This is a genomic window from Sphingobium sp. MP9-4, assembly GCF_005281675.1.
In the GTDB taxonomy this organism is placed as follows: domain Bacteria; phylum Pseudomonadota; class Alphaproteobacteria; order Sphingomonadales; family Sphingomonadaceae; genus Sphingobium; species Sphingobium yanoikuyae.
The window spans coordinates 111,550-168,464 of sequence record NZ_LUFI01000071.1 but is presented as its reverse complement, the minus strand read 5'-3'; the positions used below and the strand labels follow the sequence as shown (position 1 = coordinate 168,464).

The 56,915-nt window shown below is 65.7% G+C and carries 52 protein-coding genes and 1 tRNA gene (2 of these 53 only partly in view); 17 read left to right on the top strand and 36 right to left on the bottom strand.

The genetic code is table 11. The annotated features are described in order from the left end of the window. The 3 genes from A0U87_RS21755 to A0U87_RS21745 all read right to left on the bottom strand — a co-directional run. A protein-coding gene (locus A0U87_RS21755; protein WP_159078613.1) for a hypothetical protein crosses the window boundary here: on the bottom strand, window positions 1-1,835 show its 5' portion. 28 nt of this gene lie to the left of the window's left edge; only the first 1,835 of its 1,863 coding nucleotides appear in the window; it begins with the start codon at window positions 1,833-1,835; its stop codon lies beyond the left edge, outside the window. 13 nt (window positions 1,836-1,848) lie between these two features. After that, window positions 1,849-3,195, bottom strand: coding sequence for a surface lipoprotein assembly modifier (locus tag A0U87_RS21750; RefSeq protein ID WP_137405987.1), 1,347 nt, complete (start codon window positions 3,193-3,195; stop codon window positions 1,849-1,851). A gap of 106 nt (window positions 3,196-3,301) precedes the next feature. Beyond that, complete coding sequence (locus A0U87_RS21745; RefSeq protein ID WP_010339971.1) at window positions 3,302-3,508, bottom strand: hypothetical protein; 207 nt, start codon at window positions 3,506-3,508, stop codon at window positions 3,302-3,304. Between the two features lie 150 nt (window positions 3,509-3,658). Between A0U87_RS21745 and A0U87_RS21740 the strand changes: the two genes are divergently transcribed. The 3 genes from A0U87_RS21740 to A0U87_RS21730 all read left to right on the top strand — a co-directional run bounded on the left by A0U87_RS21740 (window position 3,659) and on the right by A0U87_RS21730 (window position 5,618). After that, the gene (locus A0U87_RS21740; protein WP_048936947.1) at window positions 3,659-4,114 is read left to right on the top strand and encodes a carboxymuconolactone decarboxylase family protein; all 456 of its coding nucleotides are present in this window, start codon (window positions 3,659-3,661) and stop codon (window positions 4,112-4,114) included. Further along, window positions 4,114-4,974 (top strand): sigma-70 family RNA polymerase sigma factor, encoded by an 861-nt coding sequence (locus A0U87_RS21735; protein ID WP_048936948.1) that lies wholly within the window; start codon window positions 4,114-4,116, stop codon window positions 4,972-4,974. The genes A0U87_RS21740 and A0U87_RS21735 overlap by 1 nt, the downstream gene beginning before the upstream one ends. Window positions 4,975-5,063: 89 nt before the next feature. Beyond that, on the top strand, window positions 5,064-5,618 hold the full coding sequence (locus A0U87_RS21730; protein WP_137405986.1) for a hypothetical protein: 555 nt from the start codon (window positions 5,064-5,066) through the stop codon (window positions 5,616-5,618). 12 nt (window positions 5,619-5,630) lie between these two features. On the opposite strand, the gene A0U87_RS21725 is transcribed toward A0U87_RS21730, so the two are convergent. Beyond that, window positions 5,631-6,377 (bottom strand): SDR family NAD(P)-dependent oxidoreductase, encoded by a 747-nt coding sequence (locus tag A0U87_RS21725; protein ID WP_048936950.1) that lies wholly within the window; start codon window positions 6,375-6,377, stop codon window positions 5,631-5,633. Between the two features lie 119 nt (window positions 6,378-6,496). Between A0U87_RS21725 and A0U87_RS21720 the strand changes: the two genes are divergently transcribed. Continuing rightward, window positions 6,497-7,183 carry a TetR/AcrR family transcriptional regulator gene (locus A0U87_RS21720; protein ID WP_122928098.1) on the top strand — a complete coding sequence of 229 codons (687 nt, stop codon included), beginning with the start codon at window positions 6,497-6,499 and terminating at the stop codon, window positions 7,181-7,183. Here the strand turns inward: A0U87_RS21720 and A0U87_RS21715 are convergent. Next, entirely contained in the window at window positions 7,180-8,139 is a 960-nt protein-coding gene (locus A0U87_RS21715; RefSeq protein ID WP_048936952.1) for an acyltransferase family protein, read from the bottom strand. The genes A0U87_RS21720 and A0U87_RS21715 overlap by 4 nt on opposite strands. 86 nt (window positions 8,140-8,225) lie before the next feature. Between A0U87_RS21715 and A0U87_RS21710 the strand changes: the two genes are divergently transcribed. The 6 genes from A0U87_RS21710 to A0U87_RS21685 all read left to right on the top strand — a co-directional run bounded on the left by A0U87_RS21710 (window position 8,226) and on the right by A0U87_RS21685 (window position 12,626). After that, window positions 8,226-8,906 carry an RNA pseudouridine synthase gene (locus A0U87_RS21710; protein WP_048936953.1) on the top strand — a complete coding sequence of 227 codons (681 nt, stop codon included), beginning with the start codon at window positions 8,226-8,228 and terminating at the stop codon, window positions 8,904-8,906. 16 nt (window positions 8,907-8,922) lie between these two features. Next, entirely contained in the window at window positions 8,923-9,348 is a 426-nt protein-coding gene (arfB, locus tag A0U87_RS21705; RefSeq protein WP_048936954.1) for an alternative ribosome rescue aminoacyl-tRNA hydrolase ArfB, read from the top strand. Between the two features lie 87 nt (window positions 9,349-9,435). Beyond that, entirely contained in the window at window positions 9,436-10,653 is a 1,218-nt protein-coding gene (locus A0U87_RS21700) for a glycosyltransferase family 87 protein (protein ID WP_048936955.1), read from the top strand. Between the two features lie 40 nt (window positions 10,654-10,693). Beyond that, complete coding sequence (locus A0U87_RS21695; protein WP_048936956.1) at window positions 10,694-11,179, top strand: GAF domain-containing protein; 486 nt, start codon at window positions 10,694-10,696, stop codon at window positions 11,177-11,179. A gap of 130 nt (window positions 11,180-11,309) precedes the next feature. Further along, entirely contained in the window at window positions 11,310-12,182 is an 873-nt protein-coding gene (locus tag A0U87_RS21690) for an RcnB family protein (RefSeq protein WP_048936957.1), read from the top strand. 66 nt (window positions 12,183-12,248) lie between these two features. Then, entirely contained in the window at window positions 12,249-12,626 is a 378-nt protein-coding gene (locus tag A0U87_RS21685) for a VOC family protein (RefSeq protein WP_004212180.1), read from the top strand. On the opposite strand, the gene A0U87_RS21680 is transcribed toward A0U87_RS21685, so the two are convergent. The 3 genes from A0U87_RS21680 to A0U87_RS21670 form a co-directional block, all read right to left on the bottom strand. Beyond that, window positions 12,607-15,153 carry a GGDEF domain-containing phosphodiesterase gene (locus A0U87_RS21680; protein WP_137405985.1) on the bottom strand — a complete coding sequence of 849 codons (2,547 nt, stop codon included), beginning with the start codon at window positions 15,151-15,153 and terminating at the stop codon, window positions 12,607-12,609. The genes A0U87_RS21685 and A0U87_RS21680 overlap by 20 nt on opposite strands. A gap of 121 nt (window positions 15,154-15,274) precedes the next feature. Then, a complete protein-coding gene (locus tag A0U87_RS21675; RefSeq protein ID WP_048936959.1) occupies window positions 15,275-16,093 on the bottom strand; it encodes an arginyltransferase in 819 nt (272 codons plus the stop codon). Between the two features lie 123 nt (window positions 16,094-16,216). Then, window positions 16,217-17,464, bottom strand: coding sequence for a threonine ammonia-lyase (locus tag A0U87_RS21670; RefSeq protein ID WP_048936960.1), 1,248 nt, complete (start codon window positions 17,462-17,464; stop codon window positions 16,217-16,219). 97 nt (window positions 17,465-17,561) lie between these two features. On the opposite strand from A0U87_RS21670, the gene A0U87_RS21665 reads away from it, so the two are divergent. Next, window positions 17,562-18,431, top strand: a complete 870-nt coding sequence (locus tag A0U87_RS21665) for an NAD(P)-dependent oxidoreductase (RefSeq protein ID WP_010339958.1) — start codon at window positions 17,562-17,564, stop codon at window positions 18,429-18,431. Between the two features lie 8 nt (window positions 18,432-18,439). Next, a complete protein-coding gene (locus A0U87_RS21660) occupies window positions 18,440-20,128 on the top strand; it encodes an amidohydrolase (protein ID WP_048936961.1) in 1,689 nt (562 codons plus the stop codon). A gap of 101 nt (window positions 20,129-20,229) precedes the next feature. On the opposite strand, the gene A0U87_RS21655 is transcribed toward A0U87_RS21660, so the two are convergent. The 20 genes from A0U87_RS21655 to A0U87_RS21560 all read right to left on the bottom strand — a co-directional run bounded on the left by A0U87_RS21655 (window position 20,230) and on the right by A0U87_RS21560 (window position 45,187). Continuing rightward, window positions 20,230-21,972, bottom strand: coding sequence for a hypothetical protein (locus tag A0U87_RS21655; RefSeq protein ID WP_048936962.1), 1,743 nt, complete (start codon window positions 21,970-21,972; stop codon window positions 20,230-20,232). Beyond that, window positions 21,972-22,718, bottom strand: a complete 747-nt coding sequence (locus A0U87_RS21650) for an FkbM family methyltransferase (RefSeq protein WP_048936963.1) — start codon at window positions 22,716-22,718, stop codon at window positions 21,972-21,974. Before A0U87_RS21650 ends, A0U87_RS21655 begins: the two co-directional genes overlap by 1 nt. Beyond that, a complete protein-coding gene (locus tag A0U87_RS21645) occupies window positions 22,715-23,854 on the bottom strand; it encodes a glycosyltransferase family 4 protein (protein WP_048936964.1) in 1,140 nt (379 codons plus the stop codon). The genes A0U87_RS21650 and A0U87_RS21645 overlap by 4 nt, the downstream gene beginning before the upstream one ends. Further along, window positions 23,851-25,134, bottom strand: coding sequence for a hypothetical protein (locus A0U87_RS21640; RefSeq protein ID WP_048937050.1), 1,284 nt, complete (start codon window positions 25,132-25,134; stop codon window positions 23,851-23,853). The genes A0U87_RS21645 and A0U87_RS21640 overlap by 4 nt, the downstream gene beginning before the upstream one ends. 14 nt (window positions 25,135-25,148) lie before the next feature. Next, complete coding sequence (locus A0U87_RS21635; protein WP_048936965.1) at window positions 25,149-25,901, bottom strand: methyltransferase domain-containing protein; 753 nt, start codon at window positions 25,899-25,901, stop codon at window positions 25,149-25,151. 76 nt (window positions 25,902-25,977) lie between these two features. Then, complete coding sequence (locus A0U87_RS21630) at window positions 25,978-27,111, bottom strand: glycosyltransferase family 2 protein (RefSeq protein ID WP_048936966.1); 1,134 nt, start codon at window positions 27,109-27,111, stop codon at window positions 25,978-25,980. Between the two features lie 2 nt (window positions 27,112-27,113). Then, window positions 27,114-28,484: a sugar transferase gene (locus A0U87_RS21625; protein WP_122928101.1), complete on the bottom strand. Its 1,371-nt coding sequence runs from the start codon at window positions 28,482-28,484 to the stop codon at window positions 27,114-27,116. 43 nt (window positions 28,485-28,527) lie between these two features. Beyond that, complete coding sequence (locus tag A0U87_RS21620) at window positions 28,528-30,423, bottom strand: XrtA/PEP-CTERM system amidotransferase (protein WP_137405984.1); 1,896 nt, start codon at window positions 30,421-30,423, stop codon at window positions 28,528-28,530. Between the two features lie 10 nt (window positions 30,424-30,433). Next, window positions 30,434-31,969: an exosortase A gene (xrtA, locus tag A0U87_RS21615; RefSeq protein ID WP_048936969.1), complete on the bottom strand. Its 1,536-nt coding sequence runs from the start codon at window positions 31,967-31,969 to the stop codon at window positions 30,434-30,436. Beyond that, window positions 31,966-33,195 (bottom strand): TIGR03087 family PEP-CTERM/XrtA system glycosyltransferase, encoded by a 1,230-nt coding sequence (locus A0U87_RS21610; protein WP_048936970.1) that lies wholly within the window; start codon window positions 33,193-33,195, stop codon window positions 31,966-31,968. Before A0U87_RS21610 ends, xrtA begins: the two co-directional genes overlap by 4 nt. Then, entirely contained in the window at window positions 33,192-34,265 is a 1,074-nt protein-coding gene (locus A0U87_RS21605) for a FemAB family XrtA/PEP-CTERM system-associated protein (protein WP_137405983.1), read from the bottom strand. Before A0U87_RS21605 ends, A0U87_RS21610 begins: the two co-directional genes overlap by 4 nt. Before the next feature lie 60 nt (window positions 34,266-34,325). Continuing rightward, entirely contained in the window at window positions 34,326-35,402 is a 1,077-nt protein-coding gene (locus A0U87_RS21600; RefSeq protein ID WP_048936972.1) for a FemAB family XrtA/PEP-CTERM system-associated protein, read from the bottom strand. Continuing rightward, window positions 35,399-36,247 (bottom strand): XrtA system polysaccharide deacetylase, encoded by an 849-nt coding sequence (locus A0U87_RS21595; RefSeq protein ID WP_080993530.1) that lies wholly within the window; start codon window positions 36,245-36,247, stop codon window positions 35,399-35,401. The genes A0U87_RS21600 and A0U87_RS21595 overlap by 4 nt, the downstream gene beginning before the upstream one ends. 32 nt (window positions 36,248-36,279) lie before the next feature. Continuing rightward, entirely contained in the window at window positions 36,280-37,500 is a 1,221-nt protein-coding gene (locus A0U87_RS21590) for an XrtA/PEP-CTERM system-associated ATPase (RefSeq protein WP_137405982.1), read from the bottom strand. A gap of 58 nt (window positions 37,501-37,558) precedes the next feature. Beyond that, on the bottom strand, window positions 37,559-39,163 hold the full coding sequence (locus A0U87_RS21585) for a hypothetical protein (RefSeq protein WP_048936973.1): 1,605 nt from the start codon (window positions 39,161-39,163) through the stop codon (window positions 37,559-37,561). After that, window positions 39,160-40,098, bottom strand: coding sequence for an AAA family ATPase (locus tag A0U87_RS21580; protein WP_048936974.1), 939 nt, complete (start codon window positions 40,096-40,098; stop codon window positions 39,160-39,162). Before A0U87_RS21580 ends, A0U87_RS21585 begins: the two co-directional genes overlap by 4 nt. Window positions 40,099-40,112: 14 nt before the next feature. Then, window positions 40,113-41,633, bottom strand: coding sequence for an XrtA system polysaccharide chain length determinant (locus A0U87_RS21575; RefSeq protein ID WP_048936975.1), 1,521 nt, complete (start codon window positions 41,631-41,633; stop codon window positions 40,113-40,115). A 2-nt stretch (window positions 41,634-41,635) separates the two neighbouring features. After that, on the bottom strand, window positions 41,636-42,280 hold the full coding sequence (locus A0U87_RS21570; RefSeq protein ID WP_048936976.1) for an XrtA/PEP-CTERM system exopolysaccharide export protein: 645 nt from the start codon (window positions 42,278-42,280) through the stop codon (window positions 41,636-41,638). Between the two features lie 130 nt (window positions 42,281-42,410). Next, window positions 42,411-43,643, bottom strand: coding sequence for a pyridoxal-dependent decarboxylase, exosortase A system-associated (locus tag A0U87_RS21565; RefSeq protein WP_048936977.1), 1,233 nt, complete (start codon window positions 43,641-43,643; stop codon window positions 42,411-42,413). Continuing rightward, complete coding sequence (locus A0U87_RS21560; RefSeq protein WP_048936978.1) at window positions 43,640-45,187, bottom strand: acyl-CoA ligase (AMP-forming), exosortase A system-associated; 1,548 nt, start codon at window positions 45,185-45,187, stop codon at window positions 43,640-43,642. The genes A0U87_RS21565 and A0U87_RS21560 overlap by 4 nt, the downstream gene beginning before the upstream one ends. Window positions 45,188-45,235: 48 nt before the next feature. Between A0U87_RS21560 and A0U87_RS21555 the strand changes: the two genes are divergently transcribed. Continuing rightward, window positions 45,236-46,240, top strand: a complete 1,005-nt coding sequence (locus A0U87_RS21555) for a GNAT family N-acetyltransferase (RefSeq protein WP_122928102.1) — start codon at window positions 45,236-45,238, stop codon at window positions 46,238-46,240. A 27-nt stretch (window positions 46,241-46,267) separates the two neighbouring features. Then, a complete protein-coding gene (locus tag A0U87_RS21550; protein WP_037516813.1) occupies window positions 46,268-46,555 on the top strand; it encodes an acyl carrier protein in 288 nt (95 codons plus the stop codon). A 193-nt stretch (window positions 46,556-46,748) separates the two neighbouring features. Here A0U87_RS21550 and trxB read toward each other — a convergent pair whose 3' ends face one another. Then, a complete protein-coding gene (gene trxB, locus A0U87_RS21545) occupies window positions 46,749-47,711 on the bottom strand; it encodes a thioredoxin-disulfide reductase (protein ID WP_048936980.1) in 963 nt (320 codons plus the stop codon). Between the two features lie 201 nt (window positions 47,712-47,912). Between trxB and A0U87_RS21540 the strand changes: the two genes are divergently transcribed. After that, window positions 47,913-48,629 carry an alpha/beta hydrolase gene (locus A0U87_RS21540; RefSeq protein WP_048936981.1) on the top strand — a complete coding sequence of 239 codons (717 nt, stop codon included), beginning with the start codon at window positions 47,913-47,915 and terminating at the stop codon, window positions 48,627-48,629. A 10-nt stretch (window positions 48,630-48,639) separates the two neighbouring features. Here the strand turns inward: A0U87_RS21540 and A0U87_RS21535 are convergent, their stop codons facing one another. From A0U87_RS21535 to A0U87_RS21520, 4 genes are all read right to left on the bottom strand, one after another. Then, window positions 48,640-49,377, bottom strand: coding sequence for a peptidase (locus A0U87_RS21535; RefSeq protein WP_048936982.1), 738 nt, complete (start codon window positions 49,375-49,377; stop codon window positions 48,640-48,642). A gap of 27 nt (window positions 49,378-49,404) precedes the next feature. Beyond that, the gene (locus A0U87_RS21530; RefSeq protein WP_048936983.1) at window positions 49,405-50,271 is read right to left on the bottom strand and encodes a transglutaminase family protein; all 867 of its coding nucleotides are present in this window, start codon (window positions 50,269-50,271) and stop codon (window positions 49,405-49,407) included. 20 nt (window positions 50,272-50,291) lie between these two features. Next, window positions 50,292-51,224, bottom strand: coding sequence for an alpha-E domain-containing protein (locus A0U87_RS21525; RefSeq protein WP_004212140.1), 933 nt, complete (start codon window positions 51,222-51,224; stop codon window positions 50,292-50,294). A gap of 91 nt (window positions 51,225-51,315) precedes the next feature. Next, complete coding sequence (locus tag A0U87_RS21520) at window positions 51,316-52,725, bottom strand: circularly permuted type 2 ATP-grasp protein (protein WP_004212139.1); 1,410 nt, start codon at window positions 52,723-52,725, stop codon at window positions 51,316-51,318. Window positions 52,726-53,021: 296 nt separating this feature from the next. Here A0U87_RS21520 and A0U87_RS21515 point away from each other — a divergent pair. Beyond that, a tRNA-Met gene (locus tag A0U87_RS21515) sits at window positions 53,022-53,098 on the top strand. Between the two features lie 137 nt (window positions 53,099-53,235). Here the strand turns inward: A0U87_RS21515 and A0U87_RS21510 are convergent. Next, the gene (locus A0U87_RS21510; RefSeq protein ID WP_122928103.1) at window positions 53,236-54,561 is read right to left on the bottom strand and encodes an NAD(P)/FAD-dependent oxidoreductase; all 1,326 of its coding nucleotides are present in this window, start codon (window positions 54,559-54,561) and stop codon (window positions 53,236-53,238) included. Window positions 54,562-54,647: 86 nt separating this feature from the next. Here A0U87_RS21510 and A0U87_RS21505 point away from each other — a divergent pair, with 86 nt between their 5' ends. After that, complete coding sequence (locus A0U87_RS21505) at window positions 54,648-55,268, top strand: TetR/AcrR family transcriptional regulator (protein WP_048936985.1); 621 nt, start codon at window positions 54,648-54,650, stop codon at window positions 55,266-55,268. A gap of 26 nt (window positions 55,269-55,294) precedes the next feature. Here A0U87_RS21505 and A0U87_RS21500 read toward each other — a convergent pair whose 3' ends face one another. Beyond that, window positions 55,295-56,593, bottom strand: a complete 1,299-nt coding sequence (locus A0U87_RS21500) for a carbohydrate porin (RefSeq protein ID WP_137405981.1) — start codon at window positions 56,591-56,593, stop codon at window positions 55,295-55,297. 92 nt (window positions 56,594-56,685) lie between these two features. Continuing rightward, a protein-coding gene (locus A0U87_RS21495) for a membrane-bound PQQ-dependent dehydrogenase, glucose/quinate/shikimate family (RefSeq protein ID WP_048936987.1) crosses the window boundary here: on the bottom strand, window positions 56,686-56,915 show its end. Its footprint extends 2,185 nt past the window's final position; only the last 230 of its 2,415 coding nucleotides appear in the window; the start codon falls outside the window, past its right edge; its stop codon occupies window positions 56,686-56,688.

Here is a 56,915-nt window from a genome sequence, read left to right as displayed (position 1 = left end):
CCGCCCATGTTGAGCGTGCCGCCATTGACCGGATCGATCATCCCATAATTCCAGAGCGCAAAGAATTCCTGCGCCTGCGGGCCGGTAAACTGGCCGTTGATGCTGCCATTAGTGGTGCCAATGCCACGAATGGTCATTTCCTTTTCGAACTGTCCCGAAAAGCTGGATGAGCCGACAATGGAACTTCCGGCAAAATTCTGCGCCCCCAGTTCGTAGCGCTGCCCGCTATCGCGATCGGTTGCCACGGGGCGCATCACGCCCGACATTCGGGCCGCGGCGAAATCATAGGAGAGGCTTGCATCGCCCGTGATGACATAGGGCCGCTGCGTTGCACTGGCACTTACGGGCACAGTCGTGATCCCCTGGATGATCGCCGCATAGCTGGCCGAACCAGACCGCGGCATCGCGCCATCCGGCGTCTTGCGGCCATAGGCCAGCACAGTTTCGTTGACGTCGGACTGATACAGACTGGGAACGGGACCAACCGACCAGGTTGCAAAGCTGGTATAGGTCAGCGCAATCGTCGGGTTTCCGGCGCCCGGTTTCAGGACACGGATCTCGATCGGATGTTCGCTGGCGACCCCACCAAATGTTTCCGTCTTCGTGGTCCGATAGACGTCGAAGGACGCATTGCTGGCCGCAGCATCCCTGATCGCGTCGGTCAAGGCGACATCGCTGACCACCGCAAACTGATTGACCACCAGACTGTCGCTATCTTCCGAATAGCGCATGGTGACGGGCGGTGTCGTCAGGCTGGTGATGCGCTGCATATAGCTGTTGGTGGGCGAGGTCAGGATATATTGCGCCTGCATGCCCGTGGTTTCGAACGCCTCATTGACGCGCAGCGCATCCAGCCCGCCATTGGCCGGCAATGTTGCCAGGTCGCGCCCCAGCAGCGTGCCCAAATAGGCGCGCCCTCCTGTCGGCGTGTTCCAGCTCCAGGCCGCGCCAAGTTCCTCATGGTTGGGGCCATAAAAGCGTCCATCGAACGACCCGGCCGGGTTGCTGGGCGCACCGATCGTGAAACTGCCGCTGAAGGCATTGGATCCGGACGCGATCCTGGCGCTGGCATACCAGTTGCTGGTGTCCACCTTTCCGCCATCCGTTCCATAGGTGGAAAAATCACCATTGCCGGTCAGGCCGCCAGAGGCGAAATCAATGTTCAGCGTGCCCGCACCCTTGAGGCCCAGCGCCGTGTCGGCATAGGTGGCAATGCCGTTCAGCGATGCCACAAAAGTTGCGGTGCCGCCGAGCGGCATGGCCGAAGCCTTTGTTTCCACGCCATAGGTAAAGGCATCCGCAGTGGCGCTCACTGCGCTGTTATTTGCTGTGGTGCGTTGCCACACGGCAGCGCCGGCATATTGGAATTGCGGGCTGTCAGGCGTCCCCTTCTCGGCTGCGTTCTTACGAACGGCCAACGTGTCGGTGCGGTTACCCGATTTGTCGACATAAACGTCGAGGTCCGCATTGCTGAGCGCAGCATCCCTGCTCGATACAGCAAAATTCTGCGAACGGTCGGCGGCCGACACCGAATAGCGATTGCTCGACGCATCATAACGGAACGTCAGTGCAGATTTGGCGGCAGTCGCCGTACCTGCTCCATTTGCCGGGAAGCTGGCTGTACCAGCCACCGCATTATTGACGAAAGTTTCCGAAACAAGCGGTGCGACCAGATCCGCATTGGCGCTCGGTGTGGGTGTGGGTGTGGGCGTCGGAGTCGGAGTAGGTGCTGGCGTGGGAGTGGGCGTACTGTTCACGCCACCACCCCCGCCACATGCAGAAAGCGCCAGCATGAAGGCGATCGCGCTCGCGCCGCGAAGAGCCTGTTTCGTCATCTTCATTCCCCCGTCAGAAAACCGAACCGATGCCGAACTCGGCAGAAATTCGGCGATATTGATAGATTTCGATGGTCGAGCGATTGCGTTCCCATTTGAGCCGCGCCAGTGGCGCGAACGGACCGACCTGCAAGGCGCGTAACGTCGCCCCGATGCTCGCGCTCAGTCGATTTTCGATGCGCCGGCGTGGATAAAGAAGCAGCCGGGCATCAGCCTCCAAATGGCTGTATCCCATTGTCGCGACGAAGGTCGTGCGCCCCATTTCGCGGAAGCCATAGACGCTGCCCCCACCACTGACGAAGCTATAACCGCGATCGCGCGCTGCTTCGCGCAGGGCAAACATCTGAACGCCGCCGCCGCCCCGCGCGCTGAAGGCATGATCAAATGCCCCGGCCAGGGTGAAATCATCCGCTGTCTGCAAGGCGTTGCGCTGGTTGCGGACATGGGTAACGCCACCTTCAAGCTGAAGTTGGCTACGTTTTCCCACCGGGTGCAGCAGATTCGCGCTGCCACCATAGCCGGTCGAATAGAGACGGTCGCCATACCAGCGCCAGCTTGGCCCGGCCGCCACGGTAATACGATCCGACCCCGACAGATATTGGGGGCCGACCTGCAACGCCGCACTGATGTCGTTGAAAGAGGCATCGCGATAGAGCGAGGCGCCGACCGACGCGCGCACCAGCAGATCCGCGCCCGGTTCGGTGCCGTGGCGCCAATAGCCCTGGCCGCGCAGACTGAGCCCGACACCCGATTTTTCCTGGGCATCCTTGTCGAGCAGGAAATCGCCGATCACCGTTCCAAGCCGATCGGAACGGGTCGCGCGATTGACATTGCTGTCGGGCGCAAGGGCGAGTTCGATCGAACCGCCGAGCGTCTTCCGTGCGCTCAAGGCATTGGCATAGAAGCGCACCATCTGCTCGACCTGTGGCGGCAAGCCGGCAGCCTGTGCCGCGCGCATTTCGCGGCCGGCAGCCCGCACGTCACCGCTGGCAGCCAGCACCCTGGCCAGTTCCAAGCGCACGCGGGCGGCATGGGGTTTTACATCAAGGATATGCCGGAACTCGACCGCCGCATCGCTGTAGCGTTGCAGGTCGTCGGCCAGCATCAGCCCCAGCCGGAAGCGCGCTTCGATCCGCAACTCGGGATCGGCATCGGCGAACAGGGCGCGATAGGCCGCCTGGGCGGTTTCGAAATCGCGTGCCTGTCGCGCGGATTCGGCAACGTCGAAAATCTGTCCGGCCGACAGGATGGCAGGTGTCGATGCGCGTTCCGCATCGACATGCTGCGCACTGGCAACCGACGTCGGCACGCACAGCACCGACGCGACAAGACGCGCCGCGAATCTGATAAAATCCCCCAAGCCCCCTGAGTCCCCACTCAGCAAACCGCCGATATAAGGGCCTTTTTTAGGAGCTCAATGGAATTTTACGATCCGGCAATGTTGGCGTGACCGAACCTTGTGGATGTCATCCCAGCGTCTTGGGCGTGACCCAGACTTCGACCGGGGTGATGAACTTGCCCGGTGCGGGCTTGCCGACGACGACGCGGTCGGCGGTGACCAGTTCGCCATTTTCAAGGTTCAGCGAGACCCAGGGCTTGGGCATGCGCTCGAACTTCATCTTCTGGATGGGCTGGCCGGTGGCCGTGTTCATGATGGTGGCAATGATAGACATAGGGCGCGGCCGCTAGCGCCTGCCCCCGCCCCCTGTCCAGAGCCGGAATCGGCAAAATATTTTCAAGCCCGACGAAAAAAGTTGCTGCCCATGTCACATCGGGCGCGGCCGTCTCGTCATGTCAGCAATAGCAAGCAAAGGAGCTGTATCATGACCGACAAGATCAATCCCTATGCCGCCGCGCCGCAGCTGATGAAGAGCTGGACCGCGCTGTCCACCGCTGTCGCCGACAGCCTGGAGCCGAGCCTGATCGAACTGGTGAAGATCCGTTCGTCGCAGATCAACGGCTGCGCGAACTGCATCAACATGCACACCTATGAAGCGCGCGAGAAGGGCGAGATCGAGCAGCGCATCTACCTGCTGACCGCCTGGCGCGAGGCGCCCTGCTATACCGACCGCGAGCGCGCTGCGCTGGGCTGGACCGAGGCGCTGACCGAAATCGCCAAGGGCCACACCCATGAAGCGGCCAAGGAAGCGCTGAACTGGGAGTTCACCGAGGAGGAACAGGTGAAGCTGACCCTGATGATCAACATCATCAATGGCTGGAACCGCATCGCCGTCGGCTTCAACCTCTGGTACGACATGCCGATGAAGGCAGCAGCCTGATGGCGCGGGGGACGCAGATGGACGCGGCAGCGCGCTTCGACCCGCTGCGTCCCCGCCTGATCCGGGTCGCCTATCGCATGCTGGGATCGGTCGCCGATGCCGAGGATGTGGTGCAGGATGCCTTCATTCGCTGGATGGGCACCGACCATGGCGCGGTGCGCGAGCCCGAAGCCTTTCTCCGCCGCATCGTCACCCGGCTCTGCCTCGACCAGATGAAGTCGGCGCGGGCGCAGCGCGAAACCTATGTCGGCCCCTGGCTGCCCGAGCCGGTTGTCGAGGAAGCGGACGAGGAAGAGGATGTCACCCTACCGCTGATGCTGGCATTGGAGCGGCTGTCGCCGCTGGAGCGGGCAGCCTTCCTGTTGCATGATGTGTTCGGCCTCGCCTTTGACGAGGTGGCGAGGACCATCCGGCGCGATGCTGCCGCCTGTCGTCAGCTCGCCGCCCGCGCGCGCGATCATGTCCGCGACGCCCGCCCCCGTTTCCAGATCGAGAAACAGCGCGGGCTGGAGATTGCCGGCGCCTTCTTCGCCGCGTCGCGCAGCGGCGACATGAGCACATTGGGTGCACTGCTGGCGCAGGATGTCAGCTTCCACAGCGATGGCGGCGGCAAGCGCCCGGCCGCGATCCGCCCGGCGATCGGCCATGGCCAGGTGATGCAGGTCCACAAGGCGCTGGCAGTGCTGTTCGGCAAATATGGATCGACCCTGCTGCGCACCTGCATGGTCAACGGCCTGCCCGGCTTCGTCACGCGCGAGGCCGATGGCGAGTTGCAGACCACCGCACTGGACATAGAGGATGGCCAGGTGACCGCCATCTACATCATGCGCAACCCGGACAAGCTGCGCCATCTGCACTGAATGCTTAATCGCCGGATAAGCCCGTTCCTTGTCAAATTCGCAGCCCCCGCCGCGCCATGGCAGGATCGGGGACCGGGAGCGAAACAGAGATGGTTGGTGCGATCGGCGGCTCGAGCAATGGCTGGGGCCAGTTCAAGAAGGCGATGGAAGAATTTGCCGAAAAGGTTCGGCAGGCGAACCAGAATAGCGGCAGCACGACAGCGAAAGTGACAGAGGCGAGCACACCGGCGGCCACCACGCCGGTTGCGGCCAGCGAGCCGGTCGCCAGCGTCCAGCCGGCGGTCGAAACGACACCAACTGCCGCAGCGACCGCGCCGGCGCCGGCGATCGCAAGCGAATCCGCCGCCGTCGTCAGCGATAGCGTTGCCCTGTCAGCTTCGCTGTCACCCCTGACCTATAGCGCGCCCACGCCAGCGCCGCGATCGCAGGCCGTCGCGGCACCGGAAACCACGCTGGACACGCAATTGTCCGACGCGGGCTATTATGCGTCGCCAGCGGCATCGGCCGTCGCCGACCCGGTCGCTCCCGCCCAGCAGGAGGATGCCGCCGCGCTGAGCCAGGCGCAGATGATCGCCCAGGCCGCCTACGCCCTGGTCGCCCGCGCCGGCGAGGATCATCGGCTGTCGCTGATCCAGCAGGGCTGACGCCCCGCGCCGTCAGCGCGCCAGATAGCCGCCATCGACCGGATAATAGGTTCCGGTCATGAAGGAAGCGCGATCGGACAGGAGGAAGCTGGTCATGGCAGCGATCTCCTCCGGGCGCGCCAGCCTGTCGAACGCATGCAGGCCGGCGAGGACCGCCCGTTCCGCATCGGTCATGGTCTTGCCGAGTGCCGGGGTTTCGACAAAGCCCGGCCCGACCGCATTCACCCTGATACCCTGGGCGGCATAGTCGAGCGCGGCGGTCTTGGTCATGCCGACGACCGCATGCTTGGACGTCACATAGGCGGCGGAACCGGCCCAGCCGACCGCGCCCAGGATCGAGGCCATGTTGACGATCGCGCCGCCACCGGATTTCAGCATCGCCGGGATCTGATATTTCATGCCGTAGAAGACGCTGTGCAGATCGACGCCGACAACCCGGTGCCAGTCATCGATGGCGATGTCGGCCAGCGGCGTGGACGGCGCGCCGATCCCGGCATTGTTGACCGCCAGATGCAGTCCGCCGAAGGTTTCGACGGCGAAGTCGACACTGGCGCTGACCGCCTGTGCATCGCTGACATCGACCTTGAAGGCGCGCGCCCGATCCTCGCCACAGGATTGCGCGAGACGCTGCGCCCCCGCTTCGTCGAAATCGGCGATGACGACCTTCGCGCCTTCCGCCAGCAAATCCTTCACCACCGCTTCGCCGATGCCCGATGCACCGCCGGTGACGATCGCGACCCGATCCTGAAACAACGCCATTCCAACTGCTCCTTGATTATCGCCGCCGGGCGACGGCATGACCGATGGGAAATAAACTCGACTCAAAGTATCCGGTTCCGTATCCTTTTATGCCGGAGCCGAATGGAAGGAAAGCAGGGATGGCCGCCGACACCAGCCAGCGGGCTGACGGATCAGGGAGCGACGGATCGGCGCGGCCGACCGGCCGGCCATCGCGCGAGGCGGCCGAACAGATTGAAGCGACGATGCTGGATGCGGCATTGGCGACCTTCATCGAGGCCGGTTTCCAGGGGGCCAGCATGGAAGCCATCGCCCGCCGCGCCGGCGTGACCAAGCGCACCCTCTATCGCCGCGCGCGGACCAAGTCGGACCTGTTCGTCGAGGTGGTCGAGCGCCTAGCCCGCCAGTCGGGCATGCCCAATCTGGCGCGGGTCGAGGCCGGCCCGCTGGAACAGCGTTTACAGGCGGCGGGCGAGATTTTGCTCGGCTGGCTGCTCAATCCCCATGCGATCGCGCTGTATCGCATGATCGTGGCCGAGGCTGCGCGTCAGCCGGGGCTGGCGCTCAGCGTCGATGGCCCGTTCCAGCGCGCCAGCACGGCGATCGCGGCCATCCTGGCCGAGGATGGCGCCCGGCCGGCAGAGACGGTCAGGATGGGCGCGGACATGTTCGTGCGGCTGGTCGCCGGCGAAGCGCTGGACCGGGCGGCGCAAGGGATCGAGCCGGCTGGCGTTTCAGACCGAACGCATGCGCGCGCCATGGCGGCCATCGCCTTCTTCCTGGCGGGCTGGCGATCCTGGCCAGCGTCGGCGCCGTCCTTGCCCTAGAGCATCCAGCGGCTGAGGCGCGGGAACAGGCGGATGAAGTGCCACAGGGCAAGGGGCGCCAGCAGCGCGAGCGCGAGCAGCCAGGGCCTGGCCAGATAGGGCGTGCCATAATGGATGATCGCGACGTGCAGATACATGATGACCAGTGACGCCCGGCCAAGCGCGGCGAGCGGGGCGGAGACTGGCGCGAGCCGCGCCGAGAGGCGGAAGAGCAGCAGCGACGTCGCGATGCCGGACGCGATCGAGAGCAGCGGCCAGCCATAGTCGGCCGCCTTCATGTTGAGGGTCGGCAGCCAGCCGGCCAGCCCTGCCAGCGCGAGCAGGCCGAGCGGCGCGATCCAGAGATTGCGCCAGTGCAATCGGGGCCAGAGCGCGCCGACCCAGAGCAGGATCATCGCCATCGGCACGCTCAGCAGGCCGAGCGGCGAGGCCGGCGTCATCCAGCCCAGCCCCTCCGCCAGCACCAGCAGTCCCGGCATCAGGATCAGCCAGCGCCGGTCGCGCGGATCGGGCCAGCGGTTGAGCGCGAGGTTGAACAGGATGCGCGCCAGCATCAGGCAGGGCACGAACCAGAAGATGGTATAGGGGCCGCGCAGCCAATAGCCGCCGAGCAGGATCGGCAGCAGATCGCGCGGCCATTGGTGGAAGATCGGCAGATTGCCCTTGGCCGGTTCGATGATATGATCCGCCAGGATCAGCAGCGCGAGGAAGATGGCATAGGGGCGCATCTGGCCGAGCAACTGGCGCCGGGTGAAGGCGCCGACCGGATGCGGGCGCGAGAGCATCCCCGACAGCAGGAAGAAGAGCGGCATGTGGAAGCTGTACATGGCGTCGCGCAAGGGCCCACGCGTCCAGACATGGCCGAACACCACGGCGATGATGCCGATGCCGCGCGCGACATCGACCCAGTCGAGCCGCTGCGGCGCATGTTGATAGGCAAGGCCCCTATTCTCCATCGGTTCCACGCCCTATAGGATGCGGCGTGGGCGTCAATCGCCCAGCCAGATTACCCGGACGCCAGATTTCCCGATCGGATTGATATTTGACCCTGCTTAGCGACAAAGTGCTGTTCATCGATGGCGAGGCCATCATCCTCGACAAGCCCGCCGGCCTGCCGGTCGACGCGCCGCGCGACGGATCGATCAGCCTTGAAAACCACCTCGCCTCGCTGACCTTCGGCTTTCAGCGCTGGCCGCTGGCGGTCCACCGGCTGGACCGCGACACCAGCGGCTGCCTGCTGCTCGCGCGCAACCCCAAGGCGCACAAGCGCTTTGCCGCCGCGTTCGAGGCCGGCACGGTCGAGAAGCGCTATGTCGCGGTGCTGGAGGGCGTGCCCGAGGCGGACGAAGGCACGATCGCCCTGTCGCTCAAGAAGGTGAGCACGCCGAGCCAGGGCTGGCGCATGATCGCGGCGAAGGCGGGCAAGCCCGCCGTCACCCATTGGCGCAAGCTGGCGGTGAAGGACGGCCGCGCGCTGATCGCCTTCACGCCCGAGACCGGCCGCACCCACCAGATCCGCGTCCATGCCCAGCATGGGCTGGGCTTCGGCATCGTCGGCGACCCGGTCTATGGCGACGGAAAGGGCGCGATGCTGCTGCACAGCCGCTTCCTGAGCGTGCCGCGCGGCGACAACAAGCCGCCGGCGCAGGCGACCGCGCCGCTGCCGCAGAGCTTCGTCGATGCAGGTTTCGGCCCCGAGATATTGGAGGAGGCCGGGCTGTAAGCCCCGGCCCTGCGCCATGGTCGCCATCCCGGTCACCCGCTCCATCGCGATCGACAGCGACGAGATTGTCGAGAGCTTCGCGCGCGCGTCGGGGCCGGGCGGCCAGCATGTGAACACCACCGACAGCGCGGTGATGCTGCGCTTCGACGTCGCCGCCTCGCCAGGGCTGCCCGATGTAGTGAAGCAGCGGCTGGCGGACCTGGCCGGATCGCGCATGACCCGCGAGGGCGTGCTGATCCTGCGCAGCGAGGGCGCGCGATCGCAGCTGCTCAACCGGCAGGAGGTGCGCGAGCGGCTGTTCGCGCTGATCCGCGAGGCGACGATCGTGCCCAAGAAGCGGCGCCCGACCAAGCCGACCAAGGCATCGCAGAAGCGCCGCGTCGACGGCAAGGTCAAGCGCGCCGCCGTGAAACAGGGACGCGGCCGGGTCAGGATGGACTGAATCTAGCGGCCATTTACGAATTAACCATCATTGCCTTGCTAGGAAGGGCTGAGCGCAGGACTGCGTTCCCAGCTTCCCGAGGATGCCATGCCGGCCGAACGCCCTATTCTTCTGCCACCGCGCCCCTGGAACTGGTTCATGTGGGTTGCCGCCACCTTCTTGGGCGCCTTCCTGATCCTCTCGGATTTGCGCCAACTTGACGGCCTGCACCTGCCCGAAGCCCGACTTCTGATCGGCCGCGATTTCCTCAATGTCTGGTCCGGCGGAACGCTCGCACTGACCGACCAGCTTGAGCGTCTCTATGATTTTCAGTCCTATATGGACTGGCAGGCCGGGCTTTTCGGCCCGCTGGAGATGCTGAACTACTCCTATCCTCCGCATAGCCTGTTCCTGGCGATACCCTTTGCGCTGTTTCCCTATCCGGTTGCGCTCGCCCTGTGGACGGGCCTTGGCGCCATCTTCTTTGCCTGGGCGGCCCGTCCCTACATACCGGCCGGCCTGTCCTCCTGGCTTGCGCTGCTGACGCCGGCGGCGATCGTCAATATCTGGGTCGGCCATTATGGGTTCGTCATTGGCGGCCTGTGGCTGCTGTTCTTCGCCCAGTTGCGCCATGCGCCGGTCCGCGCCGGCCTTGTCGCCGGGCTGCTGACGCTCAAGCCCCATCTGGGCCTGCTGATTGCCCTGACGCTGGTCCATCGCAGGGCCTTCCGGGCGATAGGCGCGGCACTCGCCGTCACCCTGGGGCTGATCGGGCTGAGCGGCTTGGCGTTCGGCTTCGATCTCTGGCCCACCTGGCTGACGGATACCTCTGCCCTCCAAACCCGGATCATGACCGCCGAAGGCGAGAAATTCTATTTCTTCATGATGACATCGGCCTATGTCGCGCTGCGCGCGGGGCCTTATTGGCTGCCGCTGCTGGCCCAGACCCTGTTTGCGGGCAGCGCGCTCTACATGGTCTGGCGCGCGCGTCACTGCACCGTCCATCAACTGGCCTTCATCACGGCCACCGCGACGGCCCTGATCACCCCCTATATCTTCAACTATGACCTGACGGTTTGCTGCCTTGGCTTCGCGATCCTGCTTTATGGCCAATGGCACGCGCTTCATCGCAAAGAGCGGATCATCCTGTGGATGGCCTTTGCCGCGCCCTTGCTGGTGATGGCGTGGAACCTCATTGCACCGATCGCCCTGCTTGCCGGCCTTGTCGTCCAGATACGCTGCTACACGGGCATATCCTATGCAGATCTGCTGTTGCCGGCCCCTCTCAAGCGGCGATTGATCGATAAACCCCTCCCGACATCCTAGCCTCTGGCCGAGCGGTGCGGGCCATCCTATATGCGTGCCCATGTATGATTTCGCCCCCGCTGCCGACGCCAACAAGGCGACGCTTTACGCCGATCTTCTGTCCGCTGCCGACGCGCTAACCCGCGACGAACCCGATGCTGTCGCCAATATGGCGAACCTGTCGGCGCTGATCTGGCAGTTCCTGCCCGACCTCAACTGGGCGGGCTTCTATCGCATGGTCGAGGATGAGCTGGTGCTGGGGCCTTTTCAGGGCAAGGCGGCCTGCATCCGCATCCCGCTGGGCCGCGGCGTGTGCGGCACCGCCGCGCAGACGCGCGAGACGCAGTTGGTGGCCGATGTCCATGCCTTCCCCGGCCATATTGCCTGCGACGCGGCGAGTGCGTCCGAGATCGTCGTGCCGGTGGTGCATGACGGCCGGCTGATCGGCGTGCTGGACCTGGACAGCCCCCGCCCCGCCCGGTTCGACAGTGCCGACCAGCAGGGGCTGGAAGCGCTGGTCGCGCGGGTCGCCGGCCGCATCGGCTGATCGCCGCCCTGCCCCGTTCCGGGACAGGATTTCATAAGCCGAACATGGCGTTGCACGGATCGTCATGCTAATTTCCGCGTTAGCATGATGACCGTGCGGGCGGCCCGACGCCCCTGCAGGAACAGGGAGCATGATGATGGCCGCGCGCTTATTCTTCGCCAGCAGCGCCATGGCGCTGATCGCCAGCCTTGCAGGGCCGGTTGCCGCGCAGGCACCGGTCGCATCCGGCACGAGCGTGGTCCGTACCACCACCACGGCGACGACAACGACCGCCACTGCCCATCGCTGGGGGCCGCGCTATGACGGGCGCTGGTATGCCGGCTGGGCCGCGCCGGGCGGCTGGCAAAGCTATCAGCGGCCACGCGTGGGCTTTGCCCTGCCCGCCTACTGGGTCCATCCGCGCTTCTTCATCGCCAATTATGGCGCCTATGGCCTGCCGGCGCCGACCACCGGCTATGGCTGGTCGCGCTATTATGACGATGCGGTGATGACCGACCAATATGGCCGGGTGCGCGACGTGCGCAGCGGCATCGACTGGTCGCGTTATGAAGGCGGCTATGAAGAGGGAGCGCCGCAGCCGGCCGTCATCGCCAGTTCCGGTGGCGAGGCCGGCTATAGCGCGCCCGACGACATGGTGACCTATAGCCCCGCGCCACAGCCCGCACCACAGCCCGCCCCGTCCAGCCGCCCCGGCGTGGACTATGATGCGCCCGCCTATGCCAGCAGCGCCGTCAGCCCGAGCGCGTCGACGGTGACGACTGTTGCGGCGGCTCCGACGCCTCCGCCAGCATCGGTGGCGGCGACGAGCGGCACGCACTGGTCGAACCAGCCGGCGACCACGACCGTCGTGTCGGCCGCTCCGCCGGTGCCCGGCCTGCCGCCGGGCGGCTATATTTCGGGCGGCTTCTATTATCCACCGCCGCTGGTGACGACCATCATCATCAATCCCGACGGCACGACCCAGGCGACCACCCGCTATGCGACCGAGGCGACGCCGCGCTGAACCGTCCGGAACCGCGACCATGGGTTGGTGCGTTGACGGGCGGGATCAGGCGACGGGAGGGGCGTTATGCTGCATCATGTATCGGTGGGCACCAATGATGTGGCGCGGGCGCGGGCCTTCTACGACCCGCTGATGGCGCTGCTGGGCTATCGCAGCCTGCGCGACCATCCCCATTCGCTCGACTATGGCGTGACCGACGTGGTGTTCAGCGTCGAGACACCGGTCGATGGCGCGCCCGCGAGCGCCGGCAACGGCATCCATATCTGCTTCGTCGCGGCCGATCGCGGCGCGGTCGACGGATTTCATCGACTGGCGCTGGAGCTGGGCGGCAGCGATGCCGGGCCGCCGGGCGTGCGGCCGCAATATGACGATCATTATTATGGCGCCTTCGTGCGCGATCCCGATGGCAACAAGATAGAGGCGGTCACTTTTTCGGCGCGATAGGCGCCGCGCCGCGCGCAGCCAGGACCGGTGCGGCGGGCTGTGGCCGGCCATAATGATAGCCCTGCGCGATATGGCAGCCATGCTGGAGCAGCAAAGCGGCCTGTTCGGCGGTCTCCACGCCCTCGGCCACCACCTCCATGCGGAAGCTGCTGCCCAGCTTGATGACGGCGTCGACGATGGCGGCGTCGCCCGCATCGCTGTCGACATGGCTGACGAAGCTGCGGTCGATCTTCAGCACATTGACCGGATATTGCTTGAGGTGGCTGAGCGAGGCGAAGCCGGTGCCAAAATCGTCGAGGGCGATACGCACCCCGCCCCGCGCGAACCGATCAAGCGCGCGCGCGACCTGATCGGCGCCGCGACCAAGGAAGACCGACTCGGTCACTTCGATCTCGAAATTCTGTGCCGGCACGCCATGCTGATCCAGTCGAGCGAGGACATGATCGGCAAAATCGGCCTGAAGCAGATCCGCCGCCGAGGCGTTGACGGCCACCCGGCCGGGATCGAAGCCCATCCGGAGCCAGGCCGCCATGTCGTGCAGCACCGCGTCGAGCATGAGGTCGGTCAGGCGGATGGCCAGTTCGCCATGCTCGAAGGCGGCGGCGATGGTAGCGGGCGCCTGCACCCCGAGCCGGGGATGCTGCCAGCGCAGCAACGCCTCATAACCCAGCACCTGCCCGCTGCGCATGTCGACCTTGGGCTGATAATAGGGTTCGACCAGCCGCTCGGCGATCACCTGGCGCGCCATGTGGATCATCGAACTGCGCTGCTGCGCGTCGGCGCGCAACTGGGAATGGAACATGGTGAGCCGGCTGCGGCCGCTCGCCTTCGATGCATAGAGCGCCAGGTCGGCCGCCTTGAACAGTTCATGCGCATCGTCACCATGCTCGCCGAACACGGCGCCACCGACGCTGACCCCGGCTTCGAGCAATTGCCCCTGATAGGCGAAGGGCACCCGCATCTTGTCCAATATCGCCTGGCTGCAGGCCTGCACGGTCGCACTATCCACCAGCGAGGCGGCGATCAGGCCGAACTCGTCCCCACCCAGGCGACCGACCACCGCATCGACCGGCGCCGCCGCGGCCAGCCGCTCGGCAAAGCCGCAGAGCAGCGCATCGCCCGCGTCATGGCCGAGCGAATCGTTGATCCGCTTGAGGTCATCGATGTCGAACAGCATCAGGCCGAAGCCCGCGCCGGTCGGGCGCGCCTGATCCGCCAGTTCCTCCAGCACGCCCTGCCACAATGTCCGGTTGGGCAGCCGCGTCATCGGATCATGGGTGGCGGCCCAGCGGATACGTTCTTCCGCATCGTGCTGTTCGGTGACGTCAAGGAAGGTGACGATGATCCGCCGCAACTGGCCGACTTCCGTGCGCGTCGCCCAGCCGGTGCTGCGGATCCAGCGCAGCGCGCCATTGTCGGCGCGATGGACGCGCAGGGTCGCCTCGAAATGCGGCGGCAGGACATTGGCGGCGACGCCGTCCATCATCGCTTTGAGCTTGTGGCGATCATCGGGATGGACGAGCGACAGGGCCAGTTCCGTGGTCGCCGGCGCATCCGCCGTCAGGCCCAGCATCGCCCGGAATTCCGCCGACCAGCTGCGCTGGCCCGAACGGGCGTCATAGTCCCAGATGCCGAGCCGCGCCGATTGCACCGCGAGGCGGAAATGCTCCTCGCTCTCGGCCACCGCCTGCTGCGCCAGCTTCTGATTATGGATATCCTCCAGCGTGCCATACCAGCGGATGATCGCGCCCTTGCCATCGCGCCGGGCGGCCGCGCGGGCGCGCATCCAGCGATAGCTGCCGTCGCGCAGGCGCAGGCGATAATCGACATCGACCGGATCGCCCGACTGGAGCCGTTCGCGCCACAACGTCAGGGTCCGGTCCATGTCGTCGGGATGCAGGGCGTTGATCCAGCCGGCGCCCATCGCCTGTTCGGGCGAGCTGCCGGTCAGATCGCGCCAGCGCGGCCCGACCTCCTCGATCGCGCCATCGGGCGTGGCGGTCCAGGGAACCTGGGGGCTGAGTTCTACCGACCAGCGATGATGTTCGCGACTTTCCGCCAGTGCGGTTTCCAGCAATTCAGCCTGTTTGTCGCGACGATCATGCATATCCTCGACCGTTCCATACCAGCGCCATGCCCCTGCGGGCATTGCCTGCCGCGTCATGCGGAGCAGGCACCAGCGGCTTGCGCCATCTGCGCAACGCAGGCGAACGACCAGCGGTTCCGGCTGCGACGACGCGGCAGCGGCCCGTATGATGATCCCGATATCGACCGAATCAAAGCCCTTGCGCCAGCCATGGCGCATCAGCCCCATGCGAAGCCCCCCGCCCCGCACCTCGCCCTCGACCCAGTAGGTCAGCAGCCGACCGCGATAATCCGCGAACCAGTGAATGACGGGTGGGCGTACATACTTGATCTTGGCTGATAATGTCCTGTGCGCGATGTTAGCGCCGGACGGCATATGGGCCGCTGGCCCGCCAAGTTCGCGGGCGCCATCGGCAAAGCGCCGATCAGCGAAGCGATCCATCGCCCATCCCCGATTGCCGTGCCGCCCTGTTCGTCATGGCAGCGATGATGCAGGAAAAGCTTAAACAAGCCTGCACGTAACCGGAATGATCGAGAATCTGTAATTTACAGAAACTGCGCCGTCAGCGGCGCAAGATGGCGGCCAGTTCGACCGGCAGCGGCGGCTCGTCCCGCGGCATGACGACACGGATCGCCTGCGCCTGCTCCTCCGGATCGAAGCGGACCCAGCCGGCGCGGCTGAGCTTTTCGAGCGGGCGGTAGCGGATCTTGTACTGCATCCGCTGCGAGCCATCGACCCAATAGCCCAGATACACATAGGCCAGGCCCGCGCGGGCGGCGCGCTGGATATGATCCATGATGATGAAGTTGCCGAGGCCCGGACGATCTTCCAGTTCGGTGTCGAAGAAGCTGTAGATCATCGACAGGCCGTCGCCCTGGCGATCGGTCAGGCAGGCGCCGACCAGCTTGCCGGGGCGGCCATCCTCGCCGGGCAGGCGATATTCGACGACATGGCTTTCGACCGGGGTCTGTTCGACCATGTCGGCAAAGTCCATCTCGTCCATTTCGGTCATGCCGCCGCCGGGATGCCGCGCGCGCAGATAGCGCTGGAGCAATTCGAACTGCTCCTCGGTCGACCAGGGCTTGCAGGCGGTGACGACGAGGTCGCTGTTGCGGCGGATCAGCTTGCGCTGGGTCGCGTTGGGCTTGAATTCCTGCGCGACGACGCGCACCGACACGCAGGCCGAGCAATCGGCGCAGCTGGGACGATAGGCGACATTCTGGCTGCGGCGAAAGCCGATACGGCCGAGCGCATCATTGAGTTCCGAGGCATTGTCGCCATTGAGTTCGGTGAAGACCTTCCGCTCGCTCTTGCCCGGCAGATAGGGGCAAGGGCTGGGGATCGTCACGAAGAAACGCGGAAAGCGGAATGGTGCGCTCATGCCTCTCCCCCCGATTCAGTCATGCGAATTTGCCTTTTCATGGTCGGACTATGCCGTCCCGGCCCAACCATGAAAAGGTCATTTACCACGAAATTTTTACCGATGGTTAAGCATGTCCCAAAATCAGGCAACCTCGATCGGCGCGACCTCATAACCCGCCGCGCCCAGCGCCGCGATCAGCCGCTGGAGGTGAGCGCCATCGCGGGTTTCGCACTCGACGTCGAGGCTGAGCCCCTTGGCCGGCAGATTGGTGAAGATGCGCTGGTGCGACAGTTCCAGGATGTTGACCGCTTCCTGGTCGAAGATGCGGGCGACATGGAACAGCGCGCCGGGCCGATCCTGTAGGATGATACGCAGGCGGGCGAGACGTCCCGAACGGGCGAGATCGCGCAGCAGCACATTGGCGAGCAGGCGGGTGTCGATATTGCCGCCGGTCAGGATCAGGCCGACATTGCGACCGGCAAACTGCTCGCGATAGCTGAGCAGTGCGGCGAGGCCGGCCGCGCCGGCCCCCTCCACCACCGTCTTCTCGATCTGGAGCAGCAGGCTGACCGCCTCCTCCAGCCGGCGTTCGGTGACCAGCAGCACATCGTCGGCCAGACGCTCGACGAAGCGACGGGTGAGCTCGCCCGGCTGCTTCACCGCAATACCCTCGGCCAGCGTGTCGCCGTCGCAGGCGAGGTCCGCGCCCTTTATGAAGTCATACATCGACGGATAGAGTTCCGCCTGCACGCCGATCAGGCGGATGTCCGGCTTCATCGCGCGCGCCGCGGTGGCGATGCCCGAGAAGAGGCCGCCGCCGCCGATCGGTATGATCAGCGTGTCGATCTGCGGCGCATCCTCCAGCATTTCCAGACCGACCGTGCCCTGGCCGGCGATGATGTCGGGCTCGTCGAACGGATGGATGAAGGTCAGGCCCTGCTCCACCTCCAGCTTGCGGGCATGGGCATAGGCGTCGTCGAACTTCTCGCCATATTGGACGACGGTGGCGCCATGGCCCTGGGTCTGGGTGACCTTCACGATCGGCGTGGTGGTCGGCATGACGATGGTGACGGGCACGCCAAGGCGCTTGCCATGATAGGCAAGACCCTGCGCATGGTTGCCGGCAGAGGCGCCGATCACGCCCTTGGCCTTGGCCGCTTCATCGAGTTGCAGCAGACGATTGAGCGCGCCGCGTTCCTTGTAGGCGGCAGTGAACTGGAGATTTTCGAACTTCAGATAGACGTTGCAGCCAAGCATTTGCGAGAAGGTCTGGCTAATGAGCGTCGGCGTCTTGACGATCGACCCGGAAATGCGTGTCCGGGCCGCAAGGATGTCATCGACGGTGACGGGCAGCGGCAGGGCGCCCTCTATCTTGCTCAGCGTGTTCATGGCGCAGCGCCCTAACGCAAAATTGCCGGTGAAGAAACTGGCACTTGCCGAAAACTGGCCCTATGGCTTGGTTGCACGCACGAAATGTACGAGGCTTATGGCTAATATCGCGTTTATCGGCCTGGGGGTCATGGGCGGCCCGATCGCGGGGCATCTGGCCAAGGCGGGGCATCATCTGACCGTCTACAATCGATCGATCGGCAAGGCCAAGAGCTGGGCCGAGGCCTATGGCGGCGAAGTCGCGATCAGTCCGGCCAAGGCCGCCGAGGAGGCCGACATCGTCATCAGTTGCGTCGGCACCGACGATGACCTGAGCCAGATCACGCTGGGGCGCGAAGGCGCGTTCCGCACGATGAAGCCGGGCGGCCTGTTCATCGACCATACGACCGTTTCAGCGCGCATTGCCCGGCAATTGTCCGTCGAGGGCGAGAGCCTGGGCCTGCACTGCGTCGATGCGCCGGTGTCGGGCGGTCAGGCGGGCGCCGAAAATGGCCGGCTGTCGATCATGTGCGGCGGGTCCGCCCCGGCAGTGGCGGCCGCGACGATCGTGATGCAGGCCTATGCCGCGCGCATCGTCCATGTCGGCAAGGCCGGCGCGGGCCAGACGACGAAGATGGTGAACCAGATCTGCATCGGCGGCGTTCTGCAGGGCCTGGCCGAAGCGATGCGCTTTGCCCAGGCGGCGGAACTCGACCTGGACAAGGTGTTCGAGGCGATTTCGGGGGGCGCAGCGCAAAGCTGGCAGATGGATAATAGATGGAAGACGATGGCGCAGGACAGTTTCGATTTCGGATTTGCGGTGGACTGGATGCGCAAGGATCTGGGGCTGGCGCTGGAGGAAGCGCGGGCCAATGGCGCGACCCTGCCGGTGACGGCGATGGTCGATCAATATTACGCCGACGTGCAGGCGATGGGCGGCCATCGGCAGGATACCAGCGCGCTGGTGCGGCGGATCACCCGCGCATGAGGAAGATAATGCTGGCGGCGATTGCCGCGCTTGCTTTGCCCATGCCCGCTTATGCATCGGGCGTGATCGACAATGTGAACGGCATCGCCATCGGACCGGATGGCAAGATCGTCCATTTCGGCGCGCTGATGATCGACGATGAGGGCAAGGTCGAGAAGCTGATCCAGGGCCGCTATCAGGAGCCCGAGTACAAGCCCAAGAAGCCCAAGCGCGGCCAGCCCTGGCCCGAGCGGCCGAAAGGCCCGAGCTTCAAGCTGGACGCAGGCGGCAAGACGCTGATCCCCGGCCTGATCGACGCGCATGGCCATGTCATGGGGCTTGGCCTTTCGCTGATCACGCTGGACCTGTCCGACACGAAATCGCTGGCCGAGGCACAGGCGAAGATCCGCGCCTATGCGCAGGAGAATACCGGCCGCAAATGGATCATCGGCACCGGCTGGAACCAGGAGACATGGGGGCTGGGCCGGTTCCCGACCGCAGCCGAACTGGACGCGGCCGTGGGCGATATTCCGGTCTGGCTGGAGCGGATCGACGGCCATGCCGGCTGGGCCAACAGCGCCGCGATCCGCGCGGCCGGCGTCAGCGCCGCGACCAAGGCGCCGGCTGGTGGCCGGATCGAGATGGCAGCGGGCAAGCCGGCGGGCGTGTTCGTCGACAAGGCGATGGACCTGATCCAGAAGGTCGTGCCCGCCCCTGCCCCCAAGGATCGCGACAATGCGCTGGAAAAGGCGCAGCGCGCGCTGCTGGCGGTGGGGATCACCGGCATTGCCGACATGGGCACCAGCATCGAGGATTGGCAGGCCTTCCGCCGGTCGGCCGATCGCGGCGCGCTGCGCGTGCGGATCATGTCCTATGCCTATGGCCTCGACAATATGGTGCTGATCGCCGGGCCGGAACCCACGCCCTGGCTGTATGACGATCATCTGCGCATGGGCGGGATCAAGCTGCTGCTGGACGGCGCATTGGGGTCACGCGGCGCCTGGCTGAAGGCGGGCTATAGCGATGCGCCGGGCCAGCGCGGCCTGCCGATGATCCCGTCGACGCAGCTGCGCAACATCATGAGCCGGGCGGCGATGGACAATTTCCAGGTTGCGGTCCACGCGATCGGCGACGCCGCCAATGGCGAGATACTCGACGCGATCCAGGAAATGTCGGACACCTATAGCGGCGACCGGCGCTGGCGCGTCGAACATGCCCAGATCATCGATCCGGCCGACCTGCCGCGCTTTGCCCGCTATGGCACGATCGCGTCGATGCAGCCGGTGCATGAAACGTCGGACTGGCGCATGGCGACGGCGCGGCTGGGCGAGGCCCGGCTGAAGGGCGCCTATGCCTGGAAGGCGATGCTGGACAATAAGGTGCCGCTGGCATTCGGTTCGGACGTGCCGGTCGAAAGCCCCAATCCCTTCCCCGGCATTGCCGCCGCCATGTCGCGACAGGACGCCAGGGGCGAGCCGGCCGGTGGCTGGATGCCCGAGCAGAAGGTGAGCTTCGAGGCGGCGCTGGACGGCTTTACCCGGCAGGCGGCCTTTGCCGGCTTTGCCGAGAAGAAATTCGGCAGCCTGGTGCCGGGGCAGCGGGCGGACTTCCTGCTGATCGACCGCAATATCGAGACGGCCAGCCCGACCGACATTCGCGGTACGCAGGTGCTGGAAACCTGGATCAACGGCAAGCGGGTCTATGTGAAGGGGCAGTGATGCCCCTCACTTGCCCTTCAAGCTAACGCATTGCGTCATTGCGAGCTAAGCGAAGCAATCCATGGATCGCCACGCTTCGCTCGCGATGACGGCCATGGTATCTAGAAGGCGTTATCGGCGGCGTTCATGGCGTCGTCGATCGTCTCGGGCAGCGGCGGCTGGACCGGGCGATCGCAACCGGCCAGCTTCATATGGGCGCGCAGCGTGTCCATGCGCCCGAGATTCCAGCGCGCCAACGGCACGCCGAGCGGGCGGAATTCGGCGCGGTCGAACAGCTCGACCACATAGGTCTTGCACAGCTCGTCCACCTGATCGAGCGTCAGCATGCCGAGGTTCATGACCATCGGCTTGCCCGGCACGCCATTACGACCACGCACCAGATCGGTGACGTAGAGGCCGCCGCGCGGATCGACCAGAACGACGTCGGCGCGCGAGGCGTCGATCATGCGGTGGCTGGCGGCATAGGGTTCGACGAAGACATGGGTGCGCCAGACCAGGAAGCCGGCGGTCAGCAGCGTCACCACGAAGCCGATGAAGATCGGCCGCATCGCCCCCTGTGGCCGGAAGCGCGCCCAGCCAAGACCGCCCAGCAGGCAGAAGGGGCCGATGAAGCCATGGGCATAGCGGAAGCCCCAGCCATAGCCCTGCGCCAGCGCCAGCAGGCACCCGGCAAGGCAGCCCAGCGCCAGCGGCAGGGCGATCTCACGCCCGCGGATCGCATCGCGCCAGCGCATCGCCAGCACGCCCAGGCCCGCGAGCGGCACCATCAATATATTGTTCCAGGCGGCATAGCGGCTGAGATTGACCAGCGGCTGCCAGCGGTCGCCCAGGCGCTGGAACAGGCTGCCGACCTTGTCGGCGACGCCGGCAGACGGGCGCACATCGGTCGGCGCGCCCAGCGCATGGAGCAGGAAACCGGGCCAGATCTTGGCCCAGACGATGACGATCGCGACCAGGGTCAGCGCGTGGAAGGCGGCCACGGTCCAGCGCCGCGCCAACAGCATCCAGAGGATGAAGGGGGCGATGAAGATGGGCGGGAAATGCCATTGATGCAGCCCCGCCGCGATCAGCGCGACCACGCCGGCCGAGAGGTGGCCGGCAATGCCGCCGCGCAGCACCAGCGCCAGCCAGACCATGTTCAATGCGAAATGGCCGGTCATCGCATAGGGGGTCATCGCCGTGACCCAGAGCTGGGCCGAGGAAAGGCCGAGCAGCATCGTTACCCAGACGGCATCGGGCCGGTCGGGGAAGAGATGGAGCGCCACCCGCCACAGCGAGAAGAGGCCGAGCACCAGCAAGACCGGGCCGGCGAGATTGGGGTCGCCCATCTGCCAGAACAGGGCCTGGATCGCGCTGTTCACCGGCAGATAGGCAGCGGTCCAATAGTCGGCGGCGCCGAAGGGTGAGAAAAATTCGGGCATGATCGCCCGGCGATAGGGTTCCCATTCAACCGGGATCGGCCGGGCGAACAGGCCTTCGCGCATATAGGCGGCGGCAAAGCGCGCGACCTCTTCATCGCGGGAAACCGAATAATCCTGGAACAGGGCATAATGACCGGCCCAGGCGGCCAGCCCCAGCAGCACGATGATCGGCACGATGATGCGCGCGCGCGGTTGCGGCAGGCGAAAGCCCATCCCCTCCGCAAAGGGCGCGGCCAGCGCCAGCAGGAACAGACCGATCATCAGCGCCGGAAAATCCTGGTCCAGGAACAGGATGACGGCGAGGCTGACACCCTGACGCCAGGTCACATGCCACAGGAAGGTCGCGCCCAGCCACAAAGCGAGGCCGATCGCCCCGGCAAGGAACAGGCGCCGCGCGCTGACGAAGGGCATTCCCCCCGGCATCAGCTGTCCAGCAGCGCCTTGTTGACGAAGATGCCGTCCATTTCGACCAGCAGCGGGAAATGGCCCTTGTTATTGGCGAAGAAGGCGGAGGGGACGAAGGCGCGTGCCTCCAGCCAGTCGATCATCGCGCGATAGCCGGTGCCGCCTTCATAGATGGGACGCACGCCCAGTTCCGTCTGGATGCCGGCCATGTCGGCGATGACGCTCCCCGCCCCTTCGCAGACCGACAGGTCATGCCCTTGCGTGTCCATCTTGAGGAAGGGCCGGGCAAAGCCATGGGCGGCGCGCAGTTCGGGCAGCAGGCTGTCGAGCCGGCGGCACTGCATCTCGACCGTCTTCGTCACCTTGTTCCGATCGGCGAAGATCGCGTCCTGTGCGCCCGACGGCGCCTTCAGGGAGCTGAACTGGTCCGCGGCCATGATGTTGAAGCTGGCGGTGCCGTCGAAATCGGACAGGGCCATGTTGAAGACATGCCATTTGCAGTCCGACGCAGCGGCCTTGCTCAGTTCGGCAAAGACGTCCGGGTTCGGCTCGAAGGAGAGGATGGTGCCGGCAAAGCCCGCATCCTTGCGTGCCATGGTCGCATATTGGCCACGATTGGCGCCGACGTCGAACAGGCAGTCGATGGCGAAGGCGGACAGGAAGCGCTTGAGCGCCTGGATTTCGGGATATTGGTGGACGCGGCCGGCCAGCGCCAGGCGCAGGGCCAATGCTCGGTCGGACAATTCGCGGACATAGCGGCTCATGCGCGCAGCACCTGGCGGTAAATATCCATCGTCGCCAAGGCCATGTCCTTCCAATTGCCCATAATATCTCCATAGGCGCGCGCCCGCGCCCCCACTGCCTGCCTGATGGCCGCGCTTTCGATCAGCGGCAAGAGGGCTTGGCCAAGCGCCACCGCATTTCCGGCCGGAACCCGCGTGGTGACGCCGTCCGGCAAGGCGCCGAACATACCCGCGTCGGAGGTGACCATCGCCTTGCCATGGTGCAGCGCCGACAGGAAAGCGCCGCTCGAATCGATATGGCGATAGGGAAAGACCATGAGGTCGGCTTTTGCCATATGCGCGTCCAGCCGGGGTTCGGTGAGGAAGCCGAAATCGGTGATGAGGCGGTCGCCGAAGCCGGCGGCATGAACCGGATCGAGGATCGGGGTGACATCCATGAAGGGCTTGCCGGCCAGCACCAGTTCGAAGGGGTGACCCGCGCGCCAGAGCGACAGGCAGGCCTCCACCAGCAGGTCGACGCCCTTGTATGGGCGGATCGTGCCGAAGAAGAGGATGCGGGGCGCGGCGGGATCGGGAATGGCCGCAAGGTCCGCCGGGGTGGCGGGCGCGAGCCGCATCGGCGGGTGCGGCGTCACATGGATGCGGGTGGGATCGACGCCCTGCCCGACCAGCGCCGCGCGCGTCGTGTCGCCATGGACGATCAACGCATCGAACCGATCGAGCAGCGCGCGATAGCCGCGCCCCTGCAGGCCGCTGTCGGCATGATAGGCATCGGCATTATGGACGGTGTGGACGAGCGCGGTGCGGCCCTTGAGCCGATCGAGCATCAGCCGGTCGGCCGGCGCCAGCGGCAGCCACTGGACATGGGTGACGTCCGCGCCGGTCATCGCATCGAGATTGCCGAGCGCGCAGGTCAGGCCATATTCGGCCGCCTTGGCGAGACGGAAGGCCCGCCCCTCCCCCAGCCGATCGCGCAGGGCCTCGCTGTGGCGGAAGAAGCGCGGCGCGTAGCTATAGCCCTGCGGCACGATCGCATCGGTAGCGCGCATCGGCCGGCCGAGCAGGGTCACGTTAGCGCCCGCCTGCGCCAGGCCGGCGCACAGCCCGTCATCATAGCGCCCGGTGAAGAGCGACGGATCGAGCATGGCAATCTTCATGCGCGCACCAGTCGGCGCAGCGAGACGAGATGCAGGCCGGCGGCCAGCATCAGGGTCAGGGCATAGAGGCCGAGGAAGCCGAGATCGAAGCGATCGGGCCAAAGCGCGCCGGCGAGCGGAACGCTGAGCAGCGAACCGGCAAGGAAAGGCAGCGAGCGCTGGAGCAGATGGGCAAAGCGGCCGAGCGCGGCCTGGACATAGACCGAGACGCAGATGACCGAGAGCGCGACCAGTGCCAGCGCGGTGAGGCCCAAGTCGGCCTGGTCGATCGCGGCGCGGCTGTCGAAGAGCTTGTCGAACAGCCAGCCGCCGATCAGCATCAGAAACGCCGAACCGGCGAGCGCGAAGAAGAGCGCGGCGCCGAGCGCACGGGTCAGGAGCTGGCGCACCCGCGCGCTTTCGCCGGCATGATAGGCGCGGGTGATGCGCGGCAGGGCCGCCTCCACCATGGCGCGCACCAGCATCGAGAGCGAGCGCGACATCTTGAAGAAAAAGTCGAACAGCAGCATCGGCCGGGCATCGCTGGTGGCCATGGCGATGGTGAAATAGGGCGCGTTATAGGCGACGATGTCCGACACGGTGAAGGCCGCCGACGCGCCGATATCGCGCAGATAATGGCGGCGCACATGCCCACCACCAACGCGGAAGGCGAACCAGTGGCTGCGGCGCATGCCGAGGCGGCGATGGACATGGACGATGGCATAGCCGATCACCAGAACGCTGACCGCCAGTTGCAACGCGACCGACAGACGCGGATCGAGCCCGAACAGGATCGCCGCCAGCAGGCCGATCGTCACCAGGCGGCGGGCGCAATCCAGCCCTTCCCACAGGAAATTGCCGTCGATCGCTGCCAGCGCCCGCTTGGCGAGCAAAGCCGGCAGGTTGAGACAGGCGGTGAGGAAGAAGAGCAGGAACAGCGCCGGCATGGCCGTATGCAACCCGCCCAGCGCCAGCGCGCCGAGCAGGATGACGACCGCGCCGGCGATCAGCAGGCCCAGGAAGAGGAAGAGGACACCCATTTCCTCCAGCCGGAACCCGCCATCGGCCGCCGCCTCATCGCTGCCCAGCCAGAAGCGGCGCAGGCGCGCATAGATGATGCTGGTAAGGCCGAATTCCGCCGAAATGGTGAAATTGCCGAAGGCGACGAGCAGCAGGAAGGCCTGGAACTCCGCCAGCGGCAGCACCCGCACGAAGACGAAGGTGACGGCGAAACCCCAGATCATCACCAGCCCGACATTGGCGAGCTTGACCAGTGCGAGGATGCGGGCGGATGCCTCCATCCGCGCGAGCATGCTCACTGCGTCGCAGTTCCCAGCGGCTTGCGCGCGCGGAACAGCCGATCATCAAGCGCATAGAAATGGCGCGTGTCGGCGTCGATGTCGCGCGCATCGATTTCCTCCAGCTCGAAGCCGGCGGCGCGGATGCGATCGGCGAAGTCGAGGCCATATTGGCGGACATGGTCCCACTGGCCAAAGCGCCGTTCCCGCTCGCGCGGTGGGATGTCGAAGCTGCCATCCTCGGTCGGCTTGTCCCACAGCGGCACGATCAGCCAGGCTTCGCCGCCCGGCTTGAGCGCGCGAAGGATATTGCGCAGCACGGCCATGTCGTCGGGCACATGCTCCATCACATGGCTGGCATAGAACAGGTCGTAGCGATCGCTGTCGGACAGCGCCATCAGGTCGACCTTGTGCATGCCGGGCACGGTATAGCGCGCGGGATCAAGATCGGCCGGGACATAGTCGGCCGCTTCAGAAAAGCGCTTCACCAGGCTCCCCTCATTGGGGGCCATGTGCAGGATCGCGCCGTCGGTCGGCACGGTCAACACGCCCTTCATGATGAGATAGTTCATCAGCCGCTCACGCGGCGAGGCGTTGCAATTGGGGCAGCCCCATTCGCCATTGTCGCCATAGCGGAAGAAGCCGATGACCGTCATGCCGCAGGCCGGGCAGCCGCGATTGGCGGAGGCACCCAACGCCTTGCGCAGGTCGAGACCCAATTTGGTCAGATGCTTGCCGGCGGCCTTGGCCACCCGCTGGACAGTAATCACGCCATTCTCCGCTCGGTATCAGCTTCCGGCCTATACAATATGGCGCGGCTTTGGCGAGGGGGATCAGCGCGAAAGATTATCGCGACTGGGCCGGATTCCAGATCGTGACGGTGCGGCCGCGCATGGCCTTGACCACGCCCTTCAGGGTTGCGGCATAGGCAATCAATATATCCATCAATGTTGCCAGCGGGCCGCTGCGGGCCCGTCCGCCGATGCGGAAAAGGGCCGTCACCGCGATCACCCCCAGCATGGCGAGCAGGATCGACAAGCGCAACGCCAGCACCAGCACAGCGAGCGCGCCGATCAGAATGAACAGGCCGCCGAACCAGCGGACGATCTTGCGCGAGGCATATTTGAACCGGTCGATCGCCGCCATGCGGCGCAGTTGCGGGCGCAAATGGCTGTGCGTGTGCCAGGCGCGGGCGGCGATCCGCACCTTGCGCCGATACTCGTCCCCGCGCCCGGTCACCAGCCGCTCGCGCGCGATCACATCCTTCGCTTTCACCAGCCGCTTGCCGGCAAAGACCACCGCCATGGAGACGGTGAGGTCGTCGAGCACGCTATCGGGAAATTCCGGATAGAGTGAGCGACGGATCGAGAAGATCGAACCGTCGGCGCCCAGCACATTGCCGGTGCGCGACTCCTCGTCCTTCAGCCTCTCCTCGATCCGCCAGTAGAGCGAGCCGACGGCCGCGGTCGCGCTGTCGCCCTCGCCCAGATAATGGAGCGATCCGAGCACGCCACCAATATCGGGATCGGCATAGCGAGCGAGCAGATTGTCGATCGCGTCGGCATCCAGCAGCACATTGGCGTCGGTGAAGATCAGCACATCGCCGCGCGCACGGGCAGCAAGCAATTTCATGCCATGCGCCTTGCCGCTGCGTCCGGGGCCCTGCAACAGGGTGATAAATCCGCCGCCCCCCTGCGCAGCGATCAACCCGGCGGTGCCGTCTGACGATCCATCATCGAAGGCCAGGATTTCGAGGGTAGGATGCCGATCCTTCAGCATCGCCAGATTGGCGAGCTTGTCCGGCATCGAGGCAGCCTCATTATAGGCGCAGAAAAGCAGCGAGGCGCTGGGCAGCGGGCCATCGGCCGGCGCTTCCGCACGGGTCGGCAACAGGCGCAGGATCAGCGGATAGAAGAAGAAAGGCCAGGCGACCGCGACAAGCGAAAGCAGCAGGACAAGGACAAGCAGAAGGTCGATCATGATCAATAGGCCTTGTGATGCACCAGAACACCCAGCGTCGCGACGATGATGCGCAGGTCGCGCCAGATCGACCAGTCGCTGACATATTCCAGATCCGACTGGAGCCGGTCGATCAGATCCTGATGATGGTCGGTCGCGCCGCGATGGCCGCGCACCTGGGCAAGGCCGGTCATGCCCGGCTTGATGCAATGCCGTTCCCAATAGCGGGCGTCGACCTCCCAATAGAGGCTGTCGCCCGCCTTGGCGGCGGCGGCATGGGGGCGCGGTCCGACGACGCTCATGTCGCCGTTCAGCACGTTGAAGAGCTGGGGCAGTTCATCGATGCTGGTCTTGCGCAGGAAGGCGCCGACGCGGGTCACGCGATCATCATCGCGCTTCGTCAGCGTGGCAGCCTTGTGGTCGCTCGCCTCGGTCCGCATCGAGCGGAACTTGTAGATGGAGAAGGGCCGCCCATCCTTGCCGATGCGCGGCTGGCGGAAGAGGATCGGGCCGGGGCTGGTCAGCTTCACCGCCAGGGCAGCGCCGAACAGGACGGGCGACAGCGCGATGGTGGCAATGGTGGCGACGAGGATGTCGAACAGCCGCTTGATCAGGCGATCACGGAATTGCAGCGGGCCGCCGGCGACGATGATCGTCGGCTGGCCGTCAAACTCATCGACGCGCGCGGGGGCAAAGCGCAGCAGTTCGGGGACGACGATCTCGCCCCGCGCCGACAGCGACTTGAGCGCGGCCGACCAGTCGTCCATCCGTTCGAGCGGACAGGCGACGATCACGCGCTCCGCCATGCCGACGGCGGCGGCCAGGCGTGCGGCCATGTCGGCGTCATGGCGTTCGGGGTGGAGATTGGCGGCGTCCGCCTGGATCACCTCCATATGGGCGCCGGTCTCGATCGCGACCCCGTCCATGATGACGGCGGTGAGATGTGGGACATCGCCCAGCAGCCGGACGGCGAGGCGCGCGACGGCCAGACGCACCAGCGCCAGCGTCGCCGCGCCGAGCAGCAGGCCGGTGAGGAAGGTCAGACGGGACAGCTGTTCGGCGATCTTGCCCAGATAGACGATCAGCAGCATCAACAGCGCCGCCTGCGCCAGCGCCAGCAGTGCGCGGAAGATGCCGCGCCGCACCCGATCCAGCGTGTTGATGCCATAGGCACCACCCTGCACCGCGAGGATCGCATAGAGTGGCGCGACCATCGAGAACATCACCAGGCCATGCGGCTTGCCCGGTTCGCCCAGGAAGGCGCCGACGACCAGCCAGTTGGCGAGGAGGAAGGCGATGAACAGCCCCGCCATGTCGCCGGCCAGGCACAGCGCATAGAGGCGCAGCCGCACAATTTCCTTCGAGACAGTCAATGAGGCGCCCTGCATATTCATTATGCTGTCCCGTTGGCACCGGGCGGGGCCGGTTGCAAGGGGATCACGCGCCGAACAGCCGGCCGAGCGCCTTGTCGAGCATCACCATTTGCCAGAGCAGGCGACCATGGTCGGATATGCCGGCCTTATGGTCGGCCGCGATTTTCGCCAGCATCTTCGTGTCGAACCAGCCGGTGCGGGCGAGGGCCGAGCCGCCGGCGACCGCCGTCGCCTCGCCCGCCAGCGCGCCGCGGAACCAGGCGCTGATCGGCGTCACGAAGCCCATTTTAGGGCGATAGAGAATATCCTGTGGCAGGAACGGCTCCATCGCCTTCTTCATGAGATATTTGCCGCTATTGCCGCGAATGCGCTGGGCAACCGGCAGGCGGGCGGCAAATTCGACCAGCCGATGGTCGAGCAGCGGCTCGCGCGCTTCCAGGCTGACGGCCATGCTCATCCGGTCGCTCTTGGTCAGGATGTCGCCGGGCAGCCAGATGCGGATATCGGCATATTGGGCGCGATCAAGCGGGTCGCGCGCCGGGGCATTGGCCATCGCCTTGATATAGCGATCCTCGGCGCGATAGGCGCCCAGCCGGCTCTTCATGTCCTGGCTGAAGAGACGCTGGCGCAGGGCATGGGGCGTGACCCCGACCGAGGCGGCATAAGCTTCGCCGCCGTCGCCAGCCAGTTCGAGGAAGGTCGATTTGGCGCGCAGCGGGCGCGGCGCCCAGTCGGCCTTGGGATAATAGCGGCCGAGCGTGCCGAACAAGGGTTCGCGCACCGACGCGGGGATCAGGCCACGCAGCCTTTCCCCCTGCATCTGGAAACGGTGGCGGCGATAGCCGGCAAACGCCTCGTCCGCGCCATCGCCGGACAGGGCCACCGTCACCTGTTCGCGCGCCAGTTCGCAGACCCGGTAGGTCGGCAGCGCGGAGGCATCGGCAAAGGGTTCGTCGAAATGGAAGGCCAGCGTGTCGGCCAATCCATAATCATCGGGTGATACGATACGGGTGCGATGGTCGGTGGCGAAGCGCCGCGCGATCCGGTCGGCATAGGCGGTCTCGTCCAGGCTGGCGACGTCGAAGCCGATGGTGCAGGTCTTGACCGCCTGGTTCGACGCCTCTGCCATCAGCGCGACGACGCTGCTGCTGTCGACGCCGCCGGACAGGAAGGCGCCGAGCGGCACGTCGGACACCATGCGCGAGCGCACCGCCTGACGCATCAGGGCGACGAGCTCCTCCTCCAGCGCCTCGGGCCTGGCCTTGCTGCGATCGGCAAAGCTGATGTCCCAATAACGCTGGGGATGGGGCAGCGGACGGCCGCGCACCAGGCGCAGCGTCTCACCCGCCCCGAGCTTGCGCACGCCCGCGACCATGCAGGCATCGTCGGGGACATAGCCATAGGCCAGATAATCCTCGACCGCGCTCAGGTCCGGCGCACGGCGGAGCAGGGGGTGCGCGAGCAGGCTCTTCAGTTCCGATCCGAAGATCAGGCTGCCATCCGACAACAGGGCATAATGGAGCGGCTTCACCCCCAGCCGGTCGCGCACCAGCCAGAGCGACTGGGCGCGCGCATCGAACAGGGCGAAGGCGAACATGCCGTTGAAGCGGCTGACGCACTCCTCGCCCCATTGGCGATAGCCGTGCAGGATGACCTCGGTATCGCTGTCGGTGCGGAAGACATGGCCCTTCGCCTCCAGTTCGGCGCGGACCTCGGCGAAATTGTAGATTTCGCCGTTGAAGGTGACGACCAGGCTTTCATCCTCGGTCAGCATCGGCTGGGCGCCGCCGCCAAGATCGATGATCGACAGGCGCAGATGGCCGAGGCCCACGCCCGGCGCGGTCCAGATGCCACTGCCGTCCGGGCCGCGATGCGGCATCACGTCCAGCATGGCGCGCACCCGCGCCGGATCGACCGGCTTGGCCGTTTCGAGATGGAAGATGCCCGCAATTCCGCACATTGTTACGGTCCTAGCCTATGCCCGCGCTGCGGTCAGCCAATTCCTTCACATTGCCCAGATCGCGCAGGAAGGCGGCGATCGCCGCGTCGGAGGGATGGCCCGGATGCTCTTCAGCGGAAACGAGGATCGCGACCGAGCGCGGATCGCGGCCGAGCAGCCGGGCCAGCATGGTCTGGATCTTCACTTCCGGCTTGCTGCCGGTCGGTGCGCCCTGCCCCACCACATAGAAGCTGACGACATGGCGGACGAGCGGGCCGGGACCGGTGATCTGCTCGCCGCGTGCGTCGGCGGGCGCCGGCGCGGGCGAAGACCAGGTCCATTCCTTGTCGGGATCGACCGCGCCCTGCCCGAAACCGACCAGTTCGCGCTTGTCCTCCTGCCGGTCAAAGGCGGCGACGACGAGGTCCACGACCTGTCCGTGCGCATTGGCATAGCGGCCCGAGATGAAATGATCGGCGCCATCGAAGCGCGGTTTCCAGGGATAGGTCTGGGCGGCACTGGTGCGGGTCCAGCCCGGCACCGCCGGCAGATCGATGCGCGATGGCAGCGGACGGGCGGTGGCCGCAGTGGCCGCCAGCCAGAGCGGCGCGGCAACGATGATGCCGAGTGCGATGGCCGCCATCATGCCGGCCGGCGCCTGCCGCCGGACGGGGCGCTGCAGCGGCGCGGGATCGAACCAGGGATCGCCGGGCTTACGATCGAAGAATGGCCAGGCGGTCGCCATCACGATGATCATAATGATCGCGAAAAAGACCCAGCCATAGACGACATGGTCGAAACCGACGGCCGCGTCGACCGTGGTCAGATGGGCGACCAATATGGTGGCGAAGGCGCGCACGCCATTGGCCAGCACCGACAAAGTGAGCGCCCCGGCCATGAACAGGATGCGGCGCGGCCAGGTCTGGAAGCAGACATTGCAGACCAGCGCGCCATAGGCGGTCATGGCGATCAGGAACTTGGCGCCCGAACAGGCCTCCGCCACCTCGAAATAGCCGGTCGGGGTGGTGATGAAGATGCCCTCCATATGGGCGGGCACGCCGGCCAGCGTCAGGAACATCATCGACAGATGCGCCGTCACCAACTGAAGATGCGGCACGATCTCCTCACCGAAGGGGACCATGAAGAAGGCGTAGAAGAGCGGGAAGAGCAAGGCGCGCGCCACCATCGGCCCGAGCAGCGCGATCACCGCACCCTGAAGCATCAGGACCAGCGCGCCATGGCGGACCATCGCGACGCCCGCCGCCGCGCCGAGCAGCCAGGCAAAGGCGCCAAGGCCCAGCCAGATCAGGCCCGGCGGCCAGGCGACCGGCTCCAGTTGGCGCAGGCCGGGCAGACGCTGCTGCACCAGCCAGGCGATGAGGATCGGGATGAAGAGACAATGGCCGAAGGTGGACGCGTTCCACCAGATCGAGACCATCGAATAGAGATCGTCGAAGAAGAGCGTCAATATGGCAGCCGCGACCACGCCGAGCGCGGTCAGATGGCCACGCCAGCCGGCAAGACCGATGCGCGGCATATCGGCAAGGGAACGGGCGCGATCGGTCATGCGGCCTGCGGATCGGCCCTGCCCGGCGCGCCGAGCAGCAGGTCGGGCAGACCGCCCAGCGTCGCCGACCAGCGATAGCGGTCCTCGACACGGCGGCGGGCGGCGAGGCCGAGCTGCGTTCCTCGCGCTGGATCGGCGAGCAGCGACAGGACCGCCTGGGCTTCGGCCACCGGGTCATCCGCGACCAGGAAATCGCGGCCATCGACCGCATCAATGCCTTCGGCGGCCTGGGGCGAAGCGACGACCGGACGGGCCATCGCCATGGCTTCGAGCACCTTGTTCTGGATGCCGCGCGCGATGCGCAGCGGGGCCACCACCAGATCGGCAGCGGCCAGCCAGCCACGCACATCAGGCACGCCGCCGGTGACGATGACGCCGGGGAGATCGGCAAGTGCCTGCACCGGCTTCGACGGATTGCGGCCGACAATGGCGAAGCGCGCGTCAGGGCGTGCGGACTGGATGGCGGGCAGCGTCTGGCGCGCGAAACTCTCGACCGCCTCGACATTGGGGCGATAGTCCATCTGGCCGGTGAAGACGATCAGCGGCCATGCCCCCTTATCGACCGCCGGGAAATCGGCGGCGGGGTCGAAATAGTCGAGCGCCACGCCATTTTCGAGCGCGACGATCCGGTCCGGGCCAAGGCCACAGGCATCGCGAAACAAGGCCGCTTCGGCCTCGCTGACGAAGCTGCAGATATCGGCGCGGGCCGAAACCTTGCGCTCGAAATCGAGCAGCACGCGGCCCTCGCGCCGATTGATCCAGCCCATCGGGCCAGATTCCTGCGCGCCATAGGCGGCATATTTGGCCGAATCGAAATCGACGAAATCCATCAGGAACCGCACCCCCGCCGGCAGCATGGGCACGAAATGCGCCATCTGCGCCGAATAGGCAATGACGGCGCGGATCGGCCGTTCGGCCATGACCTGGGCGACCCAGCGATGCAGGTCCGGATGATCGAACAGCGACACCAGCAGCGACTGGCCGCGCGCCAGGCCCGAGAGGCCGGCGACGATGCGCGAACGGTCGCGCATCAACACGCACTGGCTGGCCGTCAGTCGCGCCATGTCCGGGGCGAAACCCATGTCGCGATCATCATCGGCAAAGCAGCCGACATGGACCGGTGCCATCTGCGCGAGCCGCTGAAGCAGATGATAGGACCGGATCTTGTCGCCCCGGTCGGGCGGGAACGGGATACGATGGCAGAGGAAAAGAAGCTCACCCGTCATCCAAGGCCCCGCGCGATATGCGGGCCGATGAGGTTGGCGACGGGCAGCGGCAGTTTCTTCCACAATTCCACCTTGCGCCGATATTGCGGCGAGAGCGGATTGACGTCACGCGTCTCCTTGCCCGGCGCGGTGCGCAGATGATAGCCGAGGGGATCGCCCTCGAAACCCCATGTCTTCTTCCAGGCGGCGGGGCCGGTGCCGACTTTCGACCGGCCAAAGTCGAAATGGGTGAGGCCGCGCTCGCGGGCCTGGCGCATCAGGGTGAAATAGAGGACTTCGTTGGAGCGCATCGCCCGCGCCTCCAGCCCGGCGCCATTCCAATAGGGCATGCAGGCGCCGCCATGATAGAGGCTGATGACCGCCGACAGGGGCTTGCCGTCCTTCGATACCATAGCGATGTCCGCATCCGCCCCGAACCGGTCGAGGATGGCATCGAACAGCGCGCGCGGGAAGACCGGCGTGCCCAGATTATGGACGCTCTGGCAATAGAGGCGATAATGGATGTCGCGCAGCCGCTGGTCGCGCCCGGTCTCGAACTGGAGGTCGTTGCCCAACCCCTTGCGGATTTCCGCGCGGTGGCGCTTGGGCACGGCTTTCAGTTCCGCTTCGTCATCGGCGGCAAGCGCGCGCGAGAAACCGAGATAGGCGTCGGCCTTGTTCTGCCATGAGGCGCCGCCGGGCGCTTCGCCGCCGCGCAGTTCCAGCGTGTCGCAGCCGAGCTTTTCCGCCTGATACCAGGCCGCGTCGGCCAGTTTGGCGATCGCCTTGCGATGGGAAGCGAGAATGCCGCCATCGACCGCGAATCCGCTGCCGACCAGCGCCTTGCCGAACAGGGCCGAACGGATATGGGTGAGCGGCAGCACGCCGTTGATCTCGCCCGAGGGCGTGCGGGCGACCAGCATGATCGCCTTCTGGCCGGTGCCGGCCTCCACACCCATGATCCAGGCCGGTCGATGAAAGGGCGTCGAGCCCGGCTGGGCGCAGACCCAGGCATCGATTTCCGCCACGACAGCCGGGTCGGACAGACGCGCCTCTCCGACGATGACGCTCAGATCGACAATCGCATTCATCTGCTCATTCCCTCAGTACCCTGGCACCGGCATAGGCCCAAAGGACTGAATATATGGTAATCAGCCGAGGCCCCGACTGATCATCGGCCCCAGCAGATTGGCGACCGGCAGCGGCAATTTCTTCCACAGTTCGATCCGCCGCTGATATTTTGCGCTGGTCGGGCTGACGTCGCGCAACTGGCCGGTGGGCGACCAGTCATAATAGACGAGCGGCTGCGGATCGAAGCCAAAGCTCTTTTTCCAGGCGGCCTGGCCGCTGCCGACCTTGGACCGGCCAAAGTCGAACCGGCGGGCGCCGCGGGCGCGGCCATGGCCCATCAGGCGATAATACATGAGTTCGTTGGAACGCAGCCGGCGGGCATCGGCGCCGCCGCCGCCCCAGAAGGGCATGACCCGGTCGCCATGATAGAGGGTCAGCACGGCCGAGACCGGGCGATCGCGATCGCCATCGCGCACGATGCTAATGTCGGCATCCGCGCCAAAGGCGGCAATTACCTCGCGGAAGAGGCGCGCGGGGAAGACCGGGGTACCGAGGTTACGAACGCATTCGGCATAGATGCGATAATGGTCGCGCAGATGTGCCGTCGAGCGGCCATGATCGACGGTCAGCGCCGGATTGGCGAGCGCCTTGCGCAGTTCGGCGCGGTGCTTGCGCGGTATGGCGAGCAGTTCCGCCTCGTCATCGGCGGCAAGCGGGCGGACGAAGGCGACATGCTCGCCCTCGCAGACGCGCCACCCCTCCCCCGGTGCGACACCGCCGCGCAGTTCGACCGGCACGTCGCCCCGCGCCCGCGCTTCATTCCGGGCGGCAGCAGCCAGGGCGGCGATCACGGCCGGATCATCGGCCAATATACCGCCGTCGACGGCGAAGGCGGCGGACACCAGCGCCTGGCCGAACAGGCGGCTGCGCACATGCTGGAGCGGCAGCAGGCCGCAAATCTGGCCCGATGGCGCAGCCGCCGCGAGCATCAGCGCCCGGTTCGCGGTCGCCCGCTCGATCGCGATCAGCCAGGCCGGACGATGGAAGGGCGTGCTGGCGCCATGAGCCAGCACATAGGCATCGGCCGCCTGCGCCTGCGCCGGATCCTTGAGGTCCAGCGTGGTGATCGCCAGATCGGCCCGGTTGCCCGCGATCATGTGGCGCGCGCCGCTTCCTGCGCAACCAGCGCGTCGACGCGGGTCCAGGCGAAATCCTGGGTCAGGCGGCGCAGCTTGGCGGCCATGACGGACAGATTGGTATAGTGGCGCACCCGCGAGCGCAGTGGCGCGCCGGCGACGCGCGGCTGATCCGGGTCGATTTCCCAGGGGTGGAAATAGATGATGGCGGGCCGCTGCGCCTGGCCGTTCACCTGGCGGATCGCCCAGCGTGAAAAGCCATAGGGCAGCAGGCGGAAAAAGCCCCCGCCGCCGGCCGCCAGCGTGCGCTGGCCCAGCTTTGCCGTGGTGACCGGCAGTTCGAGCAGCTCCGATCCCGCCACCGGCTTCCAGGCGAAGCGGGGCGAGTCGGGCCAGCCATAATGGTCGTGCCGGATCGGCGCGACACTGCTGGAATAGGCATAGCCTTCTTCCGCCAGGATCGGATGCGCCCAGGGCGTGCGCGGATCGATCGAGAAGCTGGGCGCGCGATAGCCCGACACCTTCTGCCCGCTGGCATCCTCCAGGATTGCGCGGGACTTGCGCAGGTCGGCGCGAAACTGTTCGGGCGTGAAGGTGAAGACGCGGGCATGGTCATAGCCATGGCTGGCGACTTCATGCCCGGCTTCGGCAATGCGGCGCATCAAAGCGGGATAGCGTTCGGCGACCCAGCCCAGCGTGAAGAAGGTCGCGGTGACGCCGGCCTGCGCGAACAGGTCCAGCACCGCATCGGTGTTGCGCTCGACGCGATGCGTCAGCCCCTCCCAATCGGAACGGTCGATCGTCCGCTCGAAGGCGCCGACCTGGAACCAGTCCTCGACATCGACGGACAGGGCATTGTGCATCATGATCTTGTCCCGGTGTTGCCGCGCGGGCGCGATCAGGCGGCGTTACGCTCCGGATCGGCGGCGCGTTCGTCGCGCTCGACCCCGTCGACCAGCAGGGTCAGCACGCGGCGCAGCGCCGCATCCTGTTCCTCGACGCGGAATTCGAGGCCCGACAGGCGCTCCTCGATCAGGGCAAAACAGCCCTTGAGCGCTTCGGGATCGACCGTCGGCGCGGCATAGGAGGCATGGTTCTGCATCGCGCGCAGGGCGGCGATTTCGGCACGCAGCGCCTCGATCTCCTCATGCACGGCGGGCGACACGAGATCGGGCTGCGCCGGCGCCTGCCAGGCGACCGCCTGCGGTGCGGGGGCAGCGGCGACCGGTTCGGCCGGTGCGATCGGTTCCGGCGCGGTTTCGCCAGCGGTATCCAGCACGGACGGGGCGATCGGTTCGGCGCTGACATCCTCGTCCACGCCCATATCCTCGATCACCGCTTGGACCGCCTGACCGTCAATCTCGGTCAGTTGCTCCAGCGCGCCCAGCAGCAGCACGCGGCTGACCAGCGCGTTGATGCGGCGCGGCACGCCGCCGGTGGCGGCATAGATGGCGTCAAGCGCATCGTCGGTGAAATAGGGATTGCCGGTCCAGCCGACGAGCGTCAGGCGATGGCTGATATAGGGTTCGACTTCCTGCGGCAGCATCGGGTCGAGATGATGGGTCGCGATCACGCGCTGGCGCAGCTGCTCCAGCTCGGGCGACCGGACAAGGTCGCGAAATTCGGGCTGGCCGAGCAGGAATATCTGCAGCAGCGACTGGCCGCCCAACTGGAAGTTGGACAGCATGCGCAGTTCCTCGATCGCCGAGACCGGCAGGTTCTGCGCTTCGTCCACGATCAGCAGCGAACGGCGGCCGGCGCGGGCCTGGCCCTGCAAATAGGCCTCGATCTGGCGCAATATCTGCGCCTTGGCGACGCCGTCGGTGGCCAGGCCGAAGCTCTGCGCGGCAAGGCGCAGCATGTCGTCGCCCTCGACCTGGGTCGACACGATCTTGGTCGCGGTCAGGCGCGCCGGATCGATCGTGCTCATCAGATGGCCGACCAGCGTCGTCTTGCCGGCGCCGATGTCGCCGGTGATGACGATGAAGCCCTCGCCCTGCGCCAGACCATAGCCCAGATAGGACAGTGCCTTGCGATGCGTCGTGCTCTCGAAATAGAAATGCGGGTCCGGCGTCAGCTGGAACGGGCGGCCCTGCAATCCATAGAACTGATCGTACATCTGTCGTCTCCATCCGGCATGCCGGCGTCGCATAGACGCCCTTATAACCGGAATTCCCTTAAAAGCTGTAACGCAGGCCGACCTGGCCCATCGCGTTGATCAGCGTGTCAAAATCATCCGCCTTCGCCGCATCGACGCCGAGCGAAGCCGATGCCGTAAGTTTCCTAGTCAAGCCTCTGAAATAGCTTGTGAAGGCACCATAGTTCAAGACATCGGCGCGGGCGCCGCTGGCATCGAAATAATTGATGTAGACCGCCGTATCCAGGGAATCGCGGTCGTTGAACGCATAGGTGACGGTGCCATTGCCATACCAATTCTGGTCGTGGGTACCGCTGATCAGCACGCTCTGGGTCGTCGGCGTGATGAACTTGCGGTTGGAATAGCCGCCGCCCAGGCCAAAGCCCCAGGGGCCGCGCCGGGTGGAATATTGCCCGGCGACGCCACGATAGCGGAAATTGGCGCCGGTGATGCCGGCCAGCGCATCGTTGAAGCATTCGCCCCCGCCGGTCGGCGAGAAGGCGCAGCCGGTGAGATCGCCGGTGAAGGGATTGCGCGGCACGATCAGGTTGGTGCCGGTGAAGGCGGCCGCATCCGCCGTGATCATCCGGCCGAAGCTTTCAATGCCGTCGAACACGGCGATGCCAACGCTGCTGTTGCGCCCCTGCCAGGTGAACTGGCCCTGATAGGACATGCCGCCATAGCGTTCGCCCACCGTCGCCTTGAGCGAAGTACGGCGATTGGGCCGCCACAGCACGCCGACATCCCAGATCAGGTCGCCGAAATCATAATAAAGTTCGCGTGGCGAACTCTTGTCGGTGACATAGCGGCCGTTGCGGATGATCGGCACCCCATCCTCGTCCAGCAAGGGCGCGCGCTGGCTGATTTCGATATCCTCATAGCCGATGCCGCCGAGCAGCGCGACCGTGGGCGAAACCGGCATGATCGCATCGACCCGGCCCCAGACATCCTCGAACCGCTGGTCGAGCTGGCTGGCATCCTCGCGGCTATAGCCCGCGCTGGCGGTGAGGCCGACCGGCAATATCGTGCCCGGCGAGAAGCCGATCGAGCCATTCAGGTCATGCGTCCAGCTTTGCGCGAACGAGCCATTGGCAATCGCGGCGTCCGGGGCATTCACATCGACATCGTCGTCGACGCGGGCATAGCCCAGCCGATAGGAAGCCTTGATGTCGAGATCGCCGACCTTCGTGGCGTAACTGGGGCCGATATAGCCGCCCCAGATCTGGCTGGTGTAGCGATTGTCGATCGCCGCAGCGCCCGAATAGCCGTCGGTGCGCACGCGCGAGGCGATGCCGCCGGCCTGCAGGGTGAGTTCGGGGGTCAGCTTGTAGCCGGCATTGGCGATCCCACTCAGCACGTCGGAATCGGTCGCGTGGCCCCAGCCGAAACTGTGCATATACTGGACGTCCGCTGCGGCGTTGAGCCGGCGGGTCTGGACCTCCACCGTCACGCCGGCGGTGAGATTGGTATAGGTCACGACGTCGCCGTCGCCCTTGAGCGGCACCATCACCACCTGATCGATGCCCAGATAAGGCGTCACGTCGACCTTCCTGGTGGACGCAGGCGTGCCTTGTGCCAGCGCCGGGGCGCTGACACTGGCAAGCACCAGCAGCGAGGTGCCGGCGATCAGGTCACGCGCGGTCATCCCGCCTCGCCCTTGCCATAATAGGAACCGAAGCGACGAGCCCCGCCGGTATAGCGGACGGCGTTGAGCAGCAACTGGACCTGCGCCCCGCCCTTCAGCAGTGCAGCCGCCTCCCGCAGCGCGCTTTCCGACGTCTTGTCGGCGCGCACCACCAGCAGCGCGACCGCGACATGGCTGGCCAGCACGGCAGCGGGCGAGGCCGCGAGCAAGGGCGGGGAATCGAACACGATGATGCGGTCGGGCCGCCCCTCGGTCAGCCGTTGCAGCAGCATTTCGGTCCGCGCCGAGGCGAGATATTCGGTGTCGGCATGGCTGCGCTGGCCTGCCGGCAGGACGGACAGCGAGGGAATGTCGGTGCGCAGCACGCAATCCTCGATCGCGACCAGCGGATCGGCGAGCGCATCCATCAGCCCCGGCCCGGCCTGCAGGCCCAGCGTTTCGGGGATGCCCGGATTGCCAAAATCGGCATCGACCAGCAAAATCTCGCGATCCTGCTCCGCCGCCAGACTGAGCGCCAGATTGATCGCGCAGAAGGTCTTCCCTTCGCCGCTATGGGGCGAACAGAGGAGGATGCGGTTGCCGCGCGGATTGTCCTGAAGATGGGTCAGCAGCCCGCGCTTGAGCAGGCGGAACTCCTCGCTCATCGCGGTGACCGGCGCGCCGGGCACCAGGAAGCCGGCTTCGGTCAGTCGGTCGCGATCGACCGGCTGGGCCGGGCTGGTCCAGGCCTGGGCACGGAAGATCGGCGCTTCATCGGACGCGACCGGAGCCGGCGCCGGCGGCGCGGGATCGAACATCGGCGGCGGTGGCGGCGCATCGGCCGGCACATCGACGGCCGGCGCCGCACGACCACGCAGGGCCGCCTGGAAATCGAAAATCTCGGTGGCGCGTTCGATCAGCGAGCCGCGGCCCTTGATGGGGCTATGCTGGTTCATGGGATCAGGCTCCTTCACGCCGTACCGCGCTGGATGAATTCGACGACGATCAACAACAGGCACAGGGCAGCCAGGCCGCCGCTGGCGCCCGCAAACCATTTCATCCGCTGCTTGTCGAGAGTGACCTGGGCCGTGCTGGCGACCTGGGTGATCGACCCGGCGACCGGAATGCCCACGGCCCGTTCCAGACGGGCGGCCGTCGGGAAGGTGCCCTTGAGCTGGCCGATCGCGAAAGCGACGCCAATGCCGGCGCCGATGCCGAGGATCAGTACGCCCAGCAGCAGCAGCGGCCGGTTGGGTGCAGCGGGCGCCGTCGGCAGGCTGGCGGGCTGAAGCACGCTGAACTGCACCGCACCGGTTTCGGTCTTCACGTCGCCACGCAGGCGGATCTCCTCGCGGTCGGCGAGCAGCTTGTCATATTGGGTCTGGAGCGCGGCATAGTCGCGATCCAGCTTTTCCTGTTCGGACGCCACGCCCGGCTCATCGATCTGATGCGCGGTCATGGTGTTGAGATCGGCCTGAAGCTGCGCCTTGCGAGTCGACAGCGCCTGCACGGTGGCGGCCCGTTCGGCCTGCATCGACTTTATCGACAGATAGGCGGGATTGGGCGTGCCGGCAGCGGCCGCGCCACTGGCGCCGCCCTGGCGACGCAGATTGTCGACCTGCCGCTGGGCGGCGATCACGTCGGGATGGCTGGCGGTCCAGCCGCGCGCGCGCATGCCGGCGAGTTCGGCCTGGGCCTGGGCCAGCGGGGATGCACCGCCGCCGACCGCCACGCCCGGCAGGGTCGCCGGGGTGCCAGCCAATTGGCCGTTCATTGCGCTGAGCGCGCTCTGCGCCTGCACCAGCTGGGCATCGATATTGTTGATTTCCAGACGGGCCGCATCCATGCGCTGGCTGATCGTGCCGGCGCCCGGCAGCACGCCGGCATAGCGCTGGGCAAATTCGACGCGCCGCTTGTCGGCCGCTTCGAGCTGCTTGCCGCGACCGGCGATCTGCTGGTCGAGGAAGGCCAGGCTCTGACGGGTTTCGGTGCGGCCGCCGGTCAGATTTTCTTCCTGGAAGATGTCGATCAGCTTCTGCACCACCTGCTGGGCGATGCGGGCATTGGCGCCATCCGACAGGCCACTGTCGGCCGAGGTCGCGCTGATGTCGATCATGCTGGGGTCCGCTTGGGCCAGCACGGTGATATGCTCACGCAGGGTGGTGATCTTGCCCGCCACGTCGCGCGGTCCGGAAATGGTCTGGGCAAGGTCGGTGCCGCGCACGACCTTTTCCAGATTTTCCGCGCTCAGCAGCGTCTGGCGCACCCGGTCGAGATCCTGCTGGGACTGGACCTGGGTGATGCCGATCTTGTCCTCCAGCAGCGACTGGGTGTTCACATAGACCCGCGCCTTGGATTCATAGCCATTGGGGATGAGCGACACGCCCAGCCAGCCCAGCATGCACACGCCCCAGGCCACGGCCAGCGCGATCCAGCGCCGGCTCCATATGCCGTGGAGGAGGACCAGCAGCTCGTCGTACAGACCCGCCATGATCAGAACATGCTTTCCGGAATGATGATGACGTCGCCGGGCACCAGCATGACATTGGCCTTGGTGTCGCCCTTCTTGAGCAGGTCGCCGATGCGGACCTGATATTCCTTCTGCTTGCCGCTGGCCTTGTCGAAGCGGACCAGGCGGGCGCGATTGCCGGACGCATATTCGCTGAGGCCGCCGACCGAGATCATGGCGTCAAGCAGGGTCATGTTCGCGCGATAAGGGATGGAGGCCGGCTTTTCGGTCGCGCCGACGATCCGCACCTGCTGGCTGTAGGTGCCGGAGAAATTGTCGACGATCACCGATACCAGCGGATTTTCGATATATTGGGTCAGCGCCAGCTTGATATCGTCCGACAGCATCTTGGGCGTCTTGCCGACGGCCGGCATGTCGGTGATCAGCGGCGTGGTGATGCGGCCATCGGGACGCACCTGCACCTTGGCGCCCAGTTCCGGGTTGCGCCAGACGAAGATGGTCAGGTTATCGAGCGGGCCGATGATATATTCCTCGCCCGGCCCTTCCTGGGTCGCGACGAAGGATGCGGGGGGAAGCTGCGGCGCGGAGCTGGTCGAAGCGCAGCCCGACAGGGCCACCGCAGGCAGCGATGCACCGATCAGGAGCCTAGAAATCCGCTGAAAACGCATAAAATTCACCCCTTCATACCATCATAGCCGACGCGCGATCGGAAAAAATGATCGCGTGCAGGCCCATGGCTTCATCCTCGTCATGCCGGAAAAGGGTAAAGATAGGGTTAGGCCTGCTGTCGGACATGGATTAGCCAAGTAATAGTTCACGAGGACTTGGGTGGCCAAGAAAGGCCGCGGGACTTGCCGACGCGCCATAGGCACCGGCAAGGAAGATCGCGATGAAATCGCCGACATCGACTGGCGGCAGCGCGACCTTTTCGCCCAGCCGGTCGATCGGCGTGCATAGGCAGCCGACGACATTGACCGGCTGGGTGGTCGGCTCGCGCCCGAAACGGTTGGCCACCGCGATCGGATAGTTGCGCCGCACGACCGTGCCGAAATTGCCACTGGCCGCCAGTTGATGGTGCAGACCACCGTCCACGACGACGAAGGTTTCACCCTGGCTCTGCTTCACATCGACCACACGGGTCAGATAGATGCCAGCCTCCCCCACCAGCCAGCGGCCCAGCTCGATCGCGAATGCGCTGTCGGTCAGGATATCGGGCAGCGCATTGAGCGCGGTGTCGAGCGCGACGCCGATCGGCCGGATGTCCAGCCGCTCGTCACCGGGAAAATAGGGAATGCCGAAACCGCCGCCCAGATTGACCAGAGGCGGCGCGGCGCCGACGGCATCGGACAGGCGCGCCGCCAGATCGATGGTCGCCGCCTGGGTCTCGATGATCGCCATCGGGTCGAGCGCCTGGCTGCCGGCGAAGATATGCCAGCCGCGCCAGTCCGCGCCGCCATCGATCATCGCACGCGCCAGCGCGGCCGCGCGATCGGCATCTACGCCGAAGGGCTTGGCACCGCCGCCCATGCGCATACCCGAGCCCTTGAGATCGAAATCCGGGTTCACCCGCACGGCGAGGCGCGGCACCTTGCCCAGACGCTCCGCCACGGTCAGGGCGCGCGCGCCCTCCCCCTCGGACTCCAGGTTGATGGTGATGCCGGCATGGATGGCGGCTTCCAGTTCGTCATTGCGCTTGCCCGGTCCGGCAAAGCTGATCCGTGCCGGGTCCATGCCGGCCTCCAGCGCCATCGCCAGTTCCCCACCCGATGCGATGTCGAAACCGTCGACCAACCCCGCCATGCGCGCCAGCAGCGGCGCATAGGGATTGGCCTTGATCGCATAATGAAGGTCGATCCGCTTGGGGATCGCCTCGCGGAAGCGGCGGACCTGCGCCTCGATGATCCCCATGTCATAGACAAACAGCGGCGTGTCGCCCGCTTCGTCGACCAGGCTCGCCGCACCGCAGCCGCCGATCAGCAACATGCCTTCTTCCTCGGCGAACCAGGCGGGAATGGGGCCCATGGGCTTCATGACGCATACTCCTTGGCCAGCGCGACTCGATCGATCTTGCCATTGGGGTTACGCGGGAACTGTGCAAGCACTAGCGTCTCGCGCGGCTGCATGAAATTGGGCAGTTCGGCCTTCAGATGGGCGGCAACAGCCGCGGATATATCGGGGTCGGCGGCGCGCAGCAGCAGCAGCACTGCCTGTCCCAGCCGCTCATCCTTGACACCGAGGGCGACAGCCTCCGCCACGCCGGCGACGGCAACGGCCGCCTCCTCGATCTCGGTCGGGCTGATGCGATTGCCGGCCGACTTGATCATCGCGTCGTCGCGGCCGACGAAATAGAGCAGCCCATCCGCGTCGCGGCGGACGGTGTCGCCGGACCATACGGCCGTGCCGCCATGGCGCGAGGCGGATGGCGCCGGCTTGAAGCGCTCGGCGGTGCGCGCTGCATCCTGCCAATAGCCCTGCGCCACCAGCGGGCCGGCATGGACCAGTTCGCCCGGCTCGTCATCCTCGGCCAGCGAGCCATCGGGACGGACCACCAATATCTCGGCAAAGGGAATGGCCGACCCCATCGAATCCGGGTGACTGTCAACCAGCGCGGGCGACAGATAGGTGGAGCGGAAGGCTTCCGTCAGGCCATACATGGGATAGAGATCGGCCTGCGGGAACAGCGCGCGCAACCGTGCCACCAGCGGCCGGGTCAGCGCCCCGCCGCTATTGGTCAGGCGACGGAGCCTGGCCGCGATCTCCGCCGGCCAGTCCAGTTCGGTGAGTTGTACCCAGAGCGGCGGCACCCCGGCCAGGGTGGTGATGTCCCAGCGATCGACCGCCTTCACCACGTCGCGCGGGGTCAGATAATCGAGCGGATAGGCGCAACCGCCCGCATACCAGGTGGAAAGCAGCTGGTTCTGGCCATAGTCGAAGCTGAAGGGCAGCACGCACAGCGTCCGGTCCTCCGGCGCCAGCCCCAGATAATGGGCCACCGACACCGCGCCGAGCCAGAGATTGGCGTGGCTGAGCATCACCCCCTTGGGCCGGCCGGTCGATCCGCTGGTATAGAGGATGGCGGCCAGAGCATCGGGCGCGGCATCGGACGGCGGCAATGCCGCGCCGCCGCTCATCCCCGCGGCCGCATCATCCTCACGATGGAGATGACAGCCAGCCGGAATATCGCCGGGTGCCAGCGTCGACAGGCGGCTGGCCGTGCCGATCAGCAGCGCCGCGCCGCTATCGGCCAGGATATGGGCGACCTGCGCATGTTTGAGCAGCGGATTGATGGGGACATGGACAAGCCCCGCGCGCGGCGCGGCGAGCGGCATCAGCGCCGCGACCGGCCCCTTGGCCACCCAGCTCGCCACCCGCGCGCCGGGCGCAAGGCCAAAGCCCGCCAGCCATCCGGCGAGACGACCAAGCGCCTGTTCCAGTTCGGCATAGTCCTGCGCGCCCGACCGCCCCGCGAGCGCCGGCCGTTCCGGATCGCCACGCAGCAGCAGATGGTCTATCGGCTGCACATCGGCATCGTCGATTGGCGCCTTGGAAGCCAACAGGGGGTCGCTTAACGTCATGTCCAGAATTAGGTCCTAAGGGCAGCTAAGGTGCCGGGAGATAATAGGTTGCTGGTCCCAAGGGAATATCGGACGCTGTCGGAAGTGCGGTCGGCGATCGGCGGCCGGATGGACCGCGCCCATATCGACAGCCTGTTCGACCGGCTGGACTGGTTTGAAACATTGCACCCCCTTTGCCTTGGCGACACCCCGCTCAGGGTGTTCCAACAGACAGAGGACGCCTGCGAGGCCTGGTTGTTCCTTCTCGCGCCCTCGGCTCGTCGCCTAACTGCCCTTGCCAATTGGTATAGTTTCGCCTGGAGCCCGATTTTCCTGGGGGCGCCGGACGCGCGTCAACAGGCCCGGCTGCTGGAAAATATCGCCCGCCATCTGCTGCGCGAACAGGCACAGATCAACCTCTATCCCCTTGCCCTGCCCGGCTCGCTGATCGGCGCCTTTCGCCGCGCCGGCTGGTTCGCGGTGCAGCGGCCGATGGGCGGCCGATATCTGCTGCATGTCGATGGCCGGGATTTCTCTAGCTATTGGGCGCAGCGCCCCGGCCGGTTGCGCAACCAGGTGCGGCGCAAGGCCCGGCAGGAGCGTTACGACCTCAGCATCCACAACAAGCTGACCGATACGCTGTGGCAGGATTATGTCGATGTGCAGGCGCATAGCTGGAAGGCACCCGAGCCTGGCCTCAACTTCCTGCGCGTCCTGGCGCAGCGGGAAAGCGATGCCGGCACCTTGCGGCTGGGCTTTGCCCGACTGGACGGCCGCGCCGTGGCGACCCAATTATGGACGGTGGAACATGGCACGGCGCTGATCCACAAGCTGGCCCATGACAGAACCCAGGACGAAGGGTCGCCCGGCACCTTGCTGAGCCATGCGATGTTCGCCCATGCCATCGACCAGGATCGGGTCGCAACGATCGATTATGGCACCGGTGACAATGACTATAAGCGCGAATGGATGGACGAGCGCATTCCCCTCTACCAGATCGACCTGTTCAATCCGCGCCGCGCATCCAGCTGGATTCCCGCCGCGCGCACCTGCATTTCCGCGCTTGTCGGATAGGCGGCGAGCCATTAGATAGCCGCCATCATGCGGGCGCAATCCACTCAGCCGGTCGACCGGACAGACGATATCGAAACCCTGGTGCGGGCGCTTCTGCGCGACGTGCTGAGCCTGTCGCAGGAGCGGGCCGATGCGTTCGAGGCCGACACGCCGCTGTTCGGCGCCCTGCCCGAGCTGGACTCGATGGCTGTTGCCGGCCTGCTCACCGAAATGGAAGATCGCTTCGACATCCTGATCGAGGATGAGGATATCGACGGCGACACGTTCGAGACCTTCGGCACGCTGGTCGCCTTCCTGCGCGCCAAGCTGGGCTGAAAGCCGCCCTTTCCCAAAGAAGTTCGGGCTGAGCCGTTTCCGGCCCAGCCCTTTTTCTTGGAGTCCGTTCGAGGAAGCCGGTTCCAGCCAGCTCCCACGCCCAACCGCCCGATCCAGTGTCATCCTGTTGGGCGGGGGAGCGGGCTGGTACCGTATTGAAAAATCGCCCTTTCGCGATTTTTCAAACAGGCTCTTACGCTTCGACCAGCTGCTCGAAGTCGGCTTCGGCGAGGAAGCGTTCGACGTCGAGGGCGGCCATGCAGCCCATGCCGGCTGCGGTCACCGCCTGGCGATAGATCTTGTCGGTCACGTCACCGGCCGCGAAGACGCCCGGAATGGCGGTGTGGGTCGTGCCCTTCTCCACCACGATATAGCCTTCGTCGAGCGGCAGCTTGCCGTCGAACAATTCGGTCGCGGGGTGATGGCCGATCGCGACGAAGCCGCCATCGGTCGGCACATGCGACTTCTCGCCGGTAACGGTGTCGATCAGATCGACGCCGACCAGACCTTCGGACGTGCCGCCGCCGACGAACTTGTCGACCGCCTTGTTCCACAGCACCTTGATGTTGGGATGGGCGTGCAGGCGCTGCTGCAGGATCTTTTCTGCGCGCAGCGAGTCGCGGCGGTGGATCAGGGTCACGTCATGGCTGTGGTTGGTGAGGTAGAGCGCCTCCTCGACCGCGGTGTTGCCGCCGCCGATGACCACGACCTTCTTGCCGCGATAGAAGAAGCCGTCGCAAGTGGCGCAGGCGCTGACACCCTTGCCCTGCAGATGCTCCTCGCCCTCGACGCCCAGCCACTTGGCCTGGGCGCCGGTGCAGATGACCAGCGTGTCGGCGACATAGAGGGTGCCGCTGTCGCCCTTCAGCTTGAAGGGGCGTTCGCTGAGGTCGACGTCGACGATCTGGTCATACATCATCTGCGCGCCGACATGTTCGGCCTGGGCCTGCATCTGTTCCATCAGCCAGGGGCCCTGGATCACATCCTTGAAGCCCGGATAATTTTCGACGTCGGTGGTGATGGTCAGCTGGCCGCCCGGCTGCATACCCTGCACCACGATCGGCGCCAGGCCCGCGCGCGCGCCATAGATGGCGGCGGACAGGCCGGCCGGGCCGGAACCGAGAATGAGCATGCGGGTGGAGTGGGTGGCGGTCATCGATAATTCCAGCTGCGATTCGTGTGGCCGCCAGAGATAGGCCCTGCCAGCCCCCGCGCAAGCAGGAGTTGGGCAGGAGATTTGCTTGGGACGGCCAAAGCTTGAACCGCAGCATCGCCGAGGCGTTGCACAAGTCGCGTTGCCCTATGATCCATTATGTATCACAAATGGCGGATCGATAGTCATTGGGAGAGACGGAGCATGGCGACATTCGTGCTGGTGCATGGCGGGGGACATGGCGGCTGGTGCTATCAGCAGGTCGCCCGGCGGCTGCGCGCGGCGGGGCATGAGGTCCATTGCCCGACGCTGACAGGCCTTGGCGAGCGCGCCCATCTTCTCCACGCCGACATCGATCTCGACATGCATATCCAGGATGTGGTGGCGCTGATGACGTTCGAGGGGCTGGAGGATGTCATCCTGGTCGGGCACAGCTATGGCGGGATGGTGATTACCGGCGTCGCCGATCGCGCGGCCGAGCGCATCCGCGAGTTGGTCTATCTGGATGCCGCCCATCCCAGGGACGGGGAATCGCTGGAAATAGTGGCGCCGGCCCAGATGGAACCGACCCGCGCCATGGGCCGCACCGTCGACGGGATCGAACTGGTGATGTGGCCCTTCCCCGGCATGGCGGGCTTCTTCGGCATCACCGATCCGGCCGATGTCGCCTGGACCGAGGCGCGGCTGACGCCGCATCCGTGGAAATGCTTCGGCCAGCCGCTACGTCTGGAAAATGGCGATGCGGCGTTTCGCCTGCCGCGCACCAATATCAATTGCACCCATGCGTTGCAGAACAGCCCGGAGGAGGCCCGCGCCCGCCAGCTGGAAGGCCATCGCAATTTCGAGATCGATACCGGCCATGACCTGATGATCACCGAGCCGGAAGCGGTCGCGACCATGTTGCTGGAGGTGGCGGGTTAGCCCCCTCCCCTTAATCTAGGACGTTGGGCAGATCCTCGAACCCCTTGCGCAGGGCGGCGGACCAGCCCTGCGAGATCATCGCAAATTCCTCATTATCCGCCTCGATCCGGGTGCGGACGCGGAAGTCGAACGTGTCGGTCTCGATCACGGTGAGGTCGAGCGGCATGCCGACCGACAGGTTGGAGCGCAGGGTCGAATCCATCGACACCAGCACCGCCTTGGTCGCGTCCTCCAGGCTCGTCTCGCGCTGGATGATGCGGTCGAGGATCGGCTTGCCATATTTATGCTCGCCGATCTGGAAGAAGGGCGTGTCCTCGGTCGCCTCGATGAAATTGCCGGCCGAATAGATGAGATAGAGGCGCGGCTTGCCGCCCTTGCGCTGGCCCGCGATCATGATCGAGGCGCTGGCGGCCGATCCGTCCATCGCAATGCTCTCGCGGTAGCGGCCCTGCATGGTGCGCATCGCATCGCCCACCAGCTGCGCCGCGCGGTGCATCGTGTCGCAATTGAGGATGGTCTCCACCGCGGGATCGCTCTCAGCCTCGCGGATCGCGCGCGACAGCATCGTCTTCACCCCCTGGGTGATCGACAGATTGCCCGAACAGAGCAAGGTGATCGCCCGCTCACCCTCGACATGATAGGTGAAGCTTTTCCGGAAGCGGGCGATATTGTCCATGCCCGCATTGGTCCGGGTGTCCGACAGCATGACCAGCCCCTGGTCCACGCGTACCGCCACACAATAGGTCATCGCCCCGAAGTCCTGCTTATCTCTACCCTAGGAGCGGGGCGTGGGCGTGCTCTGCTGTTGCTGGCGTTGCAATTGCCGTTCCTCGACTCCGTCTTCCGCCTGCGCGATCCGGACATCGGCGTCAATGCTGATATCGCCCGCGACCGTCACGGAGCCCCGTATCGGAGCAGCTTCATCGGCATCCAGGCCACTGGCCAGGCGCAGATAGCGTTCGGTGACGCAGACGCGGTTGGACGGATCGAAGCCGACCCAGCCCAGCCCCGGCACCAGCGCTTCGGCCCAGCCATGGGTTTCGTGCAGCAGATCGCCCTCGGCCGCGAGCAGGTAGCCCGAGACATAGCGGGCCGGCACCCCCAGCAGGCGCGCACCGGCAAGGAAGATCTGGGCATGATCCTGGCACACGCCAGCACCCAAAGCAAAAGCCTGCGCCGCGGTCGTGTCGGCGCCGGTCACGCCCGGCCGATATTGAACGGCATCGCTGATCGCGGCCGACAGGGCATGGAGTTGCGCCAGCGGCCCGTCTCCTTCCGGCAGGGCGGCAACCATGGCGCGGATCGCATCGGACGCCCTGGTCAGCGCCGTGTCGCGCAGGAAATAGCGGGCATCGACCCGGCATTGCGGCAGGCCACCAATACCATGGGTCTCGCGCGTCTCGACCAACCCCTCGGCAACGATCACCGCCTCGCTGAGGCTATCATGGCGGACCCAGACCGCCTCCATCTCGCCATAGCTGTTGGGACGGAAATTGGTCAGCGCCTCGCCATTGATGCTGACCTGCCAGTCATGGACCTTCTGGCCCGGCGTATCGACCGGCACCAGCTTCAGCCGCATCGCGACGCGGCCGGCGGAGGCGGGATAGCCATAGACGGTCTGGTGACGGACGAGCAATTTCATGGCGCGCTTCCCCTCCCCCTTCAGCCGAAATGATAGGTTTCGGCGATTTCGACGCCGAGCCGGTTGCTCATCATCAGGCTGTACTGCACCGTTTCATGCAGGCCGCGGCGGAAAATCTCGCCGGCGTCCAGTTCCTCCAACTCGCTCACCAACTGCTTGACCGTGTCATGACAGGTGCCGCGCGCATTGTGCCAACCGGCCAGCCGGTTGAGCCGATAGGCGAGCTGATCGCAGCAATAGGCGACGCTGCGCGGGAACAGCCGGTTGAGCATCAGGAAATCGGTGATCTGCCAGGGCGTGTAGGTGCCGCCATAGACATGATGATAGGCGCGCGCGCCCGACAGCGCATAAAGCACCGACGTCCATTGATAATGATCGCGATTGCCGCCGATGACTTCGGTTTCGGGCAGCAGCACATAATATTTCACGTCGAGCAGCCGCAGCGTCATCTGCGCCCGTTCGAGCGCAGAGCCGCAGCGCAGGAAGTCATGGCCTTCATTGCGCAGCTGGCCCGAATGGGCCGCGCCGCGGAAGGTCATGACACGGGTCTTCACCCAGTCGATCAGCGCCGGCAGCTGCGCCTTGGCCTCGGCCACGTCATAGCTGTCGAGCTTGCGCCAGCCGTCGTTGAGCGCCTCCCACATGTCCTGGGTCAGCATGGTGCGCGCCGACTTGGCATTGGCGCGGGCCTTGAGCAGGCAGGAGCGGATCGAGCTGGGATTGTCGGCGTCCAGCATCAGGAAGGACACGACATCGCTTTCCGTCACCGGCACGCCGTCCGGGAACTGATGCCCGGCCCCAGTCGCGCGCACGACCGATCGCCATTCGTCGCGATGATGCGCACCCGGCAGGATCGCCATGCGCTGCCCCATCGACAGCAGCCGTGCGGTGGCTTCGGCGCGCTCCATATAGCGCGCCATCCAGAAGAGATTTTCGGCGGTCCGGCTCAGCATGTCTTGGCTCTTTTCACCGTGGGGGCCGACGTCGTTGCGCCCGGCCCTGCATCATCAGGGGTAATCGAAAGGAGAGAAGCGGCTGCGCCCATCAATCCTGCAACACCCAGGTATCCTTGACCCCGCCGCCCTGGCTGGAATTGACCACCAGCGACCCTTCGGTCAGCGCCACGCGGGTCAGGCCACCGGGGACCAGCCGCAACTGCTTGCCGACCAGGCAATAGGGGCGGAAATCGGCATGGCGGCCGACCACGCTGGCCGGACCGAGCGTCGGCACGGTCGACAGGTCCAGCGTCGGCTGGGCGATGAACTCGCCGGGATTGGCCTTGATCCGCTCGGCATAGGCCTCGACCTCCGCCTTGCTCGCCTTGGGTCCGATCAACATGCCATAGCCGCCCGAGCCATGGACTTCCTTGGCCACCAGTTCGTGCAGATGCTCCAGCACATAGGCCATTTCGTCGGGCTTGGAGCATTGCCAGGTCTGGATATTGTCGAGGATCGGCTCCTCGCCCAGATAGAAGCGGATCATCTCGGGCACATAGATATAGACCGCCTTGTCGTCGGCGATGCCCGATCCGGGCGCCGACGCCAGCGTCACGCCGCCATTGCGATAGACGCTGAAGATGCCCGGCACGCCCAGCAGGCTGTCGGGGCGGAAGACCAGCGGGTCGATATATTCGTCGTCGATACGGCGATAGATGACGTCGACCGCCTTGGGCCCGAGCGTCGTCTTCATCCAGACCCGGTCATTGTCGACGAACAGATCGGCCGGCTCGACCAGTTCCACGCCCATCAGGTCGGCGAGGAAGCTATGCTCATAATAAGCGCTGTTGAGCGAGCCGGGCGTCAGCACCACCACCACCGGATCGCCCTTGCAGGCGGGCGGCGCGACTTCCTTCAGGCTCTTGAGCAGTTCGGCGGGATAATCGTCGACCGGCGCGACCATGCCCTGTGCGAACAGCTCGGGGAACATGCGCGTCATGATCTCGCGATTTTCGAGCATGTAGGACACGCCCGAGGGGGTGCGGCAATTATCCTCCAGCACCTCGAAACTGCCCGGCCCGGTGCGCACGATATCGATGCCGACGATATGGCTATAGACCTTCCCCGGCGGGGTGAAGTCGGCCATTTCGGCGAGATAGGCGCTGTTGCGATAGATGATGTCGGCCGGCATGATGCCCGCCTTCACGATCTCGCCGCGATGATAGACGTCGTGCAGGAAGGCGTTGAGGGCGCGGGCGCGCTGGCGGATGCCCTTGTCGAGGATGCGCCATTCGTTCGCGGTGAAGATGCGCGGCAGCAGGTCGAAGGGGATCAGTCGTTCCGGGTCGCCACCCTCGCCATAGACGGCGAAGGTGATGCCGATGCGCCGGAAGATCGCTTCCGCCTCATCCATGCGACGATTGAGCCCGGCTATGCCTGTCCGCTCCACCCATTTCTGCACTTCGTCGTAACAGGGGCGCAGCGAACCATCAGGCTCAAACATTTCATGGAAGGGCAAGTTGTCGTTCCTCCCTCGGCCCTCGGCCGGTTGTGCATTGCAACAATAGTGCGCCGCATCGTTGCGATTGCAAGACAAAAATGGCGGAGCGGAAAAAGCGTTCCGTCGGCCATGTCGGGATTGCGGAAATAGGTCGTGCCGATCGTTTCTACGCGCGCAAACGAGCGCGCGATGGGGCCTCTGGCAGGGCGTTCAAAAAAGAATGCAGATTTTTGCAATCGCCCCGTTGACCACCGTCCATCCCCTGCGTATAGCGCCGCCTCACCGCAGGGAAACACCCCCTGCGAAGCCCATGGGGCGGAGTAGCTCAGCTGGTTAGAGCAGCGGAATCATAATCCGCGTGTCGGGGGTTCAAGTCCCTCCTCCGCTACCATTTCCAAGACATCGAAAATGGCCCTTAGGGGCGCATTCAGGCGACAGACCAGGCCGCAGGCAGCCGCTCGTCTCAACTTGATCGCAGCAATTCTGTGGCGATGCCCCTGTCGCTTGCCGCCGCAGCCGCCCGGCGCCTCAATGCAGCTTGAGGCGCGGGCGTACGAAGCGGTTGATATGGCTGACCAGGATCAGCGCGGGACCGCGTATGTTGCCGTGAACGGCGAGCAGATGCATGCGATAGAGCGACATATAGACGAAGCGGGCGAGCCGCCCTTCCACCGCCATGCGCCCGCCGACCAGCTTGCCCATCAATGATCCGACCGTCGAATAGCGGCTGAGCGACACCAGCGAGCCATGATCCTTGTAGACGAAGCTCTTGAGCGGGCGGTCGGCCATCAGTCGGCCGAGATTGGCGAACACCGTGTCCGCCATCTGATGCGCGGCCTGCGCGCGCGGCGGGATCGGCCGATCGGCGCCCTGTGGCGTGTAGGAGGCGCAATCGCCCATCGCGAAGACGCGGTCGTCGGCCAGGCTCTGTAGCGTCGGCCGCACGATCACCTGGCCGGCGCGGGACAGTTCCAGCCCATCCAGGCCATCGCGGATCGCCGCCGCCTTGACCCCGGCGGCCCAGACCTGAAGATCGGCGGGGACGAAGCCACCATCCTTCGTCTCCATCCCCTCAGGCGTGGAGGCGGTGACGGCGACGCCAGCGCGCACCTTGACACCCAGCACCTCCAGTTCCTCGCGCGCGGCGTCGGCCAGTCGGTCGGGCAAGGCCGGCAGGACGCGTGGTCCCGCCTCCAGCAGGGTGACGTCGAGCCGCTGGCGGTCGAACACCTCCAGTCCATAATAGCCCAGCGCATCGGCGGCATTATAGAGTTCCGCCGCCAGTTCGACCCCGGTGGCGCCACCGCCGACGATCGCGATCCGCACCCGTGCATCCGACGCGGGATCGGCCGACATGGCGCGCGACACGCGCAGGCAATGGTCGAGCAACTGATCGCGAAAGCTGTCGGCCTGGGCCCGGCTGTCGAGGAACAGGCAATTGTCGGCGACGCCCGGCGTCCCGAAATCATTGGTGACCGATCCATAGGCCAGCACCAGATAGTCGTAACGAACCGAATGGGCGCTCACCACCTCGCGCCCCTTGGGATCGAACACCGGCGCGACATGGACCCGCCGTGCAGTCCGATCGATGCCCTGCAACGTGCCATAGAGATAGCGATAGCCCCAGCGGTGGCAGTGGCTGCGATAGCCGACCTCGTCCAGGCTGGCGTCGAGCGATCCGGTCGCGACCTCGTGCAGCAGCGGTTTCCAGATATGGGTGCGGTTGCGATCGATCAGGATGATGTCATGCCGCTTGCGGCCATAGCGGGCGCCGAGCTTGCGCGCGAGTTCGAGGCCGGCGGCGCCGCCCCCGACGATGACGATCTGGGTCTTCTTGTCGGGGATCAAGCGCATTCCTCCTCGATCGGCAGACCGGCGGATCGCGATCCGGCGCGCCGGTTGTGCATTGCAATAGGCCGCCCGGCGTCGCAAAGCGAGGCGTGGACAAGCAGAATTTCACCGAACGCAACCGGCGCGACATCGTCGCGATCGCGACCCAGCATTTCGCGGAAAAAGGCTATGCCGGCGCGCGAGTGGACGAGATTGCGGCCGCGACCGCGACGTCCAAGCGAATGATCTATTATCATTTCGGCAGCAAGGACGGGCTCTACCGCGCGGTCCTGACCGAAGCCTATCGCGGCATCAGATCGGCCGAACTGGAGGCCGAACTGAGCGACCTGCCGCCGCTCGCCGCGCTGGAGCGGCTGACCGCCCTCACCTTCGACTATCATTTCAACCATCCCGAACTGGTGCGGCTGGTGATGGACGAGAATATCCGGGGCGGCCCGCATGTCGGCGAGATTTCGGAAGGGCATAATGAGATCGTCCTGCCCAAGACCCAGGCGCTGATCGATCGCGGCATTGCCGATGGCAGCTTCCGCGCCGGGCTGGACGCCGTCGATTTGCACATGACGATCAGCGCCCTCGCCTTCTACTTCGTGTCCAACCGCCACAGTTTCCACGCGATCTTCGGCGTCGACATGACCAGCGAAGCGGCGGCCAAGCGGCGCCGCGCGCAGGTGATCGACAATGTGCTGCGCTATTGCCGGGCAGACGCCTGAAGACTGGGCCGAGACCATGGGCCGGATCAGAACTGCATCTTGACCTGGCCGCCCAGCGCCAGCGCATCATTGGTGCGGCGGTAGGAAAAGGCACCGGGATCAAGAATATATTGGACGTCCGGCCGGATGCTGAGCCAGCGCCGCAACTGGATGCCATAGCTCATCTCGATCGCGGTCTCGCCCACCGGCAGCGCGGCGTAGCCGCCGGGAATATCCTGCGCATCGGCGGCTGCGCGGCGCAGGCGTGGATTGACCTGTGCATGGACGATGCCGATCGAGATGCTGTCGGCGTCCCGGCCGGCAAAGGTGCCGGTCTTGACCAGCCCGGCGGCATACCAGTGGGTGATCTGGGCCGACGCCTCCGGATTGGCGGTGAACTGGGCGAAGATGGAAAGGCCGCGATTGCCCGTTCTTTCGCGCAGGATCATCTGGTCGGCCAGCGCATAGACGCCATAGCGGCCCCGCAGCATGCCCTGCTCGCCGCGCCGGGCGGCGCGTGACGTGTCATAATAGGCGCCGATCTTGTAATGGCCCGGCAGCACATGACTGCCCGGCGCGAGGCCGGGGTCATATTCCAGCTCCAGCGGCAGCAATACGCCGGTCGTGCCGCCGGCAAAGGGGCGGAACGCATTGTCGGGATCGTTGAGGCGGGGATTGACTTGATAGACGCCGGTGCGCAGCGCCAGATCCGGCCGGATGCGATAACGCACCGCCGCGCCCCAGCGGGCATTGGGATAATTATACCAGCCGCTATTGCCCGATTCCGACAGCGGATCGGCACAGAAGGCCGCATTGACGAAATTGCAGCCCAGGATCATCCCGCCCAGATCATTGCCCATGGCAAAATAGCCCAGGCGCAGGTTGAGGCGGCCATTGTCGATATTCTGTTCGTAGCTGAGTTCCGAGAGACGGGTATAATTGCCGCCGGCCGCCTCCTGGATCGGCAGGCGATTGCCGACGATGTCGGAGGAGAGGCCGACACCGCGCCGGTCGTTGATGGTGACATGCACGATGCCGCCAGAGATGCCGACGATCCGGTCCATGTCGAAATCGAGGCTGGCGCGCAATTGCTGGGTATAAGCGCTGCCCTGCCGCTGGCCGCCATCTACCGCAGCGAAGGCTTCGCCGACATAGTCGGCGCGCACGGTGACGCCCGCCTGCTTCAGCCGCGTGCGCAACCCGCCCCAGTCGCCGGTCAGCGTTTCGCGCGGGGCCGCCACCGGCTTTTCCGACGCGACCTCCTGCGCTTGGGCGCCCGCCACCGGCAGCAGGATCAGCAATGCCGCCAGGGTCAGGCGGGCATGGAGGTGAAGATGTTGGGCCAAAGCCCCTCCCTTCCGCGCGGCACATCAGCGCGCGGTGACATGAATGATGACGACAGACAGGCGGAGCAGCGCCGGGCCGCCCCGCCCATGGTTCAGCGCAGCGTGTAGGCGATCACATAATCGCCCCGGTCGGGCGACTGGCGCGCACCGCCCGCCGTCACGACCACATATTGCTTGCCGCTCTTGGGCGACTTGTAGCTCATCGGGCCGCCCTGGCTGCCGACCGGCAGACGGGCCTTCCAGACTTCCGCCCCGGTCGCCGCGTTGAAGGCGCGCAGATAGAAGTCCTGCGTGCCGGCGATGAAGACCAGGCCGCCCTGCG

Excerpts from the sequence above, each read along its gene's own strand:
- A0U87_RS21685 (WP_004212180.1), top strand. The coding sequence starts at position 12,249 with ATGCTGCATCATGTATCGGTGGGCACCAATGATGTGGCGCGGGCGCGG.
- trxB (WP_048936980.1), bottom strand. The coding sequence starts at position 47,711 with ATGACCGCCACCCACTCCACCCGCATGCTCATTCTCGGTTCCGGCCCG.
- A0U87_RS21560 (WP_048936978.1), bottom strand. The coding sequence starts at position 45,187 with ATGACGTTAAGCGACCCCCTGTTGGCTTCCAAGGCGCCAATCGACGAT.
- A0U87_RS21690 (WP_048936957.1), top strand. The coding sequence starts at position 11,310 with ATGATGATGGCCGCGCGCTTATTCTTCGCCAGCAGCGCCATGGCGCTG.
- A0U87_RS21540 (WP_048936981.1), top strand. The coding sequence starts at position 47,913 with ATGGCGACATTCGTGCTGGTGCATGGCGGGGGACATGGCGGCTGGTGC.
- A0U87_RS21715 (WP_048936952.1), bottom strand. The coding sequence starts at position 8,139 with ATGGAGAATAGGGGCCTTGCCTATCAACATGCGCCGCAGCGGCTCGAC.
- A0U87_RS21625 (WP_122928101.1), bottom strand. The coding sequence starts at position 28,484 with ATGAATATGCAGGGCGCCTCATTGACTGTCTCGAAGGAAATTGTGCGG.
- A0U87_RS21640 (WP_048937050.1), bottom strand. The coding sequence starts at position 25,134 with ATGGAGGCATCCGCCCGCATCCTCGCACTGGTCAAGCTCGCCAATGTC.
- A0U87_RS21730 (WP_137405986.1), top strand. The coding sequence starts at position 5,064 with ATGGTTGGTGCGATCGGCGGCTCGAGCAATGGCTGGGGCCAGTTCAAG.
- A0U87_RS21600 (WP_048936972.1), bottom strand. The coding sequence starts at position 35,402 with ATGATCGCGGGCAACCGGGCCGATCTGGCGATCACCACGCTGGACCTC.
- A0U87_RS21575 (WP_048936975.1), bottom strand. The coding sequence starts at position 41,633 with ATGGCGGGTCTGTACGACGAGCTGCTGGTCCTCCTCCACGGCATATGG.
- A0U87_RS21510 (WP_122928103.1), bottom strand. The coding sequence starts at position 54,561 with ATGCGCTTGATCCCCGACAAGAAGACCCAGATCGTCATCGTCGGGGGC.
- A0U87_RS21590 (WP_137405982.1), bottom strand. The coding sequence starts at position 37,500 with ATGTACGATCAGTTCTATGGATTGCAGGGCCGCCCGTTCCAGCTGACG.
- A0U87_RS21630 (WP_048936966.1), bottom strand. The coding sequence starts at position 27,111 with ATGATCGACCTTCTGCTTGTCCTTGTCCTGCTGCTTTCGCTTGTCGCG.
- A0U87_RS21570 (WP_048936976.1), bottom strand. The coding sequence starts at position 42,280 with ATGCGTTTTCAGCGGATTTCTAGGCTCCTGATCGGTGCATCGCTGCCT.
- A0U87_RS21610 (WP_048936970.1), bottom strand. The coding sequence starts at position 33,195 with ATGACGGGTGAGCTTCTTTTCCTCTGCCATCGTATCCCGTTCCCGCCC.
- A0U87_RS21665 (WP_010339958.1), top strand. The coding sequence starts at position 17,562 with ATGGCTAATATCGCGTTTATCGGCCTGGGGGTCATGGGCGGCCCGATC.
- A0U87_RS21645 (WP_048936964.1), bottom strand. The coding sequence starts at position 23,854 with ATGAAGATTGCCATGCTCGATCCGTCGCTCTTCACCGGGCGCTATGAT.
- A0U87_RS21620 (WP_137405984.1), bottom strand. The coding sequence starts at position 30,423 with ATGTGCGGAATTGCGGGCATCTTCCATCTCGAAACGGCCAAGCCGGTC.
- A0U87_RS21580 (WP_048936974.1), bottom strand. The coding sequence starts at position 40,098 with ATGAACCAGCATAGCCCCATCAAGGGCCGCGGCTCGCTGATCGAACGC.
- A0U87_RS21605 (WP_137405983.1), bottom strand. The coding sequence starts at position 34,265 with ATGAATGCGATTGTCGATCTGAGCGTCATCGTCGGAGAGGCGCGTCTG.
- A0U87_RS21530 (WP_048936983.1), bottom strand. The coding sequence starts at position 50,271 with ATGAAATTGCTCGTCCGTCACCAGACCGTCTATGGCTATCCCGCCTCC.
- xrtA (WP_048936969.1), bottom strand. The coding sequence starts at position 31,969 with ATGACCGATCGCGCCCGTTCCCTTGCCGATATGCCGCGCATCGGTCTT.
- A0U87_RS21680 (WP_137405985.1), bottom strand. The coding sequence starts at position 15,153 with ATGGATCGCTTCGCTGATCGGCGCTTTGCCGATGGCGCCCGCGAACTT.
- A0U87_RS21720 (WP_122928098.1), top strand. The coding sequence starts at position 6,497 with ATGGCCGCCGACACCAGCCAGCGGGCTGACGGATCAGGGAGCGACGGA.
- A0U87_RS21695 (WP_048936956.1), top strand. The coding sequence starts at position 10,694 with ATGTATGATTTCGCCCCCGCTGCCGACGCCAACAAGGCGACGCTTTAC.
- A0U87_RS21585 (WP_048936973.1), bottom strand. The coding sequence starts at position 39,163 with ATGACCGCGCGTGACCTGATCGCCGGCACCTCGCTGCTGGTGCTTGCC.
- A0U87_RS21655 (WP_048936962.1), bottom strand. The coding sequence starts at position 21,972 with ATGCCGGGGGGAATGCCCTTCGTCAGCGCGCGGCGCCTGTTCCTTGCC.
- arfB (WP_048936954.1), top strand. The coding sequence starts at position 8,923 with ATGGTCGCCATCCCGGTCACCCGCTCCATCGCGATCGACAGCGACGAG.
- A0U87_RS21650 (WP_048936963.1), bottom strand. The coding sequence starts at position 22,718 with ATGAGCCGCTATGTCCGCGAATTGTCCGACCGAGCATTGGCCCTGCGC.
- A0U87_RS21670 (WP_048936960.1), bottom strand. The coding sequence starts at position 17,464 with ATGAACACGCTGAGCAAGATAGAGGGCGCCCTGCCGCTGCCCGTCACC.
- A0U87_RS21535 (WP_048936982.1), bottom strand. The coding sequence starts at position 49,377 with ATGACCTATTGTGTGGCGGTACGCGTGGACCAGGGGCTGGTCATGCTG.
- A0U87_RS21725 (WP_048936950.1), bottom strand. The coding sequence starts at position 6,377 with ATGGCGTTGTTTCAGGATCGGGTCGCGATCGTCACCGGCGGTGCATCG.
- A0U87_RS21595 (WP_080993530.1), bottom strand. The coding sequence starts at position 36,247 with ATGATGCACAATGCCCTGTCCGTCGATGTCGAGGACTGGTTCCAGGTC.
- A0U87_RS21660 (WP_048936961.1), top strand. The coding sequence starts at position 18,440 with ATGCTGGCGGCGATTGCCGCGCTTGCTTTGCCCATGCCCGCTTATGCA.
- A0U87_RS21700 (WP_048936955.1), top strand. The coding sequence starts at position 9,436 with ATGCCGGCCGAACGCCCTATTCTTCTGCCACCGCGCCCCTGGAACTGG.
- A0U87_RS21740 (WP_048936947.1), top strand. The coding sequence starts at position 3,659 with ATGACCGACAAGATCAATCCCTATGCCGCCGCGCCGCAGCTGATGAAG.
- A0U87_RS21565 (WP_048936977.1), bottom strand. The coding sequence starts at position 43,643 with ATGAAGCCCATGGGCCCCATTCCCGCCTGGTTCGCCGAGGAAGAAGGC.
- A0U87_RS21745 (WP_010339971.1), bottom strand. The coding sequence starts at position 3,508 with ATGTCTATCATTGCCACCATCATGAACACGGCCACCGGCCAGCCCATC.
- A0U87_RS21675 (WP_048936959.1), bottom strand. The coding sequence starts at position 16,093 with ATGAGCGCACCATTCCGCTTTCCGCGTTTCTTCGTGACGATCCCCAGC.
- A0U87_RS21735 (WP_048936948.1), top strand. The coding sequence starts at position 4,114 with ATGGCGCGGGGGACGCAGATGGACGCGGCAGCGCGCTTCGACCCGCTG.
- A0U87_RS21525 (WP_004212140.1), bottom strand. The coding sequence starts at position 51,224 with ATGCTGAGCCGGACCGCCGAAAATCTCTTCTGGATGGCGCGCTATATG.
- A0U87_RS21550 (WP_037516813.1), top strand. The coding sequence starts at position 46,268 with ATGCGGGCGCAATCCACTCAGCCGGTCGACCGGACAGACGATATCGAA.